The organism is Segatella sp. (assembly GCF_977051555.1).
Map to the genome: position 1 here is coordinate 1 of NZ_CDRSSE010000029.1, position 41837 is coordinate 41837.

General features: G+C 43.6%; 40 protein-coding genes and 3 tRNA genes. 30 read left to right on the plus strand and 13 right to left on the minus strand.

Going from position 1 to position 41837, the window contains the following annotated elements; all coding sequences use genetic code 11:
• Positions 1-574 (minus strand): type I glyceraldehyde-3-phosphate dehydrogenase (locus tag ACWJAO_RS08050; protein ID WP_449139877.1); only part of this gene is annotated, 574 nt, incomplete at its 3' end.
• A gap of 352 nt (positions 575-926) precedes the next feature.
• Between ACWJAO_RS08050 and mscL the strand changes: the two genes are divergently transcribed.
• A complete protein-coding gene (gene mscL / locus ACWJAO_RS08055) occupies positions 927-1355 on the plus strand; it encodes a large-conductance mechanosensitive channel protein MscL (RefSeq protein WP_117692014.1) in 429 nt (142 codons plus the stop codon).
• Positions 1356-1401: 46 nt separating this feature from the next.
• Here the strand turns inward: mscL and guaA are convergent, their stop codons facing one another.
• From guaA to ACWJAO_RS08090, 7 genes are all read right to left on the minus strand, one after another.
• Positions 1402-3012: a glutamine-hydrolyzing GMP synthase gene (gene guaA / locus ACWJAO_RS08060; RefSeq protein ID WP_449139878.1), complete on the minus strand. Its 1611-nt coding sequence runs from the start codon at positions 3010-3012 to the stop codon at positions 1402-1404.
• 106 nt (positions 3013-3118) lie between these two features.
• Positions 3119-3865, minus strand: coding sequence for a nucleotidyltransferase family protein (locus ACWJAO_RS08065; protein ID WP_449139879.1), 747 nt, complete (start codon positions 3863-3865; stop codon positions 3119-3121).
• A 76-nt stretch (positions 3866-3941) separates the two neighbouring features.
• Entirely contained in the window at positions 3942-5486 is a 1545-nt protein-coding gene (locus ACWJAO_RS08070; protein ID WP_449139880.1) for a RapZ C-terminal domain-containing protein, read from the minus strand.
• Complete coding sequence (locus tag ACWJAO_RS08075; RefSeq protein ID WP_006846290.1) at positions 5470-5685, minus strand: hypothetical protein; 216 nt, start codon at positions 5683-5685, stop codon at positions 5470-5472. Before ACWJAO_RS08075 ends, ACWJAO_RS08070 begins: the two co-directional genes overlap by 17 nt.
• A 365-nt stretch (positions 5686-6050) precedes the next feature.
• Complete coding sequence (groL, locus tag ACWJAO_RS08080; RefSeq protein WP_264909999.1) at positions 6051-7679, minus strand: chaperonin GroEL; 1629 nt, start codon at positions 7677-7679, stop codon at positions 6051-6053.
• 80 nt (positions 7680-7759) lie between these two features.
• Positions 7760-8032, minus strand: a complete 273-nt coding sequence (locus ACWJAO_RS08085) for a co-chaperone GroES (protein WP_006846288.1) — start codon at positions 8030-8032, stop codon at positions 7760-7762.
• A gap of 150 nt (positions 8033-8182) precedes the next feature.
• Positions 8183-9526, minus strand: coding sequence for a sugar phosphate nucleotidyltransferase (locus ACWJAO_RS08090; RefSeq protein ID WP_022121638.1), 1344 nt, complete (start codon positions 9524-9526; stop codon positions 8183-8185).
• Between the two features lie 433 nt (positions 9527-9959).
• On the opposite strand from ACWJAO_RS08090, the gene ACWJAO_RS08095 reads away from it, so the two are divergent.
• Entirely contained in the window at positions 9960-11387 is a 1428-nt protein-coding gene (locus ACWJAO_RS08095; protein WP_449139881.1) for an undecaprenyl-phosphate glucose phosphotransferase, read from the plus strand.
• 343 nt (positions 11388-11730) lie between these two features.
• On the opposite strand, the gene ACWJAO_RS08100 is transcribed toward ACWJAO_RS08095, so the two are convergent.
• Entirely contained in the window at positions 11731-12540 is an 810-nt protein-coding gene (locus ACWJAO_RS08100) for an alpha/beta hydrolase (protein ID WP_287593800.1), read from the minus strand.
• A gap of 262 nt (positions 12541-12802) precedes the next feature.
• Between ACWJAO_RS08100 and sppA the strand changes: the two genes are divergently transcribed.
• The 6 genes from sppA (at position 12803) to ACWJAO_RS08130 (ending at position 19380) form a co-directional block, all read left to right on the plus strand.
• A complete protein-coding gene (gene sppA / locus ACWJAO_RS08105) occupies positions 12803-14587 on the plus strand; it encodes a signal peptide peptidase SppA (protein ID WP_449139882.1) in 1785 nt (594 codons plus the stop codon).
• A 65-nt stretch (positions 14588-14652) separates the two neighbouring features.
• Complete coding sequence (lpxK, locus tag ACWJAO_RS08110; protein ID WP_449139883.1) at positions 14653-15828, plus strand: tetraacyldisaccharide 4'-kinase; 1176 nt, start codon at positions 14653-14655, stop codon at positions 15826-15828.
• Positions 15713-16522, plus strand: coding sequence for a purine-nucleoside phosphorylase (locus ACWJAO_RS08115; RefSeq protein ID WP_294846894.1), 810 nt, complete (start codon positions 15713-15715; stop codon positions 16520-16522). Before lpxK ends, ACWJAO_RS08115 begins: the two co-directional genes overlap by 116 nt.
• 23 nt (positions 16523-16545) lie before the next feature.
• On the plus strand, positions 16546-17658 hold the full coding sequence (gene thiL, locus ACWJAO_RS08120; protein WP_287839965.1) for a thiamine-phosphate kinase: 1113 nt from the start codon (positions 16546-16548) through the stop codon (positions 17656-17658).
• Between the two features lie 111 nt (positions 17659-17769).
• A tRNA-Phe gene (locus ACWJAO_RS08125) sits at positions 17770-17842 on the plus strand.
• Positions 17843-17976: 134 nt separating this feature from the next.
• Positions 17977-19380, plus strand: a complete 1404-nt coding sequence (locus ACWJAO_RS08130; RefSeq protein ID WP_449139884.1) for a glycoside hydrolase family 28 protein — start codon at positions 17977-17979, stop codon at positions 19378-19380.
• 25 nt (positions 19381-19405) lie between these two features.
• On the opposite strand, the gene tsaA is transcribed toward ACWJAO_RS08130, so the two are convergent.
• Entirely contained in the window at positions 19406-20086 is a 681-nt protein-coding gene (gene tsaA, locus ACWJAO_RS08135) for a tRNA (N6-threonylcarbamoyladenosine(37)-N6)-methyltransferase TrmO (protein WP_006846275.1), read from the minus strand.
• 111 nt (positions 20087-20197) lie between these two features.
• Between tsaA and ACWJAO_RS08140 the strand changes: the two genes are divergently transcribed.
• From ACWJAO_RS08140 to ACWJAO_RS08220, 17 genes are all read left to right on the plus strand, one after another.
• On the plus strand, positions 20198-21073 hold the full coding sequence (locus tag ACWJAO_RS08140) for an FAD-dependent thymidylate synthase (RefSeq protein ID WP_449139885.1): 876 nt from the start codon (positions 20198-20200) through the stop codon (positions 21071-21073).
• A gap of 333 nt (positions 21074-21406) precedes the next feature.
• Positions 21407-21491: transfer RNA gene (locus tag ACWJAO_RS08145), tRNA-Ser, on the plus strand.
• Between the two features lie 188 nt (positions 21492-21679).
• The gene (locus ACWJAO_RS08150; protein WP_449139886.1) at positions 21680-22576 is read left to right on the plus strand and encodes a radical SAM/SPASM domain-containing protein; all 897 of its coding nucleotides are present in this window, start codon (positions 21680-21682) and stop codon (positions 22574-22576) included.
• An 8-nt stretch (positions 22577-22584) separates the two neighbouring features.
• A complete protein-coding gene (gene thiD, locus ACWJAO_RS08155; protein ID WP_287863307.1) occupies positions 22585-23406 on the plus strand; it encodes a bifunctional hydroxymethylpyrimidine kinase/phosphomethylpyrimidine kinase in 822 nt (273 codons plus the stop codon).
• 41 nt (positions 23407-23447) lie between these two features.
• Positions 23448-24128 (plus strand): thiamine phosphate synthase, encoded by a 681-nt coding sequence (locus ACWJAO_RS08160; RefSeq protein ID WP_449139887.1) that lies wholly within the window; start codon positions 23448-23450, stop codon positions 24126-24128.
• A gap of 106 nt (positions 24129-24234) precedes the next feature.
• Positions 24235-26808 (plus strand): endonuclease MutS2, encoded by a 2574-nt coding sequence (locus ACWJAO_RS08165; protein WP_449139888.1) that lies wholly within the window; start codon positions 24235-24237, stop codon positions 26806-26808.
• Positions 26809-27000: 192 nt separating this feature from the next.
• Positions 27001-27074: transfer RNA gene (locus ACWJAO_RS08170), tRNA-Thr, on the plus strand.
• A 209-nt stretch (positions 27075-27283) separates the two neighbouring features.
• Positions 27284-27904 (plus strand): DUF4199 domain-containing protein, encoded by a 621-nt coding sequence (locus ACWJAO_RS08175; RefSeq protein WP_449139889.1) that lies wholly within the window; start codon positions 27284-27286, stop codon positions 27902-27904.
• 25 nt (positions 27905-27929) lie between these two features.
• Positions 27930-28901: a glycosyltransferase family 2 protein gene (locus ACWJAO_RS08180; protein ID WP_449139890.1), complete on the plus strand. Its 972-nt coding sequence runs from the start codon at positions 27930-27932 to the stop codon at positions 28899-28901.
• The gene (locus ACWJAO_RS08185) at positions 28889-29368 is read left to right on the plus strand and encodes a DUF6452 family protein (RefSeq protein ID WP_117727736.1); all 480 of its coding nucleotides are present in this window, start codon (positions 28889-28891) and stop codon (positions 29366-29368) included. The genes ACWJAO_RS08180 and ACWJAO_RS08185 overlap by 13 nt, the downstream gene beginning before the upstream one ends.
• Positions 29319-30014 carry a DUF6048 family protein gene (locus ACWJAO_RS08190; RefSeq protein ID WP_449139891.1) on the plus strand — a complete coding sequence of 232 codons (696 nt, stop codon included), beginning with the start codon at positions 29319-29321 and terminating at the stop codon, positions 30012-30014. The genes ACWJAO_RS08185 and ACWJAO_RS08190 overlap by 50 nt, the downstream gene beginning before the upstream one ends.
• A 12-nt stretch (positions 30015-30026) precedes the next feature.
• Positions 30027-31046, plus strand: a complete 1020-nt coding sequence (locus ACWJAO_RS08195) for an FAD:protein FMN transferase (RefSeq protein ID WP_449139892.1) — start codon at positions 30027-30029, stop codon at positions 31044-31046.
• Between the two features lie 6 nt (positions 31047-31052).
• Positions 31053-31727, plus strand: a complete 675-nt coding sequence (locus ACWJAO_RS08200) for a Crp/Fnr family transcriptional regulator (RefSeq protein ID WP_449139893.1) — start codon at positions 31053-31055, stop codon at positions 31725-31727.
• Positions 31728-31823: 96 nt separating this feature from the next.
• Positions 31824-33902 carry a M3 family metallopeptidase gene (locus ACWJAO_RS08205; protein WP_449139894.1) on the plus strand — a complete coding sequence of 693 codons (2079 nt, stop codon included), beginning with the start codon at positions 31824-31826 and terminating at the stop codon, positions 33900-33902.
• Between the two features lie 33 nt (positions 33903-33935).
• Complete coding sequence (locus tag ACWJAO_RS08210) at positions 33936-34388, plus strand: deoxycytidylate deaminase (RefSeq protein ID WP_337502364.1); 453 nt, start codon at positions 33936-33938, stop codon at positions 34386-34388.
• A 45-nt stretch (positions 34389-34433) separates the two neighbouring features.
• The gene (locus tag ACWJAO_RS08215; protein WP_449139895.1) at positions 34434-36161 is read left to right on the plus strand and encodes a S41 family peptidase; all 1728 of its coding nucleotides are present in this window, start codon (positions 34434-34436) and stop codon (positions 36159-36161) included.
• 3 nt (positions 36162-36164) lie between these two features.
• Positions 36165-36710, plus strand: coding sequence for a 5-formyltetrahydrofolate cyclo-ligase (locus ACWJAO_RS08220; protein ID WP_449139896.1), 546 nt, complete (start codon positions 36165-36167; stop codon positions 36708-36710).
• Between the two features lie 17 nt (positions 36711-36727).
• Here the strand turns inward: ACWJAO_RS08220 and ACWJAO_RS08225 are convergent, their stop codons facing one another.
• Together ACWJAO_RS08225 and recF are read right to left on the minus strand one after the other, a co-directional pair.
• Positions 36728-37018: a DUF721 domain-containing protein gene (locus tag ACWJAO_RS08225; protein WP_449139897.1), complete on the minus strand. Its 291-nt coding sequence runs from the start codon at positions 37016-37018 to the stop codon at positions 36728-36730.
• A gap of 4 nt (positions 37019-37022) precedes the next feature.
• The gene (gene recF, locus ACWJAO_RS08230; RefSeq protein WP_449139898.1) at positions 37023-38120 is read right to left on the minus strand and encodes a DNA replication/repair protein RecF; all 1098 of its coding nucleotides are present in this window, start codon (positions 38118-38120) and stop codon (positions 37023-37025) included.
• Between the two features lie 209 nt (positions 38121-38329).
• On the opposite strand from recF, the gene ACWJAO_RS08235 reads away from it, so the two are divergent.
• The 3 genes from ACWJAO_RS08235 to ACWJAO_RS08245 are packed head-to-tail and all read left to right on the plus strand — an operon-like array spanning position 38330 to position 39967.
• Positions 38330-39025 carry a tetratricopeptide repeat protein gene (locus tag ACWJAO_RS08235; protein WP_449139899.1) on the plus strand — a complete coding sequence of 232 codons (696 nt, stop codon included), beginning with the start codon at positions 38330-38332 and terminating at the stop codon, positions 39023-39025.
• 28 nt (positions 39026-39053) lie between these two features.
• Positions 39054-39530, plus strand: coding sequence for a 6,7-dimethyl-8-ribityllumazine synthase (gene ribH, locus ACWJAO_RS08240; protein ID WP_006846254.1), 477 nt, complete (start codon positions 39054-39056; stop codon positions 39528-39530).
• A gap of 56 nt (positions 39531-39586) precedes the next feature.
• The gene (locus tag ACWJAO_RS08245; protein ID WP_449139900.1) at positions 39587-39967 is read left to right on the plus strand and encodes a hypothetical protein; all 381 of its coding nucleotides are present in this window, start codon (positions 39587-39589) and stop codon (positions 39965-39967) included.
• Positions 39968-40220: 253 nt separating this feature from the next.
• On the opposite strand, the gene ACWJAO_RS08250 is transcribed toward ACWJAO_RS08245, so the two are convergent.
• Positions 40221-40343, minus strand: coding sequence for a hypothetical protein (locus ACWJAO_RS08250; RefSeq protein WP_449139901.1), 123 nt, complete (start codon positions 40341-40343; stop codon positions 40221-40223).
• A 790-nt stretch (positions 40344-41133) separates the two neighbouring features.
• Here ACWJAO_RS08250 and ACWJAO_RS08255 point away from each other — a divergent pair.
• Positions 41134-41640, plus strand: coding sequence for an HU family DNA-binding protein (locus tag ACWJAO_RS08255; RefSeq protein ID WP_449139902.1), 507 nt, complete (start codon positions 41134-41136; stop codon positions 41638-41640).
• Between the two features lie 46 nt (positions 41641-41686).
• Positions 41687-41837 (plus strand): PD-(D/E)XK nuclease family transposase (locus ACWJAO_RS08260; RefSeq protein WP_449139903.1); only part of this gene is annotated, 151 nt, incomplete at its 3' end.

Genomic DNA, 41837 nt, shown 5'->3' on the forward strand with positions numbered 1-41837 from the left:
GTGTAGCAGTTGTAGAGTGAACAGTTGTCATCAAACCTGTCTCGATACCGAAGTTATCGTTCAATACCTTAGCGATAGGAGCCAAGCAGTTTGTTGTACAAGAAGCGTTAGAAACGATCTTCTGACCATTGTACTTGTCAGTGTTAACACCGCAAACGAACATGTCAGCCTGGTTACCGTTAGCGTCAGCCTTAGAAGGAGCAGAAAGTACTACGTACTTAGCACCAGCCTTCAAGTGCTTCTCAGCCTTATCGTAAGCGAGGAAGAGACCTGTAGACTCAACTACGTACTCAGCACCAACCTCATCCCACTTCAAGTTCTCAGGATCACGCTCAGCAGTAACACGGATGTGGTTACCATTTACGATCAACTCGTTCTTCTCAACGTCAGCCTCGATAGTACCGTCGAACTGACCGTGCATTGTATCATACTTCAACATGTAAGCCATGTAATCTACTGGGCACAAGTCATTGATAGCTACTACCTGTACTTCCTTTGCGTTCTCAGCCTCAACTGTAGAACGGAATACGAAACGACCGATACGGCCAAATCCGTTAATACCAATCTTAATCATTGTTCTTAATATTTAAATTAAAAGTTTAATAAAAATTACCTTTTTAACTGCTTTCGAGCGTTCATCTGATGCTGAAACATTCAAAATTTTACGCCTTAGAGCATTTTTTCTTCTTTTCGAGCGCAAAGTTACTAATTTTTTTCTAACTTTGCAACCAGAATGAGTATTAAATAAGTTAAAAAAGAATAGCAGAGCTTTAATATTGGCATTATTTTCTATCATTACATGCCATACTGACAACTCCATATTGCAAAAAGCAAAGAAAAAACTCTGCATTCTACACCTTTTATATATATAAGGAAAGAGAAATAGAAGAACTATCAAACTATAGTTTTAATTAAAAGATAAAAGTATGAGTAAATTTTTGAATGAATTCAAGGAATTCGCTATGCGTGGCAATGTACTCGACATGGCTGTCGGTGTTATCATCGGTGGTGCCTTTGGCAAAATCGTAAGCTCTGTTGTAGATGATGTCATCATGCCTCCTATAGGATGGCTGATTGGCGGCGTGAATTTCGCCGACCTCAAATTCACACTCCCTACCGTCAATGTTGGGGGTGAGGAACTGAAGGCAGCTACCATCAACTACGGTAACTTCCTCCAGACCTGTTTCGACTTCCTCATCGTTGCCTTCTGTATCTTCATGCTCATCAAGGTGGTGAACAAGATTTCCAAGAAGAAGGAAGAGGAAAAACCGGCAGAAGCTCCTAAGGCTCCGGAGCCAAGCAATGAAGAAAAGCTCCTCATGGAAATACGTGATCTCCTGAAGAACCAGAAATAAGAATAAAAAAAGTCGCCCTCTTTGAAGGCGACTTTTTTTATTCTGTTTATTCCCACTCAATTGTCGAAGGTGGTTTTGAAGAGATGTCATAACATACGCGGTTCACACCCTTCACCTTATTAATAATCTCATTACTTACCTTAGCCATGAAATCATAAGGAAGATGTGCCCAGTCAGCAGTCATTGCATCGGTACTTGTTACGGCACGCAAAGCAACAGGGTGCTCGTATGTACGCTCATCACCCATCACACCTACAGAACGGACAGTAGAAAGCAATACGGTACCAGCCTGCCAGATCTGATCGTAGAGAGATACCTCAATCTCGCCATTCTGCATGTCAGCAGGAACACCGGCAGCCAGGACGCGGCGAGCTTCCTCACCACTCAACTTCACCTTATACTCGCGCAAACCACGGATATAGATATCGTCAGCATCCTGAAGGATACGTACCTTCTCAGGAGTGATATCGCCCAAGATACGGACAGCCAAACCAGGACCTGGGAATGGGTGACGAGTAATCAGGTGCTCTGGCATACCCATAGAGCGACCTACACGGCGAACCTCATCCTTGAACAACCACTTCAAAGGCTCGCACAACTGAAGGTTCATCTCCTTAGGAAGACCACCTACATTGTGATGGCTCTTGATGACCTTACCGGTGATATTCAAACTCTCGATACGGTCTGGATAGATAGTACCCTGAGCCAACCACTTGGCACCAGTCTGCTTCTTAGCCTCAGCATTGAAAACCTCCACGAAGTCGCGGCCGATAATCTTACGCTTCTCCTCAGGGTCTGTAACACCAGCCAGGTCAGCAAAGAACTTCTCTGATGCATCAACACCGATTACATTCAAGCCCAAGCACTTGTAATCCTCCATTACATCACGGAACTCGTTCTTGCGGAGCATACCATGATCAACGAAGATACAGGTGAGGTTCTTGCCGATAGCCTTGTTCAGGAGAACGGCAGCTACACTGGAGTCAACGCCACCAGAGAGACCGAGGATAACCTTGTCGTCACCCAACTGTGCCTTCAATTCAGCAACAGTAGTTTCAACAAAAGAGTCAGCGCTCCAGTCCTGCTTGCTACCGCAGATGTCTACCACGAAGTTCTTCAGGAGCTGTGTACCCTGCAAAGAGTGGAACACCTCTGGGTGGAACTGCACTGCCCATACAGGCTGCTTGGTAGAAGCATAAGCAGCATACTTCACATTGGCAGTAGAAGCGATGCACTTGTAATCCTCAGGGATGGCAGTAATGGTATCACCATGACTCATCCACACCTGAGAGTTCTCGATAAATCCCTTGAACAAAGGATTCTCCTTGTCGAAATGTTCCAAGTTAGCACGGCCATACTCGCGGCTGTCAGCAGCCTCCACCTTTCCGCCCTGAGCAAAAGAGAGGAACTGAGCACCATAGCAGATGCCGAGCACAGGAATGCGGCCAATAAACTGGCTCAGATCTACCTTGAAAGCCTCCGGATCATGAACGGAATAAGGGCTACCGCTCAAGATGACACCAATGACAGATGGGTCATCCTTTGGAAACTTGTTGTAAGGCATGATTTCGCAGAAGGTATCGAGTTCACGGACACGACGGCCGATGAGCTGTGTGGTCTGAGAACCGAAATCCAAAATAATAATCTTCTGTTGCATATTGTATAATTTATAATTTATAATTTACAATTTATAGTTTACAGTTTATAGTTTATATCAATCTTGCTATACGGCATAGCCGCTATAAACTATCAACTATTAACTATCAACTATTAACTAACGACTTCAGAAATGCTTCCGCCTCTTTCAGCGTTTCCTGCTTTCCCACATCCATCAGCTTGAGGTCGTTCTTCACATATCCCTCAATGCGCACCTTGTCGCAATGCTTCAGATAGAAGTCCATGATAGGGAACTTATCCGGTTCCTCCTCCAGCAGCGGGAAGAGCGATGGGGCTACCATGTGGATGCCCGAGAAAGCATACATCTTATAATCTTTGGGATTGAGGTCAGGATAAGGACTCTTCAACTCGCCCGTCTCTATATTCGTCCATCCCACCAGTCGCATGGTATCATCAAAGAGGAGATAACGCTTGGTTTTACGTTCGCTCACCATCAGACGTGCCGCTATCATATCCTGACTTTCCATCTGGTAGAATTTCTTCAGGTCTACATTACTCAAGATATCCACGTTGTGGATAAGAATAGGCTCTGACTGGTTGAAGAGCGGCCATGCCTTCCGGATACCTCCACCCGTTTCGAGCAGCTTTTCACTCTCATCACTGATACGGATGTCCATACCGAAGTTGTCATGTGCTCTGAGATAATCGATAATTTGTTGGGAGAAATGATGCACGTTCACTACAATGCGAGTGAAACCGGCATCCTTCAACTGAAAGATGACACGTTTGAGCAAAGGTTCTCCCCCGACACTTACCAGAGCCTTCGGAATGCGGTCGGTAAGTGGCTTAAGGCGAGTGCCCAAACCTGCTGCGAATATCATTGCTTGCATCATTGCTAAATAGCTATTTTAAAATGTGCGTGCAAATTTACTAACTTTTTGCGAGATAGCCAAATTTGCACGCTATTTTCTATTGTTTTGCCGGTAAAACCTGCTCAATATGCTGTTCACGATGACAAATCTGCACTTCTACACCAAACTTCTGGTGAATATGTTCGGCAAGATGCTGCGCAGAATATACACTGCGATGCTGACCGCCGGTACATCCGAAACAGAACATCAGAGAGGTGAAACCACGCTGCATATAGCGGTTTACATGATGGTCGGCAAGTGCATAAACATGCTCCAGGAACTTCAATATCTCACCATCATCCTCCAGGAATCGGATAACAGGATCGTCCAGACCCGTCAACTTCTTATAAGGTTCGTATCTACCAGGGTTATGGGTACTTCTGCAGTCGAAGACATAACCACCGCCATTGCCCGACGGATCCTCTGGAATACCCTTACGGAAAGAAAAACTATACACTCTTACCACCAACGGTCCCTTACCATCATATTTAGAATAGGTGGCAGGTCCGTCCTGCGGATGCGCACGATAGATATTGTTGTCGGTAGTTTTATAGCCGTCAGCACGACTCAGCGCCACACTCTCTATCACCTTGAACTGTGGTAATTCGGTCAGTCTTCTCAACATATCCATCATATAAGGATAAGGGAACACCTTGTCGCCCATCTTCAGAAGATCGCGCAGATTCTGGATAGCCGGCGGAATACTGTCGATAAAATGCTTCTTGCGTTCGAAATAGCCACGGAATCCGTAGGCGCCCAATACCTGTAAGGTACGGAAGAGCACAAAAAGACTCAACCGGTTTACAAAATGGCGCACCGATGGAACCTCGGTATAATGCTTCAATGACTGGTAGTATTCCCAAACCAGTTCTCTGCGCAGTTTGAACGGATACTTAGCCGATGCCTGCCATAGGAATGAGGCGAGATCATAATAAAAAGGTCCTTTTCTACCACCCTGAAAATCAATGAAGTATGGATTCCCTTTATCATCCAGCATGACGTTGCGCGCCTGAAAATCGCGATAAAGGAAACAATCCATCGGCTCTGAAGTCAGATCCTTGGCAAAAAGCCGGAAGTTGGCTTCGAGCTTCAGTTCGTGAAAATCCAAATCGGTAGGCTTCAGAAAACAATACTTGAAGTAGTTGAGGTCGAAGAGTACACTGTCTACATCGAATTCTGGCTGCGGATAGCAGTTCTGCCAATCCAATTCTCTTGCACCGCGAATCTGGATATTCGGAAGTTCACGAATGGTTTTCTTAAGGAGTTCCTTCTCTTTCTGATTGTAACGTCCGCCCGCATCTCGTCCGCCCTTGATGGCATCGAAAAGCGAAGTACCGCCAAGGTCTGTCTGAAGATAGCAGAGTTCATCATCGCTCACCGCCAGAATCTGGGGAACAGGCAACTGTCTGAGCTGGAAATGCTGAGCCAGATATACAAAGGCATGATCCTCATCACGACTGGTTCCTATCACACCAATTACCGTATCACCATCATGCCCAATGATACGGAAATACTGCCGGTTACTCCCCTGCCCTGCCAATTTTATGACATCAGCCGGTTCTTCACCCGCCCATTTCTTATATAGATCAATCAGCTTTTCCATCATTATTCAGTTTACGTCGTTTCCGATCATCATCAATCTTCTGTGCGAAGTTATCTCCGATAAAGAGAAGCAATAAGATACCCAGCGTAGTAAGGAACGAGTTTGTAGTAGTCATTCCCAACTCTGCCTTTGTAATATAAATGAGTCCTCCGATAACAATCAGAAAGACCACTGCTTTTTTCCAATCAATATTGTTCATGCTATGAATTTTCTATTATGCTGCAAAATTACACAATTAAATTGAGAAAACAAAATAAAAACAAAAAAAAATCGGATGTCTCACGACAACCGATTTCCAAAAACAAACTACTTAAAAACTAATCTACTAAAACAAATCAAAAAAATATCTTTGCCATCCCTTCGGATGATACTTTCTTTTATTTACGATGCAAAGTTACAAAAAAAGATTATTCGAACCAAATAATTTTGCTATTTTTTGCATCTTCATGACTAAAAAAACAAAAAAACAGGGATAATTCTCTGAGAATCACCCCTATTTGATATTTTCGCTTTGCAAACTCGCAGTCTTACGATGTGCTTTGTTTGCTCAAATTATTCATCTAATTACATCATGCCACCCATACCAGGTGCTGCAGCTGGTGCAGCTGGTGCAGGCTCTGGTTTGTCAACCAACACACACTCTGTTGTCAAGAACAAGCCTGCGATAGAAGCAGCATTCTCCAAAGCTACACGCTCTACCTTGGCAGGATCTACGATACCAGCCTGACGCATATCTTCATAAACGTCCTTGCGGGCATTGTAACCGAAGTCACCCTCGCCCTCGCGTACCTTATTTACTACTACAGAACCCTCGCCACCGGCATTGGCAACAATCTGACGGAGAGGCTCCTCAATAGCACGCTCTACGATACGGATACCTGTTGTCTCGTCAGCGTTATCACCCTTCATATCCTTCAATGCCTCGAGAGCACGGATATAAGTAGTACCACCACCAGCAACGATACCTTCCTCAATAGCGGCACGGGTAGCGCAGAGTGCATCGTCAACACGATCCTTCTTCTCCTTCATCTCAACCTCAGAGTTGGCACCTACATAGAGGACAGCTACACCACCGGCGAGCTTAGCCAGACGCTCCTGAAGTTTCTCCTTATCATATGAAGACTTGGTATTCTCAATTTCGTTCTTGATCTGAGCTACGCGATCCTGGATATTAGCCTTCTCGCCATGACCATTAACGATAGTTGTATTGTCCTTGTTGACGGTAACCTTGTCTGCTGAACCCAGCATATCCAAAGTTGCCTGTTCCAACTTCAAGCCCTTCTCCTCAGAGATAACAACACCGCCTGTCAATACTGCGATATCCTCCAACATGGCCTTGCGACGGTCACCGAAGCCTGGAGCCTTCACAGCGCAAATCTTCAAACCGCCACGCAAACGGTTAACAACCAAAGTAGTCAAAGCCTCAGAATCAACATCCTCAGCGATAACCAACAAAGGACGACCACTCTCAGCAGCAGGCTGGAGAATTGGCAAGAACTCCTTCAAGTTAGAAATCTTCTTATCATAAAGAAGGATGTATGGGTTATCCATTACACACTCCATCTTGTCTGCATCAGTCATGAAGTAACCGCTCAAGTAACCACGATCAAACTGCATACCCTCAACAACACCGATGTTGGTATCACGACTCTTGCTCTCCTCGATTGTGATGACACCATCCTTAGAAACCTTGCGCATTGCGTCAGCCAAGAGTTTACCAATCTCAGCATCATTGTTGGCAGAAACAGTAGCCACCTGCTCAATCTTATCGTAGTTGTCGTCTACCTGTTCAGCATGTTCCTTGATGAAGGCAACAACAGCAGCCACAGCCTTGTCGATACCACGCTTCAAGTCCATTGGGTTTGCACCTGCAGTAACGTTCTTCAAGCCCTCTGTTACGATAGCCTGAGTCAGGATAGTAGCAGTTGTTGTACCATCACCGGCATCATCACCGGTCTTGCTGGCAACGCTCTTAACAAGCTGAGCACCAGTATTTTCGAATTTATCCTCTAACTCTACTTCCTTAGCCACGGTAACACCATCCTTAGTAATCTGAGGAGCACCAAACTTCTTTTCGATTACCACGTTGCGGCCCTTAGGACCGAGAGTTACCTTTACTGCATTTGCCAACTGATCAACACCCTTCTTCAAGAGGTCGCGGGCATCCAAATTATATTTAATATCTTTAGCCATAATATATTCTTTCTAATAATGTTTAAATAAATATCAGCAAAAAGTTTTTATTTACCTTTTTACTTTTTTACCTTTAAGAATTACTCTTCTACTACAGCGAGTACATCGCTCTGACGCATCATGATATATTTAGTACCATCGAATTCGAGTTCTGTACCAGCATACTTACCATAGAGTACGGTATCACCTTCTTTGAGAATCATCTCTTCGTCTTTCGTACCCTTACCTGTAGCAACGACCTTACCACGCTGTGGTTTCTCTTTTGCTGTATCAGGGATAATAATTCCACCTACTTTTTCTTCAGCTGGTGCAGGAAGTACCAGCACTCTGTCTGCTAATGGTTTAATGTTCATGATTCTATAATATTTTAATTGTTATACATTTATTTTGCCAACAGGTATTGCTACCCGTCACCCCGCCAGTATACGAAAAACGTGCCAAAGCATCCATACTGACACTTTGACACGTTTAAATACTGACATTATATCACAAAAACTTGTGTTTTATTTCATTTTCCATTGATAATCGAATCTTTCAATATCCTCCTCAACCAGTGGATTACCATTCTGAACTTCGATGAAAGTCAGCTGTGTAATCGCCTTGATGGCATGATAATGCTCCAGAGGAATCACCACGGTATCACCCGCCTTCACATGTTTCTCCTCGCCATCAAGTACAAAGATGCCCTCACCTTCTACGAATGTCCACACCTCTGAACGATGGTGATGAAGCTGATAACTGATATTCTTACCTGGCTTCAAGGTAATACTCTTGGTGAGCGAATGATTGCCGTCAGCATACTCAGAATCGTCAATCACCCGATAAGTACCCCACCTTCTTTCCTCATACATCGGACGCGGAGTAAGATGTTCTACCGCCTTCTTGATGTCCTCGGAATATTTCTTTGCACAGACGAAGATGCCATCAGGACTCGCTGCAACAACAGCATCCTTCAAGCCATCCACATACAGAGGCAACTGGAGTTCGTTGATGACATGCGTATTCTCGCAATGACTTCCCATCACCGCATTACCGATGCTGGCATGGTGCAGCTCATCAGTGAGTGTATTCCAGGTACCCAGGTCCTTCCATTCACCATTAAACGGTACTACCGCTACCGATTCAGCCTTCTCCGCCACCTCGTAGTCGAAAGAGATTTTTGGAAATTCGCTATATCTTGCACGAGTATCTTCAAAGTTCTCACTCTGCATATACTTACGTACAATCTGCATCATATAGCCCAAACGGAAAGCGAAGACACCACCATTCCAGTAAGCACCCTCCTCCAGGAGTTTCTCTGCTGTAGGCACATCCGGTTTCTCGGTAAATCTCTTCACTATCTGATACTTCTCTCCTTCAGCAAAAGGAACCACATAACCATATTTTGCACTTGGATAAGTAGGTTTGATACCCATCAGCACGAGGTCGGCGACGTTTTTCTCCACACATTCCACCATACGGGCTATGGTATGGAAATATTCCAACTCGGTATAAGGATCACAAGGCATAATAACCACAACCTCGTCATCCTCACATTTCTTCTTCAGTTTCAGATAACTTGCAGCTAAAGCGATAGCAGGGAAAGTATCACGCCTCTCCGGTTCGGTAACCACAGAAACCCGCTCTCCCAGCTGGTTCTGGATAATATCCAGCTGACTGGCGTTTGTAGCAAGCGTAATATCGTTGGTCAGATTTGCTTCCTGAGCCTGACGTACCACGCGCTGAACCATACTTTCCATCTCCCCATTCTCCTTTTCGAGCAATGGCAAGAACTGTTTGCTTCTAGCATTATTGCTAAGTGGCCAGAGCCTTTTACCCGAGCCACCCGATAATAAAATTAATTGCATATTATTACTATCTAAATCGTTTATTGTTCATACTTAAGATTTCACAAATTAACAGTGAGAGACTGCATCACATCAGGAGTTTACTCCCAGTACCAACAGGTCTCAAAGAAGAATCATCCGTGATAATCCGGCTGCAAAAGTACGTTTTTCTTTTGAGACCACCAAGCAATTTCTAAAAAAACTACCTATTTTCATATAAAAATACCTAGATATGCGCAAGAAAGTAAAAAGGAAGAAAAAGCATCATTTAAACAGATTAAAAACAAGAAAAGTTGGTTCAAGCTGGTTCATGTTGGTCTATTTCGATATTTTTTTGCTGATTTATTTCCGATTTTCAACTATTATTATTACCTTTGCGACCAAATATCATTTAAGCATACCTCAAACAACTTAAAGATATATAAATAACTAGGAGTATAATAAACATAAGCAAATGACGAACAAGCATTATAAAGGAAATGAAATGATGAGGAGACTGGTGATAGGTGCCGATTTCGTTATTCTCAACATCGTACTGTTGTTCTATACCCAATATGGTCAAGAACTCATACCCGCGTATTTCGACAAAGCAACAAAGATTACCTTTTTTGTTGCCAATGCAGCCTTGTTCCTAGGCGAATACTTCTATTCCACCATCATTCATGTCAGAAAGATCGGGTTCCTGCAGGTTACAAGGCGTACTTTTTATCTGGCTGCAGCAACAACATTTTGTTTCTTTACTTTCTCAAGACTACTCAGTCACGGGGGAAAGATGTTCTCCTTCAGCATTATCTTCAGCATAACATTCTATCTGTCTCTCATCATAAGCCGTCTCTGCGAGCTCAAATTACTAAAGTATTTCCGCTCTAAGGGCCGCAACTCACGCACCGTCATCTTTGTAGGTAACGATCCTGCCGTGAGCGAGATGTACAAGACGATGACAGAAGATCCCTCGGCAGGTTATATCGTAAAAGGATATTATGCAGATGAAGACATCACTGATAATCCGGAAGGGTTGAAAAGAATAGGAAACATGAAACAGCTCAAAGAGATTATCTCTTCTACCATGAATGATACCATCAATGGTGAACCTTCCAATATTGACGAGGTTTTCTGCTGCCTGTCGCATAAAGATCCTGAGATCATCAATATCATACACTTCTGTGATAAGAATGTGATACACTTCTACTACCTGCCACGTGTGTTTGGTGAGTACAAATTGCATCTTGATGCCCAGAATTTCATGGGAAGGACGGTATATTCAAACCGCATAGAACCCCTAACAAGCACGTCAAACCGCATTATCAAGCGTAGCTTCGACATCGTGGTGAGCGGGCTTGCATGTTTGTGCATTCTACCATTCATTCCATTCATAGCTCTCATCATCAAGATTCAGAGTCCTGGTCCAATTTTCTTCAAACAGGCAAGAACGGGTCTGAATGGTGATACCTTCTACTGTCTTAAATTCCGTTCCATGCATGTGAACAAGGATGCAGACAAGGCACAGGCAACAAAGAACGACCCACGTAAATTTGCTTTCGGCAACTTTATGAGAAAGACGAACATAGATGAGTTTCCTCAATTCTTCAATGTTCTTAAGGGAGACATGAGTATTGTGGGTCCGCGCCCTCACATGCTGCATCATACAGAGGTGTATGGAAGCCTGATAGATAAGTATATGGTTCGCCACTTCTCCAAGCCGGGTATCACCGGTTGGGCTCAGGTTACCGGATTCCGTGGTGAGACCAAGGAACTCTGGCAGATGGAGGAACGTATCCGCCGTGATATCTGGTATATAGAGAACTGGTCGTTCTGGCTTGATATCAAGATTATCTTCATGACAGCCAAGAGCATTATCTGCCCTGACAAGAATGCTTATTAGGAGTCTATAAAAAGAAAAAGAGGATGTGCCATAAGTTTGGAAAATAGTTGGCGCACAACAGTTGACCCACGCATGCACATCAACTGTTGTGCATGCGCATATCAGCTGTTATGCAAGCGCACAACAGCTGTTGTGCGACCGGAGATACTAACTGTCTCAATAACATATTCTATCTCTTCCAACAACATATTCTAGCTCTTCCAACAACATATCCTAGCTCTTCCAGCAACATATCCTAACTCTTTCAACAACATATCCTAGCTCTTTCAACAACAAGAAGAGGGTGTATCATTAACTTATGACACACCCCCTTTTTAGGCATTCTCTTTACTTATTACTTAGATTACTTAGACGGAAGCCTGTTGAGCCAACAGGTAAGGTCATTCAACATTTGGTCGTGATACGGGAAGCCATGAGCGGCATCGCGGAACCCCCATCCATGTCCGGCAGTCGGATAGATGTGCATGGTACACTCGTTGCCCGCCTTGCTCATGGCAGAATAATAGGCTACGCCATTGGTTACAGGAGGAACAACCTTATCATCAAAAGACATCAGTATGATGGCACGAGGGGTAAGATTAGGACGAACAGCCTTGTCGTTAGACCACTCTTCTACCAGTTTCTTATTGGTATTACGCTCTTCACCCAAGAAATTCACACATGATCCCTTATGAGAGATACGCTCATCCATTGAAATCACCGGATAGAAAAGAATCGAGAAATCAGGTCGCACAGCCGCCTCTGCATGAGTACTGACGGAAGAAGCCAAATGACCGCCGGCAGAAAATCCCATAATTCCAACATCTTCCTTATTTATTCTCCATACTGCAGAACTGTCACGAACGGTTCGCATCGCCTGATAGGCATCACTCAACGGAATATTGCGATTTCCCTTAGGCATACGGTATTTCAAGACGAAGAAAGCGATACCCTGTTTGTTGAAATATTCTGCCCACTGATGCCCCTCATGATCCATCGCAAGATGGGAATAGCCACCTCCAGGACAATCTACTACAGCTCTTCCTGAAGGATTCTTAGGAAGATAACAGGTGAGTTCACTCAGACCGTCGCTACTGTTCTTCAATACGAACTTGCGAGCGGTAGATTGAGCTGATGCTGTAATTGCTGTCAGCATCAGAAGAAAAAAAATCATTGTCTTTTTCATTTTTCTTTTTTGTTATGTTGTTTTTATATCTTTATTCTGTTTTGCTAAGATAATGCAAAGATAGGCATTTTTTCGTTAACCCTATGTTATTTTTTCTTCTTTTTTTGGTGTTTTTGTTCCAATCGCTTTGATTATTGGTTCTTTTTTGCTATATTTGCAGAAAAATTGCTGCACATAGCAATCGGAGTAACTCTCTCTGCTGTCGCTAGCACTATTTTTGCAGTCTCACATATAATATTGACATAGAATTATGAAGGATTTTTTCAAGAACGTGGCAGCCACTATCGTAGGACTGTTTGCCTTCGGGCTTATCATGACCATTCTGGGATTCATCTGCATCATCGGAATGGTGGCATCGAGCAACAGTAAACCGGCATTGAAGGACAATGCTGTGATGGTACTGAAATTACAGGGACAGATTGAAGACCGTTCGGAAGATAACTGGCTCGGCGAACTGACAGGCGAGCAGTTTAATAACCTCGGCATGAACAAGATTCTCTCTTCTATCCGCAAGGCAAAGGATGAGGATAAGGTGAAAGGTATCTATCTGGAGACAGGTATACTTGAGACGGATTATGCCACATTGCAGGAAATCAGAAATGCACTTGCCGACTTCAAGAAAAGCGGCAAATGGATTATCGCATATGGTGATGCTCTCTCACAGGGCGGATATTATCTGGCTTCAGTTGCCAACAAGGTTTACGTAAACCCGGAAGGCAATGTGGACTGGCATGGTATTGCATCGCAGCCACAATATATCAAAGATGTAGCTGCCAAGTTTGGCATCCACTTTACGGTAGTAAAGGTTGGCAAATACAAGAGCTATACTGAAACGTACACAGAAGACAAGATGTCGGATGCCAACAGAGAGCAGGTTTCACGGTATATAGGTGGACTCTGGCAACAAATGCTGGCAGATGTGAGCAAGAGCAGAAACATCAGCAAGGATTCACTGAACCACTATGCCGACGGACTGATGGTGTTTGACGATACCAAACTACTGAAATCTCGCAAGATGGTAGACGGATTCTGCTATTATGATGAGATTAGAGACGTGGTAAAGAAACAATTGGGTCTGAAAACAGACGAAGCCATCAACCAGGTAGATTATAACGACGTAGATATGGCTATAGACGACTCTAACCTGATGGGAGAAGAGATTGCCGTATACTACTGCCAGGGTTCTATCGTGAGAATGGAGACTCCTAGCATCTATGGCTCTGAGCAGCAGATAGTAAGTACAAAGGTAATCAAGGACCTGCAGGAACTCGCCGACAACAGTCAGGTGAAGGCTGTAGTTCTGCGTATCAATTCGGGCGGTGGCGATGCCTATGCTTCGGAACAGATATGGAGAGCGGTCAAGGAGTTGAACAAAAAGAAACCGGTAGTGGTTTCGATGGGTGGCATGGCTGCTTCGGGCGCTTATTATATGAGTATGGGTGCCCAATATATCATGGCACAACCTACCACACTGACCGGTAGCATCGGTATCTTTGGAGCTCTTCCTGACTTCAGTGACCTGATGACCAAAAAGTTAGGCTTCAAGTATGATGAGGTGAAAACCAACCGCAACAGTGCTTATGCTTCGGCAGGCATGTCACGCCCATGGAGTGCAGAAGAGATTGCCACCATGCTAAACTACGTGAACCGCGGATACAGCCTCTTCCGCAAACGTGTAGCTGAGGGAAGAAAGATGAGTACCGAACAGGTTGAAAAGATAGCTCAAGGAAGAGTATGGCTGGGAACAGACGCTAAGGACATCAAGTTGATTGATGGATTCGGCGGACTGAGCGACGCCATCGACAAGGCTGCAGAACTGGCTCATCTCAGCAGTTATCAAGCTGTAGAATATCCGGCAATGGCAGGATGGATGGAACAGTTACTGGATATGGCGGGCGGAAATAAGGGAACCTACCTTGACGAACAGTTGCGTCTGGCTTTGGGTGACCTCTACCAGCCATTCATCATGATACGCAATATGAAGGAGAAAGAGCCTATACAGGCTGCACTTCCTTACGTATTGAACATACAATAACATTTATAATAAGGTATGCGTACATTATTATATAGACATACCGAATTAAGAGAAAGGAAACAGACATGAGAACAGAAGGCGATCTTATCAAGATCAACGACTGGCTGCTACCACTGAGTTGGATTTATGGTGGCATGGTCAGATTTCGCAATTGGCTCTTCGATATAGGACTGAAAAAGAGTCAGTCATTCTCAATCCCGATCATCTCTGTGGGTAACATCACAGTGGGCGGATCGGGCAAGACTCCCCATGTGGAGTATCTCATACGCTTGTTGCATGACAAGGTAAAGATTGCTGTGCTATCACGTGGTTACAAAAGAAAGACCAGTGGCTATGTGCTGGCTGATAAAGATACTACAATGTCTGAGATTGGCGACGAACCCTTCCAGATGCACAGCAAGTTTGACGATATCTATGTAGCCGTAGACGCTAAGCGTGTGAGAGGAATCGAAAAGTTGCAGAGCGAAGAGTCAACCAAGGATGTTGATGTGGTATTACTGGATGACGCCTTTCAGCATCGCTATGTAAAGCCAGGCATCAACATCCTGCTGGTAGATTATCACCGTCTGATCATCTATGACAAGATGTTGCCGGCAGGAAGGCTGAGAGAACCTCTGAGCGGTAAGAACCGTGCCGACATCGTGATTATCACCAAATGTCCAAAGGATTTGAAGCCAATGGAATTCCGTGTACTCACCAAGGCAATGGACCTCTACCCTTTCCAGAAGCTCTACTTCACCTGCATCAACTACGATACCCCAAAGGGCGTATTCGAAGAGCAGCAGCTAGCAAAGGAGGACTTAAAGAACTACCATGTACTGCTAGTAACGGGTATCGCATCACCTAAGCAGATGGAACACGACCTGAAGCCGATGGTTAAAAGTATGCAGTCGCTGAGCTTCGGTGATCACCATCGATTCAAGAGTAAAGACATCACCCGCATCAACGAGGCGTTTGAACAGATTCCAGAACCCCGTCTGATTATCACGACAGAGAAAGATGCCGTGAGACTGAAAGAGACTGAGGGACTCTATGAAATGGTAAAGAAAAGCATATATGAACTGCCTATCAAGGTAAGTTTCATGCTGGAACAAGAAGATAATTTTAACGACAAAATCATTAGCTATGTACGAAAAAATTCAAGAAACAGCATCCTGGCTAAAAGAAAGGATGACAACAAGTCCGAAGACGGCAATCATACTGGGAACCGGTCTCGGACAATTAGCTTCAGAAATAACTGACAGTTACGAATTCCCATATAGTGAAATACCCAACTTCCCTGTATCTACCGTTCAAGGTCATGCCGGCAAGCTGATTTTCGGTAAGTTGGGCGGTAAAGACATCATGGCTATGGAAGGAAGATTCCATTACTACGAGGGATACGACATGAAGGCAGTGACCTTCCCTGAACGTGTGATGTACGAGTTGGGCATCGAAACCCTTTTTGTAAGCAATGCTTCGGGCGGTATGAATCCGGAATTCCAAATTGGTGACCTGATGATTATCGACGATCACATCAACTTCTTCCCAGAGCATCCGTTGCGCGGAAAGAACTTCCCTACCGGTCCACGTTTTCCAGATATGCACGAGGCATACGACAAGAAACTCCGCGACCTTGCCGATGAGATAGCTAAGGAGAAGGGAATTGATGCAAAGCATGGTGTATATGTTGGCGTTCAGGGACCAACCTTCGAAACACCGGCAGAGTATCGCATGTATCGTGTATTGGGTGGTGACGCCGTAGGTATGAGTACCGTACCAGAGGTGATTGTTGCCCGCCATTGCGGAATCAAGGTTTTCGGAATCAGTATCATCACCGACCTTGGCGGTTTCGACGTACCAGTAGAGGTCAGTCATGAAGAGGTTCAGGTTGCAGCCAATGCTGCACAGCCTAAGATGACAGAGATTATGCGAGAAATCATCCGCAGATCTTAATTATAAATTATAAACTATTAATTATTTTGGATATCTCAAAGTTGGGTGAGTTCGGTCTTATTGACCATCTCACAAAAGGTTATGAAAAGAAAAACGAGTCTACCGTTTATGGTGTAGGCGACGATTGTGCCGTGATGCATTATCCCGACAAGGAGGTGCTCATAACTACTGACATGCTGATGGAAGGCGTGCATTTCGACCTTACCTATATCGATATGGTTCACTTGGGTTACAAGAGTGCAATGGTAAACATCAGTGATATCTTTGCTATGAACGGAACCCCACGTCAGATGGTAGTAAGCATAGCATTGAGTAAACGATTCAAAGTAGAAGACATTGATGAATTCTATAAGGGTCTTCGAATGGCATGCGACAAATGGGGAGTAGATATCGTGGGAGGTGATACTACCTCTTCTCTCACCGGTTTAGCCATCAGTATTACCTGTATCGGAGAAGCAGCAAAAGAAGAAATCGTATACCGCAACGGAGCCAAGGAAACAGACCTAATCTGTGTGTCGGGCGACTTGGGCGGTGCCTATATGGGACTTCAACTGCTGGAACGCGAAAAGGCTGTATACTACGGACAGATAGAAGATATCCGAAAGAAGATGGCTGAGGCTAAAGCAAATGGTGATAACGAGAAACTGGCTCTTCTGAACAGAGACTTAGAGAATATGCGCAACTTCCAGCCAGATTTCGCCGGCAAGGAATATCTCTTGGAAAGACAACTGCAGCCTGAGGCACGCGGAGATGTGATAGCACAACTGCGTGAGGCAGGTATCCGTCCTACCGCCATGATGGATGTGAGCGATGGTCTGAGCAGTGAATTGATGCATATCTGCGAACAGAGTCATTGCGGATGCAGAGTATATGAGAAGAACATACCTATCGACTACCAGACAGCCGTGCAGGCAGAAGAATTCAATATGAACCTTACCACCTGCGCCATGAACGGCGGCGAAGATTACGAACTTCTCTTTACCGTACCTATCGGTGACCACGAGAAGATTGAGACCATGGAGGGTGTAAGGCAGATTGGCTACATCACCAAAGAAAATCTGGGCAAGTTCCTCATTACCAGAGACGGACAGGAATTTGAACTGAAAGCACAAGGTTGGAATCCGCTGAAAGATTAATTTCAAGCAAGGGGATATTTAGTTAATAAACATTAAGCAAGAGAAAATATTTCGTTTTCTCTTGCTCAATTAAAATATTTATTGTACCTTTGCAACCGCAAAAAGCAAGATGGTGCCATAGCTCAGTTGGTAGAGCAAAGGACTGAAAATCCTTGTGTCCCCGGTTCGATTCCTGGTGGTACCACTCCTCCTTTCATAAAAGGCGGTTACTAACTGTGGTTAGGGCCGTCTTTTTTTTATATCCACACCTTAAGGTAACAGATATTACAAACAAGACAAAGTATAGAATTTATTAAACAAACTAAACTTAAAAAGCTTATGAAGAAGATTTTAATAGCTTTATTGGTCTGTTTCTCATTTGTGACAGCCAATGCCAAAGATTACAGTAAGTATTATCAGAACTTACCAGTTCAGATGGAGCAACCTACATTGCCTAGCATCCCAGACAATCATGTCAGTATCTTAGAATGTGGCGGTAATGGTGACGGACTCACCATGAATACCCAGGCATTCGCCAAAGCTATAAGCAAACTGAACAAGATGGGCGGCGGTCATCTTAATGTGCCTGCAGGTATCTACCTTACCGGTCTCATCTCACTGAAGGACAATATTGACCTGCATCTGGAAAAGAATGCCATCATCGTTCTTTCAGAAGACAAGAATGATCACTTCAAGATAGACGAGACTACTGGAAAGAAAGAAAACCGTGCTACTCCAGCCATCAATGCCAGCAAGAGAAAGAATATCTCCATCACAGGCGAGGGCACTATTGACGGAAACGGAGAATGGTGGAGACCGGTAAAGCGCAGTAAGGTTAGTGACGTAGAATGGAAAGAATTCCAGGCTATGGGCGGAACACTGAATGAGAAGGGTGACATCTGGTATCCTTTCAACCTGAAGCACGAACCTAATGTGGCTGAGAATATGGACGAACAGGAGAAAACCCGAACACACATGATCAGATTCACCAGTTGCGAGAATGTGCTCGTACAGGGAGTTACACTTCTGAATAGCCCTAAATTCCATATCATCCCTACCCGATGCAAGAATGTAATTATCGACGGAATCACCGTAAAATGTCCTTGGAATGCCCAGAATGGTGATGCGATTGACATCTCCAGCTGTAAGGATGTACTCATCGTAAACAATGTGATTGATGCTGGTGATGATGGTATCTGCATGAAGGGTGGCGCAGGCGCAGCAGGTGTGGCAGCAGGTCCTTGTGAAAACATCAATATCCAGGACAACACCGTATACCATGCCCATGGAGGTTTTGTTATCGGCAGCGAGTTCTCTGGCGGCATGAAGAATATTGTTGTTCGCAACAATACTTTCCAGGGAACAGATACCGGTTTACGCTTTAAAAGTGCAGTGAAGAGAGGCGGAACATCAGAGAACATCTATATCGACCATATCTACATGACCGATATCAAGGATGCAGCCATCACCTTTGAGACCACCTATTTTGATAACCACGTAGGTGCCAAGAAACAGACCGCTCCTGTAAAACAGGAATTCCTGCCAAACTTTCAGGATATCCACATGAGCAACATCTACGTACGAGGTTGCAAAACAGGTATTGAAGCACATGGTGCAGAAGGTATGGTACACGATATCACCATCAAGAACTCCAATATCTTCTACACCAAGGAAGCCAAGAATATCGATGCTGCCTGCAAAATTCTGTTGGAAAACGTACGTTTTGAAAGTTTCGCAAAGTAAATTTTCTACTCAACATTCAAGAAGTCTACTTGACAACAGTAAGCGTATGATCGCAAACCGTGAAATGAATATCAAGACCCTCATAAGGCATTCCATAGACCTTATGAGGGTCTTTCTGGTAATGCGGACGGGGATCTTGGGCAAGTACCTCTTTCAATATTTCAATCTTTTCTGCATTCAATCCCTGCAGACGCAGATGCCTGTCTACATCTTCAGAAATCTCTACATCAAGTTTCTGCCATTTGCGGTCATCAACAAAACCGCTCCTTGCCCCAGGATGAGAATCGGCATACACCACATACGGCTTGATGTCAAATATCGGTGTCTTGTCCATAAGATCAGCTCCCTTAACATGAATGACAGGACCATGAGGAGTCTCCCATTCGATATGAGAAATTTTTACCGATGAAAGACCTATATTATTGGGACGGAAAGGACTTCGAGTGGCAAAGACACCCACTTTCTCATTGCCTCCCAACACAGGAGGACGAACAACCGGACTGTGCGCTTTGTGCCTATTGGCAGAAAATTCCCAAATCAGCCAAAGATAATCAAAGCCCTCCATGCCACGCAGCGCATCAGGGTTACGAAATTCGGGTTCAAAAACAATCTGTCCTTCCAGTTCTGCTACCAATCCAGCCTGTTTTGGTATGCCAAACTTGCTACTGAAGGGAGAACGAAAATATGCTATTGGTTTTATCTCCATATTTACTAATTATTACACCTTAATTATATATAAGACGAAAAAAGCCATGAATTATTTTGCCGTATGCGCAAAATAATGTATCTTTGCAGACAAAATAAAAAACAAAAAGAAATGAAAATACAAAGACCATCGTATGAAATCTGGTTGCAGAAACCAGGCGAGCTCGGCATCTACCAGCAGATAGAACGAGCCGGAAGAGTATGTTATAAAAGTGAGAATAACACCACTGAGGAATCTGCCAAGCCTTTCGTGGAGCGTATGATGCAGAGTGAACACTTTGCCATGCTGGAACATGGAACCGTGTATCTGGTATGCAACCATGGAGAGTTACCACTCTATACCCACAACAAGTTTTCACGCCTAAACACCATAGACGGCAAAGACTACATTACAACCAACCTCCGTGTATTGGCAGAAAACAAGGCTATGGATGATCTGAAATACCTCAGCAACTATGAAGAAGGTAAACACGAATTGCGTATTACCGTTCATTTTACAACTCAGATTTCCATCACCCGAGAATATAACCGACACCGCGCCAACTCTATGGCAGAACAGAGTACCCGTTACTGCAACTATTCGAAGAATAAGTTTGATAACGAGATTACCATCAATCTGCCTACGTGGGTAGAAACAGAAGGTTTCGACGGTTCACAGGATCCCAGCGACTACCGCATAGAAGATATGTGTACAGACATCGCTGAAGGAAGAGCAGCGGAATGGGACAAGCTCACAACTTGGATTTTCGCCAATCAGGCTGCCGAATATGCCTACATGAAACTGATAGAGGCAGGTTGCAAACCTCAAGAAGCACGTGCCATCCTGCCATTGGACTGCAACACCGAACTGGTTCATACCGCTTTCGTAAGTGACTGGAAACATTTCTTCGACCTTCGCGCATTAGGTACTACCGGTGCACCACATCCTGATGCCAAGATTTTAGCCTTGCCACTGATGGAAGAGTTTAAGCAGAAAGGTTATCTCTAAGGTTTAAAAAATATTAAAGCACCCTTTCAAAATACAGATTTTCTATTCTTTTGACATAACGAATAGATATATTTTGTATTTTTGCAGTGTGTTTTTCATAGTATTAGATTTAAGGTTATCAAGATTGGGGCTACGGCGGTAGCCCTTTTTTATTGTCTTTTTCAGCCTAGCCTCTCATTTTTTTGCCGATTTTTCCACTTATTTGGCCCCAAAATGCATTTTTTTGAAGAAAAACGAAAAAAAGTTGGTGAAAAATTTGGTGGAACCAGAAAATAGTAGTACCTTTGCAACCGCTTAAGAAAACCAAGCTATAGTCATACAGACTAAAACAATGGAGAGATGGTAGAGTGGTCGATTACAACGGTCTTGAAAACCGTCGTACCGAGAGGTACCGGGGGTTCGAATCCCTCTCTCTCCGCAAGAGCCTTCTGAAAGAAATTTCAGAAGGCTTTTTTATTATCCATATCTGTATATTTCCTTCATATTCATTCACTATCTATTGCAAGAATACTTCAAATGTAAAATTATCCTATATTATTTGGTCATATCAAAGAAAACATGTAACTTTGCTCAAAAAGTAAGCTACACGCAAGAAAAGACGAAACAATGATAGATCGCTGTTACATAGAAATCACCAATACATGCAATCTCAACTGCCACTTCTGTCCAAAACATACAAGAAAGAAAAGACAGTTGAGTGCCGAGGAATTCGACCTACTCACCGACAAGATACGTGGGAAGGTCTGTTTCCTATATTTCCACATTATGGGCGAACCCCTGCTACACCCTCTTCTACCCGAGTTTATCAACATATCAAGAGAGAAAGGTTTCAAAACCGTACTTACATCCAACGGCACTCTGCTACACAAAGCCATGGATCTCCTTGATACACTTCCCCACAAAATACAACTCTCGCTCCACTCACACGAGAGTAATGCCAAGGGAGAGCTTGCCGGTTACATGAACGAGGTGATGACTTTTTCAACCCAAGCAGCAGAGAAAGGAACCTGCATAGTTCTCAGACTCTGGAACCAAGGAGGAAAAGACCGGGAAAATGAAGAAGTGATGGAACACATCGAAAAATTTGTTCCCAAGCCCTGGAAAGAACGACCTGACGGTTACAGACTTGCCAATAATCTCTATCTGGAGTTTGACAGGAAATTCGAATGGCCCAACTTTGATAACCATATCGAAGAAAAGAAAATGATAAAAGAAAACCTGGAATCAGGCATCAGAGAAGAAAAAAGAGAAGTTTTCTGCAAAGCACTACTCAAACAGATAGGCGTATTGGCAGACGGCACATTGGTACCCTGCTGTTTAGACCACAACGGGGACGTAGCACTAGGGAACCTACTCGAACAATCGCTAGAAGAAATTCTGGCTTTACCCCGTGCCCAAGCCATGATAGAAGGTTTCAAGCATCATCAAGCCACAGAACATCTCTGTGAAACCTGTGAATCAGCCCTGGTAAGAAACAGTTTTAGAGGAAAAGCAAGAAGTTAATAGGAATTATGAAATATTATACAGCAATGACAATAGCCGGCTCAGACAGTTGCGGAGGAGCCGGCGTACAAGCTGACATCAAGACAATGTCAGCACTAGGCGTATATGCCGCATCGGCCATTACAGCCATTACCGTACAGAACACCCTGGGAGTTTATGCCATCCAAGACATCAACCCCGAAATAGTAAAGGGCCAGATAGAAGCTGTGATGGACGACATCCACCCAGATGCCATCAAAGTAGGTATGGTTAACGACCGTACCACTATCCAGGCTATTGCTGAAGCCCTGAAAAGATACCAAGGGGAATACCAGCATCTCATCATTGACCCTGTGATGGTTTCCACCAGTGGTTGCAGACTCATGCAGGAGGACGCTCTCAGCATTTTCATACAGGAGTTATTACCACTAGCTACCCTTCTAACACCTAACATCCCGGAAGCAGAGATACTGGCAGGAATGAAGATACAGAATAAGGAAGACATCCAGAACGCAGCTTTAGCCATCAGTAAGTTAGGCTGTAAATATGTACTCATCAAAGGCGGCCATTTCCAGGGAGCAGAAAAGATTGATTACCTCTTCGAAGGCGGAAAGCCTATTACCAGTTATCGAGGCATTAGCGTAAACACACGCAATACCCACGGTACAGGTTGTACCCTATCCTCAGCCATCACTTCTTATCTGGCAAGAGAAATGGATATGAATACAGCTATCGCCATGGCAAAAACCTATCTTTCAGGCGCAATTCTGGCAGGAAAAGATGTACAGATAGGAAAAGGTCATGGTCCGGTGAATCATTTCTATGAACCCAAGGCACTGTTTATCAAATAACAGCCAACACCTTTATATAAAGAAATAAAATCACAACGAATATGAAATGGATAGTAATCACTCTGCCCGATTTTATAGAGGATGAATCAACCTATATCAACCAACTCTTTAAAGCAGGTATAGACCTGCTACATCTGCGCAAACCAGAATCAAATATAGAGGAGTGTAAGCAACTGATACAGGAAATCGACGAGAAATGGCATAAAAAGATCGTAGTACACGATCACTTCGAACTTTGTCAGGAATTTCATCTTCATGGTATTCATCTTAACAGAAGAAACCACGAGATTCCAGAAGGCTTTCAAGGAAGCATCTCACAATCCTGCCATAGTTTTAAGGAAGTAGAACAAGCTCTCCAGACTATATCACCCAAGAACAAAGACGAAAAGAGCGCGATTCTCAAACCTGCCTGCCATTATGTTTTCCTCAGTCCAATCTTTGACAGCATTTCAAAGAAAGGCTACAAACATTCCTTCTCTAACAAAGACTTAGAGGAAGCAGGCATCAATGGAATCATCAATGAGCGAGTAGTTGCATTAGGAGGTGTCACCCCTGAATATATTCCACAATTGAGAGCATGGAACTTTGGCGGAGCTGCATTCTTAGGTGACATTTGGAACAGAAGAACTGATGCGAACTGGGCAAAATACCTTACCGGAATTAAGAAGAAACTTGCCTCTGGGAATGCCCAAAATACGCTTAACAGTTCAAATATTTGGTAGAGAGAAATACACTACTTTCTAATAAGACAGACCGAATCTCAACAATAAAAATAAAAAAATGCTTTTTTATTTTGTATTGTCTTCGATTTGCACTATCTTTGCACCCATGATATATCCAGATAATTTTGAAAATAAGATAGGATTCAATGAAATCCGCAAGATGCTGCGCGAAAGATGCCTCTCTCCACTCGGAAAGGAACAGGTAGACAAGATGGCATTCAGCAGCGATGCAGAACAAGTTAACGAATGGCTCATGCAGGTGCGTGAGTTCCGCAGACTGATGGAGGAAGCAGAAGACTTTCCCCTACAATATTTCTATGATGTAAGGGAGAGCATCCTCCGTATCCGTGTAGAAAACAGTCATCTGGAAGAGGATGAGCTGTTTGACTTGCGACGTTCGCTGTCTACCATAGCAGATATGGTGAAAATACTGAATCACAGCGATGACGATGACGAGCCGGAAGACGGATGGAAAAGAGAGAAAAAGTATCCCTACCCAGCCCTACATCGCCTTTCGCAGGATGTAGTTACTTTTCCACAACTGATTCAGCGCATCGACCAGATACTTGACAAATTCGGCAAGATAAGAGATAATGCAACCCCTGAACTTCTTCAGATTCGCAGAGAACTGGCAAAGACAGAGGGCAGCATCTCACGTACCTTATATAGTATATTGCGCTCGGCACAAAGTGAAGGCATCGTAGAAAAAGATGTTACCCCTACCCTGCGTGACGGCAGACTGGTTATTCCCGTCATCCCTACTCTGAAGCGTAAAATCAAAGGTATCGTACACGATGAGAGTGCCACAGGTAAAACAGTCTTTATAGAACCTACCGAGGTGGTAGAGGCAAACAACCGTGTACGTGAACTGGAGGGTGAAGAGAGAAAGGAAATCATCCGCATCCTCACCGACTTTACCAACAAGGTACGCCCATATTCCAAGGAAATTCTGGACAGCTACCGCTTTCTTGCCATCATTGACCTGATACAAGCCAAGCAAAAACTGGCTGATATCTTCAAAGCCATAGAACCCGAGGTAGAAGACCACCCACACATAGACTGGACCCGTGCGATACACCCATTATTGCAGCTATCTCTACAGAAAAAAAACGAGAAAGTAGTTCCGTTGGATATCATGCTTACACAGGACAAACGCATTCTTATCATCTCCGGTCCAAATGCAGGCGGCAAATCTGTCTGTCTGAAAACCGTCGGATTATTACAGTATATGCTGCAATGCGGTTTGAGCATCCCTGTAAGTGAGCGTTCAAAGACAGGTGTTTTCCAGAACATCATGATTGATATCGGTGACGAACAGAGTCTGGAGAATGACTTGAGTACCTACTCATCTCATCTTCTGAACATGAAGAATATGATGAAGGCAGCCAATGGCGAGACCATCATTCTGATAGATGAGTTTGGTACAGGTACAGAGCCAGGAATCGGAGGTGCTATCGCCGAAGCTGTACTCGACAAGTTCTGCAAGCAGCAAGCTTATGGTGTGATTACCACCCACTATCAGAACCTGAAGCATTTTGCCGACAGCCATGAAGGAGTGGTAAACGGTGCCATGCTCTACGACCGCCATGAGATGAAACCCCTCTTCCAATTAGCTATCGGCAGACCAGGTTCTTCCTTCGCTATCGAAATTGCAAGAAAGATAGGATTACCCGAAGAAGTAATCAAGGAAGCATCAGATATCGTTGGTTCAGAATACATTCAAAGCGACAAGTATCTGCAGGATATTGTTCGTGACAAGCGATATTGGGAAAACAAACGCCAGAATATCCATCAGCGTGAAAAAGACATGGAGAAAACAATCTCCAAGTACGAAAACGACATTGAGGATATTGAGCGAAGCAGAAAGGCAATTCTCAAAAAGGCAAAAGAAGAAGCTGCAGAACTTCTGAAGGAAAGTAACAAGAGAATAGAGAATGCCATCCGAGAAATCAAAGAAAGCCAGGCAGAGAAAGAAGAAACGCGCCGTATCCGTCAGGAACTTGATGCCTTCAAGCAAGAGGTGCAGGAAATTGATTCCAAGGAGGCAGATGATAAAATTGCCCGCAAGATAGCTCAGATTCAACAACGCAAAGAGCGCCATGCCAAGCGCCAAGCTGAAAAGAAAGAGAATCAGGAGAAGGCTGCAGCAGCACTGAGGAATGCACAGAACAAGACTCAAGCTGAAAGCAAACGTGAAATTCAGGTTGGTGATACGGTTCGCATCAAGGGACTGACTACTGTCGGAAAGATAGAAAACATTACTGGAGATACTGCAACTGCCGTATTTGGAGGAATGAGAACCAAGATGCGCCTGAACCGTCTGGAGCATGCCACAACTCCTGTTGAAAATGCAGACAAGACAGAAGAGCGCAAGGAAAATCTGGCTTCATATGGTATCAGTAAGGAAACCAGAAAGACCATTGACTCACATAAATCCAACTTCCACCAGGATCTGGACGTTCGCGGCATGCGAGGCGATGAAGCACTTAATGCGGTACAATACTTCATCGATGACGCTATCCTGGTAGGAATGCCAAGAGTCAGAATCCTTCACGGAAAAGGAAACGGTATCCTAAGACAGCTCATTCGCCAATATCTGAGCAGCGTACCTAATGTGACCCATTATGCAGATGAACACGTTCAATTTGGCGGATCAGGCATTACAGTAGTCGATTTTTAGCAAACGAACGTTAAATAACTAAAGTTTTTTAGCAAAACATTTGGTGGGTTCAAAGAAAAACCGTACTTTTGCACCCGCTTAAAAATTGAGACGGACAAGTCTCATACGACCAGCTCCCTCGGAATCCCCCAGGATGGGAACATAGCAAGGGTACTTGGTTGTAGCGGTGCGATATGAATCGCTTGTCCACCCGCCTCTTTAGCTCAGTTGGCCAGAGCACGTGATTTGTAATCTCGGGGTCGTTGGTTCGAATCCGACAAGAGGCTCAAAAAGGAATCTTCTTTTAGAAGGTTCCTTTTTTTGTTTACATACCCTTTTACATAATATATAACATAACTTTACACCTGAAACTCCAGTTTTACGAGGTTCTATCTTTAATTATATATAAATATTATCACCCTTTACACCTTATATAATAAAAAAGTTGTATTTTTGCAAATTGATATGTCACATCCGTAGAAATACAATTAAAACAATGAATACAGAAAATAACGAGAATCAAGAAGAAAAGAAAACAAGCCAGCAAATGCATAAGGTTAAAACGATAATCATTGACACTGGTAAGATAAGACAAACCAAAGCATTCGCTCGGCAAGACGGCGCCATCCTCGGAGTTGTCTGGATTGTCAGTTTCGTATGTACCATGCTGGCAGTAGACCCACAATATCAGATGCTGGGATTTATTTCCAACATTCTCATCATAGCAACCCCATTTGTTGTGGCCAAGCGACTGAAGGCATTCCGTGACTATGCAAGAGATGGACATATCTCTTTCCGTCATGCATTCTACTATTGCATCCAGACATTCTTCAATGCAACTCTTCTGCTTACCCTTGTACAATATCTTTGGTTCCGTTTTATGGATACAGGCCTATTCATGAACCAACTGCAAACCAACTATCAGATTGTAGCACAAGCGTATCAGTTAACTGCAGAAGAATCTAAAACCCTTCTTGATGCCGTCAGTATGATGAAACCGATAGCCTGGGCTTCGATGTTTATGATTACCGACCTGGTAGTAGGTGCTGTACTCAGTCCGATTATTGCTGCTGTAATGGCTAAGAAGAATAAGCAGCATACAAATAACAATAAATAAGAAACAAACAGATAAATACAAGATAATGGATATTTCAGTAATAATTCCTCTTTTCAATGAGGAAGAGTCGTTACCAGAACTCTTCGCCTGGATAAAGCGAGTAATGGACGCAAACGATTTTACTTATGAAGTCATCTTTGTGAACGATGGTTCTACCGACCGTTCATGGAACGTCATAGAAGAACTTGCTGAGAAGAACGAGCAAGTGAAGGGTATCAAATTCCGCAGAAACTATGGAAAGAGCCCAGCACTCTTCTGTGGTTTCAAAGAAGCGCAGGGCGATGTTGTCATCACCATGGATGCCGATCTACAGGATTCTCCTGACGAGATTCCGGGACTCTACCAGATGATTATGAAAGAGGGATATGACCTCGTGTCCGGTTACAAGCAGAACCGTAAAGAAGGAGATCCTCTGAGCAAGACCATCCCTACCAAGCTCTTCAATGCTACTGCACGCAAGGTAAGCGGCATACACAATCTGCACGACTTCAACTGCGGTCTGAAGGCTTATCGCCTCGACGTTGTTAAGAACATCGAAGTATATGGTGAGATGCATCGTTATATCCCATATCTAGCCAAGAATGCAGGTTTTGCCAAGATAGGCGAAAAGCCTGTTCATCATCAGGCAAGAAAGTTCGGCAAATCAAAGTTTATGGGATGGAACCGCTTTGTAAATGGTTATCTTGACCTGATGACTCTCTGGTTCCTGAGTAATTTTGGCAAAAAGCCAATGCACGTATTCGGCTTCCTGGGTAGCGTCGTATTCTTCGTAGCCTTTCTATCGCTCATTGGCTTAGGTATAGACAAGGCCATCGATCTGCACAACGGCATCTACGGACATCTCATTACCGATTCACCTTACTTCTTCATAGCTCTTGTAGCGATGGTTTTGGGTAGCCAGCTGTTCCTTGCCGGATTCCTGGGCGACCTTATCAGCCGCCAGAACCCAAACCGTAACGATTATCAAATAGAAAAAGAAATAAGATGCGGAAAATAATACCTTTCGTCGTTTTCATGGTTCTAGCCATGATGGGATGTACATCTCTCGACTGCCCACTCAACAATACTGTATATACCAAATACAAGTTGATGGGCGACAATAAAACGCTAAAAGACACGCTAACGATTTCTACGAAAAAGATAGAAGGAACAGATAGTGTGCTGATCAATAAGGATGTAAACGTAGACAGTTTCAGTCTGCCTATGAGTTACAGCCTGAATGAAGACGTATTGTTTTTCGAGATACATACCCTATCGAAACAAGTATTCAAGGACACCGTGACTGTATCAAAGGAAAACCGCTCTCATTTTGAGTCGGTAGACTGCAGTCCATCGTTCTTCCATACGATAACCGATGTTAAGACTACTCACAATTATATTGACTCAATAGTCATCAATCAAAAAGAGGTAAATTATGATGCATCCAAAGCACATTTCTACATATATTTTGGCAGCCGCAACTAGTATGCTATCCCTATTTGCTGTTCTCCCCTGTCAGGCCCAAAGCAAGAAGAAGATCATAGAGCAGCAGCCTGATACCATACCTTTTTTTAGAGGTATGTCTGTGGGAGTTGACCTGATAGGTCCCGTACAGTTGATGGTTAGCGACTATGGGCAGTACGAAGCATCTCTCCGTATCAATCTGAAAGACAAGTATTATCCTGTTTTCGAATTGGGTTATGGAAAGGCAGATGCCAGCGATGAGGCAACCAAAATCACCTACAAGACCAGCGCTCCCTATTTCAGATTAGGTGTAGACTGGAATCTTCTGAAGAACAAACACGACGACTACCGTCTGTTTGGCGGTTTCCGTTATGCCTGCACCTATTATGAATATGACCTGAGCGCCCCACCCGTTACAGACCCAGTATGGGGCGGCGAAACGTCCTATGGAGGTAACGGTATTTCCTGCAACTATCATTGGCTGGAAGGCGTAATAGGTATTGATGCCAAAATCTGGGGTCCCGTCCGTATGGGTTGGAGTTTCAGATACAAACGCCGCCTCTTCAAGAACGATGGAGAATTAGACAACACCTGGTATGTGCCAGGCTACGGTAAACAGGGAGGTTCACGCCTAGGCGGAACATTCAATGTAACCCTAGAAATTTAAAGACATCATCATATGAAAAAAAAGAAACTTATCTGGCAGATTCCTTTTCTGTTGATACTCATCGTTGGTACCATCGTTATCATACGCCAGCAGCATAACACCCCTTATCAGAAAGATACTGGTTTTATCTTTGGCACCATCTATCACATTACCTATCAGAGTGATACCAACTACCAGCAAGAGATAGAAGCAGAGCTCAAGAAGGTAGACCAATCCTTGTCTCCCTTCAACAAGACCTCTGTCATCACACAAGTAAACCAAGGCAAAGATATCGAGGTAGACGAAATGTTTACAGAAGTATTCCGCATGGCAGAAAGCATCTCAAAAGAAACAAATGGAGCCTTTGATATCACGGTTGCCCCTATGGTAAACCTCTGGGGCTTTGGATTCAAGCAGGGGGTACCGCCAACGAAAGCCAAGATAGACAGTATCAAAACGCTGGTTGGTTATGAGAAAATAGCCTTGAAAAAGGGACGCATCATCAAGCAAAATCCTAAGATCATGCTTGACTGCTCTGCCATCGCTAAAGGATATGGCAGCGACATCGTTGCCAGATTCCTGAAGAAGAAGGGTATCAACAACTATATGGTTGAGATTGGTGGAGAAATTGTAGTAAACGGTGTTAGCGAGAAACAAGTGCCTTGGCATATTGGTATCAACAAGCCAACTGACGATTCTACCAATACGAGTCAGGAAATTCAGGATGTACTTAATATTACCGACATAGCCATGGCTACGAGTGGTAACTACAGAAACTTCTATTATAAAAACGGCAAGAAGTATGCACATACCATAGACCCCAAGACAGGCTATCCTGTACAGCATAATATCTTATCTGCAACGGTTTTAGCCAAGAACTGTGCTACAGCCGATGCCTATGCTACCTCGTTTATGGTAATGGGAATGGAGGGCGCAAAACAGATTCTGAAAAAGCATCCGGACCTCTGTGCATATCTCATTTATGCAGACGAGAAAGGACAAAACAAGATATGGTATTCACCATCTCTCAAAAACAAGATATTAAATAAATAAACTTACATGTCAACCAATAGACTATACAACAGTTTATTATCACTCCCATTATTCCTGGGAATGACTCGCTATGACTTCCAAAATGTAGCTGGTAAAACCCGTTTTGACTTTCAAAAACTGGAAGCGGGTAAAACTATAGTTGAAGAAGGCACCAGTTGTACACGTCTATATTATTTAATCAGTGGAGATATTAAGGTGATAACCCAGGCAGATGACTACGGCTATCAGGTAGAAGAAGACATTTCGGCACCGGAATCATTCCAGCTGGAACGACTTTTCGGTCTTACCCAGCGCTTCACTCACACTTATGTGGCAAAAAACAACTGCAGCATCATGTCAGTCAGCAAGCAAGAGATCATGAAGTTATCCGATGAATATGAAATATTCCGCATCAATCTTCTGAACTTGGTCTGCACCCAATCCCAAAAGAACAACCGCAGACTGTTCAGAGTTCCTGCCAAGACACTGAGTGAGCGTCTGATCCGTTTTTTCGAGAGCCACAGCGTCCGCCCGGCAGGCGAGAAAATCTTTCATATCAAGATGACCCGTTTAGCAGAAGAGATGAATGTAAAGCGCATCTATGTATCCAAAGCCCTCAACGAACTACAGTCAGAAGGACTCATCCAGCTAGAACGAGGCAGAATCTATATCCCTGCACTGGAAAATCTCATCAAACGCTAAAGAAAGTATAACGACCGATAAATATAAGTTAAAAACGTTTATTATCAAGGCAATAAAGCATTTTTTTTGCTAACTTTGCAGCTAAAAAGTAACAATATGCAAGACAATACAATACAAAATAGAACCAACCCATTCTTCGTGCCTTACAATACACCGCACGATACAGTACCATTCGAACGAATCCGTCTCGAAGATTATGAGCCAGCATTCATGGAGGGAATCCGCCGTGATGACGAGGCTACAGACAAGATTGTAAACGATCCGGCAGAACCAACCTTTGAGAATACCATTGCAAGAGTTGATACCGATAAGGGCGAACACTATTACGACCTCTTGAGCCGTGTATCTAACGTATTCTCTTGCATGATGAGTGCTGAAACCTGCGATGAGATGGAAGAGATTGCGCAGAAGATGAGTCCGATTCTCACCAAGCACGCAAATGACATCACGCTGAACAAGAAACTCTTTGAGCGCATCAAGTTCGTTCACGATCATCCAAACAGAGAACTGACACCAGAAGAGAAAATGCTTCTGGACACCAGCTATGACGGATTCGTACGCAGCGGTGCACTTTTAGATGAAGAAGGTAAAGAGAAACTTCGCAAACTTACAGAAGAAGCCAGTATGCTCACTCTGCAGTTCTCACAGAATCTCTTAAAAGAAAACAAGGCATTTACACTCCATATCACAGACGAAGCACAACTCGACGGACTTCCAGAAACAGCAAAAGCAGCCGCTGCGCATACCGCCAAAGAGCAGGAAAAAGAAGGCTGGATCTTTACACTCGATTATCCAAGTTATTCTCCATTTATGACCTACTCTACCCAGCGTGAGCTCCGCAAACAGATGTATATGGCACGCAATACGGTATGTACCCATGATAACGAGCAGAACAACCTGGAAATCTGCAAACGACTGGTAAACCTGCGCAGAGAGCTCGCTCAGTTGCTCGGTTTCGAAACCTATGCCGACTATGTTCTTCGCCACCGTATGGCAAGCAATACAGAACACGTATATAAACTTCTCAACGACCTGATAGATGCTTATAAGCCAACGGCAGAAAAGGAAGTGAAAGAAGTGGAAGCCCTTGCCAAGAAGTTGGAGGGTGAAGATTTCGAAATGAAACCATGGGATTTCGGTTTCTATTCACATAAACTCCAGATGGAGAAATATAATCTCGATGCAGAAATGCTTCGCCCTTATTTCCAGTTGGATAAAGTGATAGGCGGTGTCTTCGGCCTCGCCAACAAATTGTATGGCATTACCTTTAAAGAGAACAAAGAGATACCGGTATACCACCCAGACGTCAAGGCATACGAGGTATTTGATAAAGACGGCAGCTATCTGGCAGTATTCTATGCCGACTTCTTCCCTCGCAAGGGCAAGCAAGGAGGTGCCTGGATGACTGAGTTCCAAGGACAGTGGATAGACCATAAGGGCAACAACATACGTCCTCACGTAAGTGTGGTAATGAACTTTACCAAGCCAACAGAAGAAAAGCCTGCTCTCTTGACATTAGGAGAAGTAGAAACCTTCCTCCATGAATTTGGTCACAGTCTTCACGGCATGTTTGCCAATACCCGCTTCGAGAGTCTTTCGGGAACCAACGTATGGTGGGACTTCGTTGAATTGCCATCACAATTCATGGAGAATTATGCAATAGAGAAAGATTTTCTCCGTACATTCGCCTTCCATTATCAGACAGGCGAACCATTGCCAGATGAACTCATAGAGCGCATCATGAAGAGTCGCAACTTCATGGTAGCCTACGGATGCTTGCGCCAGGTAAGTTTCGGATTGCTTGATATGGCATACTATACCCAAAAGAAAGAATTTACTGCCGACATCATGCCTTACGAAAAGGAAGCCTGGAAAAAGGCGATGATATTGCCACAGTTGCAGGAAACCTGTATGACAGTACAGTTCTCACACATCATGGCTGGAGGCTATGCCGCAGGATACTATAGCTATAAATGGGCAGAAGTATTGGATGCAGATGCGTTCAGCGTATTCAAGAAGAATGGAATCTTTGACCAGAAGACTGCTCAAAGTTTCCGTGACAACGTACTCTCTAGGGGTGGAACAGAGCATCCTATGACTCTTTACAAACGATTCCGTGGACAAGAGCCAACCATCGATGCCCTGCTCGAACGCAACGAAATCAAGAAGAGTTAATTATAAATTATACATTATAAATTATAAAAAGTGATGGCAAACGAACTTTCCAAACAAACCAAGCTCGACCTTCGCTATTTGCGGATGGCACGTATATGGGCTGAAAACAGCTATTGCAAACGCCGACAGGTAGGTGCACTGGTTGTAAAAGATAAAATGATTATCAGTGATGGCTACAACGGAACACCGAGCGGATTTGAAAATGTCTGTGAGGATAACAACGTGACCAAGCCATACGTTCTCCATGCAGAGGCGAATGCTATCACGAAACTGGCTCGCAGCAGCAATAACAGTGAGGGAAGTACGCTTTACGTCACCGCCTCTCCATGTATAGAATGTGCCAAACTGATCATACAGTCGGGCATCAAACGTGTTGTATATGCAGAGAAATACCGTCTGGACGATGGTATCAAACTGATGCAACGGGCAGGAATCAAGGTAGAATACCTCAATCCTGAAGAAACAACATCTTCTGAAGAAGATTAGAGAAAAGATAGATTAAACGTTAGTAAAAAGAGAATTGTTATGAACATGAGTAAGAATAAGACCAACCGCTTTATGCCATTCATCATGGCATTCTGTGTTGTGATAGGCATTATCATCGGAACATTCTTTTCCAACCATTTCTCTGGAAATCGCCTCAACGTTATCAATAGTGGAAGCAACCGTCTGAACAACCTGCTCCACCTTATTGATGACCAATATGTAGATGCCGTGAACATCGACTCGCTGGTAGATAAGGCTATTCCACAGATTTTAGCAGAACTGGATCCACATTCCGTATATATCAGTGCTAAAGACGCAGCTCAGGCCACCGACGATCTGAAAGGATCTTTCTCGGGTGTAGGCATTGAGTTTGTCATCCGCCAAGATACGATACATGTACAGAATGTGATACAGAACGGACCTGCCGAGAAAGCCGGACTTTTGGCTGGAGATAAGATTGTAGCCGTAGACGCCAAACCTTTTGTTGGCAAGATTGTGACGAATCAGGAGGCTATGCATCGCCTGAAGGGTCCGAAGGATACCAAGGTAAAAATCGGAGTTATCCGATATGGAAGCAAGAAGGTTCAGACCTTTACTGTAACCCGCGGTGAAATTCCAACAAAGAGTGTTACTGCTGCTTACATGCTTAACGACAAAACGGGCTATATCCGTATCAAGAACTTTGGCGAGAACACATATCCGGAAATGCTGATTGCTCTTGCCAAACTCTCACAGCAGGGATTCAGCAACCTCTGTATTGACCTTCGCGATAACTCTGGAGGTTACCTGACGGCAGCCGTAAACATGGCAAACGAATTCTTGCCAGACAAGAAGCTCATCGTTTACACCCAGGGACGCAAGTCGCCTAGACATAACTATATGAGTGATGGTAAGGGTGCCTACCAGAAGATTCCGATGGTAGTTCTCATCAATGAAGGTTCGGCATCATCTGCAGAAATCTTTGCGGGTGCCATGCAAGACAACGACCGTGCTACCATCATCGGACGACGCTCGTTTGGTAAGGGATTGGTTCAGCAACAGATAGAATTCCCTGACCACAGCCTCATCCGTCTGACCATTGCGCGCTACTATACTCCTTCAGGAAGATGCATCCAGAAGCCATATACTTTGGGAGATGACAAGGATTATGAGCAAGACTTGCTTGACAGATACCAGCACGGAGAGTTCTTCTCACAGGATAGCATCAAGCATACAGGACCAGCTTATCATACAAATAACGGTCGTGTTGTCTATGGTGGAGGTGGTATCACCCCAGATATCTTTGTTCCTGAAGATACCCTCGGCATGACATCCTATTTCAAGGAGGCTAGCATGAGTGGTCTTATCTTGCAGTTTGCCTTCACTTATACAGACGATAACCGTCCGAAGTTGAACAATTTCAAGGAGATGATGGAGCTTGCCGATTATCTTGACAGTCAGGACATGGTTGAACAGTTTGTCCGCTATGCTGATAAACATGGCTTGAAACGTAGGAATCTCTTAATCAAGAAGTCACACAAACTCCTTGACCGCGTCATCGACAGCCGCATCATCTACAACATGTTAGACGAGCAGGCATGGACCCAATACATCAATCTTGATGATCCTGTCATCAAAAAGACGCTGGATGTATTTGAGAACCATGCAGCATTTCCTAAGAAACCAGAGCCAGCAAAAAAAGGCGCTGCGAAGAAAGAAAAGATAGCTATGGCGAATACGCCCTACAACTATTCTTCCTTACACCATAATAATTGTATGATAGCAAATGCTTAACGCATGGACAAGAAAGAATTAAGAAAAATCATAAAAGACAGAAAGCGACAGTATTCCTCAAGACAGCTTGAGGAACTGTCGCTTTCTGTTTTATCCCGTTTAGATTCCAACCCGCATCTTCAGAAAGCCCAAACCGTACTGATGTACTATTCGCTTCCTGATGAAGTAGACACCCATCATTATATAGACCAACTTGTTGCCAGGGGCAAACGGGTGATACTTCCGGTTGTGCTGGATGATACGAATATGGAATTAAGAGAATATACCGGAGTTAAAGACCTGAAGGAAGGTGCCTATCATATACTTGAACCGATAGGCAGGATTTATCCGGAAGAAAAATATCCTGAGATAGAACTTGCCGTAATCCCAGGTATGAGTTTTGATATGAAAGGCAACCGGTTAGGAAGAGGAAAAGGCTATTACGACAGATTTCTTACCCTGATTCCACATGCATACAAAATAGGCATCTGTTTCGACTTCCAGAAGATAACAGAGGAAGGTCTCCTTCCTGTTACCCCCACAGATATATGCATGGATGAAATCATATAGTATACCAGAACGGCGTATTAATAAAAGCGTATATCCGCAATAACCTGTGCCCCCACCTGTTCATTCAAACGGTGAACAAGGGTAGCACGGCTCATCGTGAGATCAGCCCTCAACGCAGCATTCTCTATCTTTACAAAGAGAGTCTGGTTCTTGATAAACTTCTCACCGCAATATGCAGCAAAATTTTCCCCTACTACAGAATCCCAACTCATAATCAGGCGTTTCTGCTGTAAAGGAGTCTCCAACCCTTCCTTTCTCAGAAATTCGGGCAAGAGTTCTGCTATAGACTTTACTTTTCTTCTAAACATATTCTTACTTCATTATTTCCCCATTCTCTACATAGAATATCGTATGATCTCCCTGCATGTTCTGGAGAATCTTATCCAAATGATCACGGTTTGTATCTGTGATAAAGATCTGTCCGAAATGGTCGCCGGCAACCAGTTTCACTATAGCCTCAACCCGCTGTGCATCCAACTTATCGAAGATATCATCCAAGAGGAGCAAGGGAAGTGTATTGGAACTCGTGCGTTGCAGGAAGGTAAATTGAGCCAGCTTCAGGGCTATCACGAAAGTTTTGTTCTGTCCCTGACTCCCCTCTCTCTTCATCGGATAATCACCGAGAAGAAACTCCAGGTCGTCACGGTGAACACCATGCAGAGAATATCCTACAGCACGGTCCTTAAACCGGTCGCGCTGGATAACATCCAGCAATGAACCTCTCTGACAATGAGAAACATAATGAAGACGAACCTGCTCCTTATCACCCGAAATCTGCTGATAAATCTGCTGAAACAGCGGAACCAGTTCGTCAACGAAAGCCTGCCGTTTCTGATACAGCAATTCACCATTACTCGCCATCTGCTGTTCCCAAAGTTCCAGCAGCGTAATATCAGGCTCCTCCTCCATTTTCAGCAAGGCATTTCTCTGTTGCAAAGCCTTATTATAGTTGGCTAAAGCCTCAATATACGAGTAATCATACTGAGAGATGACCACATCCATCAGTTTTCTGCGCTCTTCACTTCCCCCTTCTATCAGAGAAACATCAGATGGAGAAACCAGAATCAGAGGGATAAGTCCAATATGTTGCGAAAGACGCTTATACTCCTTCTTGTTTCTCTTGAAATGCTTCTTGGTGCCCCGTTTCATGCCACAGTAAACATTCTCTATCTCCCCCTTATCATTATCATAATTTCCCTCCAGCATAAAGAAAGGCTCATCATGAGTAATAATCTGGGAATCGATAGAATTATAGGCACTCCTACAGAAAGAGAGATAGTAGATGGCATCAAGGAAATTAGTCTTTCCCATGCCATTATGTCCTATCAGACAATTGATTTTGGGCGACAACTCCAGATTGGCGCTCTTTATATTTTTAAAGTTAATAATGGAAATATTCTTTAAAATCATAGTCTCTTTTCTGCTTTTATAGTGCAAAGTTAGCAGAAAAAGAGGAAAAAACAAAAAAAATAGGCTAGAAATTTCAATAATTGAATAAAATTGAGTAAATTTGCAGAAGTTTAGCGGCATTCCACAATTTGAAAGCTAACTTTCTATTGAACAGATTGCCCCGAAACCAGAAACTAAAAAGTATAGAATAATAAAAAAGCAAAATAAAAATGGCAAACAACAACGTACAGGCTCAGGAAACAGAGAGCCTAAACATTCGTGAGGCCTTCTTCTTGAAGTACAAGAAGGCAATTATCATTGCAGTAGTAGCTATCATTGTTATCATTGCAGGTGTATTCGGTTATGTATCTCAGATCTCAGGTCCTCGTGAGGACAAGGCTAGCACTATGCTTGCTAAGGGTCAGACCTACTTTGCTAACCAGATGTATGAGCAGGCATTGAAGGGTGATGGCGCTGGCTATGTAGGTTTTACTAAGATTGCTGACGAATACAGCAGCACAGATGCTGGTAACCTGGCAAACCTCTATGCAGGTCTTTGCTATGCAAACCTCGGCAAATGGGCAGAAGCTCAGAAGAGTCTGGAATCTTTCTCTTCAGAAGGCGACCAGATGATCAGTCCTGCTGCTGAAGCTGCTTTAGGTGATGCTTATGCTCATCTCAACCAGCTCGACAAGGCTGTAGATGCTTTCAAGAAGGCTGCTTCTATGGCAGACAGCAAGGCTGACGAAGGTACAAACAACAGCCTTTCTCCTACATTCATCATCAAGGCAGGCGAAATCCTCGAAAGCCAGGGTAAGAAAGACGAAGCTTTGAAGCTTTATCAGGATGCAAAGAAGAAGTATGTAAACGCTATGCTCGTACAGAGTGGCGAAATCGATAAGTACATCGAGCGCGCTTCTAACTAATCTGTACTGATAACAATTCGAAATCAATATGGCAACAGCACTTCATAATTTATCTGAATACGACTTTACTAAAATACCAGACGCCAGCAACATGTGCTTTGGTATTGTCGTAGCAGAATGGAATCCTGAGATAACGGGCGCTTTGCTCGACGGAGCAGTAAAAACGCTCGAGAAACATGGAGCACTCACCGAGAATATCCATGTGAAAACTGTTCCAGGAAGCTTTGAGCTTATCTATGGAGCCCATCAAATGGTTTTGAATGGCGGCTATGATGCAGTCATCATTTTAGGTAGTGTGATACGTGGTGAAACTCCTCACTTCGATTACATCTGCGAGGGTGTTACCTACGGAATTGCCCGTCTGAATGCTACTCAGGAAATACCTGTTATCTATGGTCTCTTGACTACCAACGATCTGCAGCAGGCTAAGGATCGTAGCGGCGGCAAGTTAGGCAACAAGGGTGATGAGTGTGCTATAGATGCTATCAAGATGGCTAAGTTCTAGTCTTCACAACGAGAGTTGACAAACTGAATGTTATATATATAATAAGGTATAAGCATATGAAACTCTACCAGCTATTGCAGTCGTTTGAATTTGAAGAGATATTTCCAACAGTCAATGTGATGTTTCCAAATGCACAGTTGCATCGCGATATTTTTGAAAAAGCATTCGATATGCTTTGCAATATCCAGCCTATCACATCCAAAAAGGTCATCAAGTTTGAACTGATGGAAGATCCTAACTCAAATGATATGTTTGTTGGAGCAAATGATAGCAGTTTCCAGTCTACATGGGATGTATGCCTGGGAAAGGAAATCAAAAAAGGCAAAGGCGCTGACCTCAATGATGTGGAACTGGCAGCCAACTGCTTACTCAATGTTCTTTTCATCGGACGTCATCCACAAGGCTTTGACAAGGACTATAAAAAGTTATTGAAATAAACTATCAATACATGATAATCAAACTCCTGAAGTTGTTTGAAACAGACTTCAGGAGTTTTTTTATGTTTCTTCTGTGAGCTGCATTGATAAATAAAAGTATCTGTAGTAGATAGAGAAAGTCTCCTGCTTTCTCCATCTTAGGTATAAACATAGTCTTGTCAGCACAGTATCTGTTCTGACTCTTAATCCAAGTATAATCGGCAACGCCGTATGGTAATCTCTTGTAATCCATATCTTCTTCGTTTTATAGAGTTCAACTTATTCGATTGCAAAGATAGAAACCTAGCATGGCTGTGATCATATAGCCGCTCACCAGGTCAGCCTTCTTCTCGCTCACATCATAATTGCATTGCAGCCGGAGTTTCATTTGCTCCACATTTCCCGGTGTCCTTCATCAGGAGGAGAAATGCATTCTCCGCGCTTTCATGATGCAAAAGTAATATAGATTTCAGACTTATGCAAGTTTTTGAAGAGAAAAAATGCATTTTAGTGGCTGATTTGTCGAAAAAAAAATCTTTTTCTTCCCGTATTACGTATAATGTAAAAAATGTAAATGTATATATATAATATACTTGGTATAATGTAGGGAAGGAAAATAGGTATCTAACTGTCTGATATTCAATACTTTGTATTTTTAAGATTCTCTCTGGTAGTCATTGGGGCATATTAGAAGGCACATGATTGGCTCTGATGGTACCTATTATTGACCCTGGTAGTCATCAAAAAAGGATAATTCTCTCTGGTAGTCATTGCCCCCCCAAATGAGGTAAAAAAATGATGTACTTCCGTTTACCAACTGATGCGGCTGCGTCGGGTTAAGGATATGGCTGAACTGGGTTACGCAGACGGCTGGACAAGGTTAAGGATTCGACTGCATCGGGTTAAGGATTCGACAACGTAGGCTAACGGAGTCGTATCCGTCGATTTTTCGAGACGTCTTGACTCGCTGACAAAACCATCTGGAGTAGCTGACTGAACCATATCAGTATTCTGCTGCATACGCTTGCATGCAAAAGTATACATAATTGAGCCAAATAGTGCACAACAGGTACTTATCGTACCAAAGTGAACAACTATGACTCCGCCGATGTTGTATCTTTGTATCAGCATTCGGGAAGAGACCGGTGCACAACATTATGATTCACAATTTTAAAATTTTATGTATTATGGCAATTAATTACAGTTTAGTAAAGCTCGCGTCAAAATTTGGTGACAAAGCAGGAGTGCCTTTGTTCTACGCCCGTGCTCAGATGAAAGACTCCATTTCGCTCAAGAAGTTTGCGAAGTTGATCTCTATGCAGACCACCGTATCCTATGCGGATGTAACAGCCGTTCTGGTCAGTATGCAGGAGAACATGGTCATCGCGATCTGCCTGGCGTTCAGAAGGCCTGTCCGTGTTTTGATGCCACGAAGCTCCAGTACCTCCTGGATGCTTCCTGATCCTCTCCCTTCCAGAGGGTTTTTCATGAGCAGAAGCCCTCCGAATTTATTTAACAAGTTAGGACGCATCGCAATCCGATGCGCCCTTTTTAATTGTCGTTATATTTCTTTTATGCATACGCCCCCTGTTCATTGTCACGCAGATATCGCAGATGACGCAGATTTTTACCTGATAAAACATGGGGGCCGAACTTTTCCTGCAACTTTTCCCAGAAATCTCTTGCAGATATGAAAATAAAACCGTAACTTTGCGGCATGGATTTTTAAAACAGTTGATTATGAAGCAGGTAGAAGAAAGATATATCAGCTTGCTGACCGACTTCGGTTTCAAGCGAATTTTTGGAACAGCAATGAACAAGGATTTGCTCATTTGCTTCCTCAACAGCTTGTTTAATGGCAGACAGGTTGTGAAGGACGTATCGTATCTGA

Coding starts and splice junctions, on each gene's coding strand:
- ACWJAO_RS08210 (WP_337502364.1), top strand. CDS start 33,936: ATGGCAAACGAACTTTCCAAACAAACCAAGCTCGACCTTCGCTATTTG.
- ACWJAO_RS08160 (WP_449139887.1), top strand. CDS start 23,448: ATGAAATGGATAGTAATCACTCTGCCCGATTTTATAGAGGATGAATCA.
- ACWJAO_RS08075 (WP_006846290.1), bottom strand. CDS start 5,685: ATGAACAATATTGATTGGAAAAAAGCAGTGGTCTTTCTGATTGTTATC.
- mscL (WP_117692014.1), top strand. CDS start 927: ATGAGTAAATTTTTGAATGAATTCAAGGAATTCGCTATGCGTGGCAAT.
- ribH (WP_006846254.1), top strand. CDS start 39,054: ATGGCAACAGCACTTCATAATTTATCTGAATACGACTTTACTAAAATA.
- ACWJAO_RS08070 (WP_449139880.1), bottom strand. CDS start 5,486: ATGGAAAAGCTGATTGATCTATATAAGAAATGGGCGGGTGAAGAACCG.
- ACWJAO_RS08235 (WP_449139899.1), top strand. CDS start 38,330: ATGGCAAACAACAACGTACAGGCTCAGGAAACAGAGAGCCTAAACATT.
- ACWJAO_RS08200 (WP_449139893.1), top strand. CDS start 31,053: ATGTCAACCAATAGACTATACAACAGTTTATTATCACTCCCATTATTC.
- ACWJAO_RS08225 (WP_449139897.1), bottom strand. CDS start 37,018: ATGTTTAGAAGAAAAGTAAAGTCTATAGCAGAACTCTTGCCCGAATTT.
- ACWJAO_RS08220 (WP_449139896.1), top strand. CDS start 36,165: ATGGACAAGAAAGAATTAAGAAAAATCATAAAAGACAGAAAGCGACAG.
- ACWJAO_RS08130 (WP_449139884.1), top strand. CDS start 17,977: ATGAAGAAGATTTTAATAGCTTTATTGGTCTGTTTCTCATTTGTGACA.
- sppA (WP_449139882.1), top strand. CDS start 12,803: ATGAAGGATTTTTTCAAGAACGTGGCAGCCACTATCGTAGGACTGTTT.
- ACWJAO_RS08115 (WP_294846894.1), top strand. CDS start 15,713: ATGTACGAAAAAATTCAAGAAACAGCATCCTGGCTAAAAGAAAGGATG.
- ACWJAO_RS08150 (WP_449139886.1), top strand. CDS start 21,680: ATGATAGATCGCTGTTACATAGAAATCACCAATACATGCAATCTCAAC.
- ACWJAO_RS08245 (WP_449139900.1), top strand. CDS start 39,587: ATGAAACTCTACCAGCTATTGCAGTCGTTTGAATTTGAAGAGATATTT.
- ACWJAO_RS08095 (WP_449139881.1), top strand. CDS start 9,960: ATGACGAACAAGCATTATAAAGGAAATGAAATGATGAGGAGACTGGTG.
- groL (WP_264909999.1), bottom strand. CDS start 7,679: ATGGCTAAAGATATTAAATATAATTTGGATGCCCGCGACCTCTTGAAG.
- lpxK (WP_449139883.1), top strand. CDS start 14,653: ATGAGAACAGAAGGCGATCTTATCAAGATCAACGACTGGCTGCTACCA.
- guaA (WP_449139878.1), bottom strand. CDS start 3,012: ATGCAACAGAAGATTATTATTTTGGATTTCGGTTCTCAGACCACACAG.
- ACWJAO_RS08180 (WP_449139890.1), top strand. CDS start 27,930: ATGGATATTTCAGTAATAATTCCTCTTTTCAATGAGGAAGAGTCGTTA.
- ACWJAO_RS08185 (WP_117727736.1), top strand. CDS start 28,889: ATGCGGAAAATAATACCTTTCGTCGTTTTCATGGTTCTAGCCATGATG.
- ACWJAO_RS08215 (WP_449139895.1), top strand. CDS start 34,434: ATGAGTAAGAATAAGACCAACCGCTTTATGCCATTCATCATGGCATTC.
- ACWJAO_RS08205 (WP_449139894.1), top strand. CDS start 31,824: ATGCAAGACAATACAATACAAAATAGAACCAACCCATTCTTCGTGCCT.
- thiD (WP_287863307.1), top strand. CDS start 22,585: ATGAAATATTATACAGCAATGACAATAGCCGGCTCAGACAGTTGCGGA.
- ACWJAO_RS08065 (WP_449139879.1), bottom strand. CDS start 3,865: ATGATGCAAGCAATGATATTCGCAGCAGGTTTGGGCACTCGCCTTAAG.
- ACWJAO_RS08100 (WP_287593800.1), bottom strand. CDS start 12,540: ATGATTTTTTTTCTTCTGATGCTGACAGCAATTACAGCATCAGCTCAA.
- ACWJAO_RS08175 (WP_449139889.1), top strand. CDS start 27,284: ATGAATACAGAAAATAACGAGAATCAAGAAGAAAAGAAAACAAGCCAG.
- recF (WP_449139898.1), bottom strand. CDS start 38,120: ATGATTTTAAAGAATATTTCCATTATTAACTTTAAAAATATAAAGAGC.
- ACWJAO_RS08085 (WP_006846288.1), bottom strand. CDS start 8,032: ATGAACATTAAACCATTAGCAGACAGAGTGCTGGTACTTCCTGCACCA.
- ACWJAO_RS08190 (WP_449139891.1), top strand. CDS start 29,319: ATGATGCATCCAAAGCACATTTCTACATATATTTTGGCAGCCGCAACT.
- ACWJAO_RS08165 (WP_449139888.1), top strand. CDS start 24,235: ATGATATATCCAGATAATTTTGAAAATAAGATAGGATTCAATGAAATC.
- ACWJAO_RS08140 (WP_449139885.1), top strand. CDS start 20,198: ATGAAAATACAAAGACCATCGTATGAAATCTGGTTGCAGAAACCAGGC.
- ACWJAO_RS08090 (WP_022121638.1), bottom strand. CDS start 9,526: ATGCAATTAATTTTATTATCGGGTGGCTCGGGTAAAAGGCTCTGGCCA.
- tsaA (WP_006846275.1), bottom strand. CDS start 20,086: ATGGAGATAAAACCAATAGCATATTTTCGTTCTCCCTTCAGTAGCAAG.
- ACWJAO_RS08255 (WP_449139902.1), top strand. CDS start 41,134: ATGGCAATTAATTACAGTTTAGTAAAGCTCGCGTCAAAATTTGGTGAC.
- ACWJAO_RS08195 (WP_449139892.1), top strand. CDS start 30,027: ATGAAAAAAAAGAAACTTATCTGGCAGATTCCTTTTCTGTTGATACTC.